This window comes from Nostoc sp. CHAB 5836, from assembly GCF_020829445.1.
GTDB lineage: Bacteria > Cyanobacteriota > Cyanobacteriia > Cyanobacteriales > Nostocaceae > Nostoc.
In genome coordinates this window covers 1-57,671 of record NZ_JAIVFV010000012.1, presented here as the reverse complement: position 1 = coordinate 57,671, position 57,671 = coordinate 1, and the positions used below count along the sequence as shown (strand labels likewise).

General features: G+C 42.6%; 50 protein-coding genes and 1 pseudogene (1 of these 51 running past the window's edge). 26 read left to right on the top strand and 25 right to left on the bottom strand.

The features are described from left to right. A protein-coding gene (rppA, locus tag LC605_RS04355) for a two-component system response regulator RppA (RefSeq protein WP_229546345.1) crosses the window boundary here: on the top strand, positions 1 to 209 show its 3' end. It extends 484 nt beyond the left edge of the window; the window shows 209 of its 693 coding nt (coding positions 485-693); the start codon falls outside the window, past its left edge; its stop codon occupies positions 207 to 209. A gap of 508 nt (positions 210 to 717) precedes the next feature. Here rppA and LC605_RS04350 read toward each other — a convergent pair. Beyond that, the gene (locus LC605_RS04350) at positions 718 to 1,710 is read right to left on the bottom strand and encodes a 1-acyl-sn-glycerol-3-phosphate acyltransferase (protein ID WP_229546344.1); all 993 of its coding nucleotides are present in this window, start codon (positions 1,708 to 1,710) and stop codon (positions 718 to 720) included. A 287-nt stretch (positions 1,711 to 1,997) separates the two neighbouring features. On the opposite strand from LC605_RS04350, the gene LC605_RS04345 reads away from it, so the two are divergent. After that, positions 1,998 to 2,153, top strand: coding sequence for a hypothetical protein (locus tag LC605_RS04345; protein WP_229546343.1), 156 nt, complete (start codon positions 1,998 to 2,000; stop codon positions 2,151 to 2,153). Positions 2,154 to 2,157: 4 nt separating this feature from the next. Next, complete coding sequence (locus tag LC605_RS04340) at positions 2,158 to 6,264, top strand: PAS domain S-box protein (protein WP_229546342.1); 4,107 nt, start codon at positions 2,158 to 2,160, stop codon at positions 6,262 to 6,264. 623 nt (positions 6,265 to 6,887) lie between these two features. Here the strand turns inward: LC605_RS04340 and LC605_RS04335 are convergent. The 7 genes from LC605_RS04335 to LC605_RS04305 form a co-directional block, all read right to left on the bottom strand. Then, positions 6,888 to 7,172, bottom strand: a complete 285-nt coding sequence (locus LC605_RS04335) for a hypothetical protein (protein ID WP_229546341.1) — start codon at positions 7,170 to 7,172, stop codon at positions 6,888 to 6,890. Positions 7,173 to 7,256: 84 nt separating this feature from the next. Further along, positions 7,257 to 8,489 (bottom strand): aspartate aminotransferase, encoded by a 1,233-nt coding sequence (locus LC605_RS04330; RefSeq protein ID WP_229546340.1) that lies wholly within the window; start codon positions 8,487 to 8,489, stop codon positions 7,257 to 7,259. After that, the gene (locus LC605_RS04325) at positions 8,486 to 9,721 is read right to left on the bottom strand and encodes an iron-containing alcohol dehydrogenase family protein (RefSeq protein ID WP_229546339.1); all 1,236 of its coding nucleotides are present in this window, start codon (positions 9,719 to 9,721) and stop codon (positions 8,486 to 8,488) included. The genes LC605_RS04330 and LC605_RS04325 overlap by 4 nt, the downstream gene beginning before the upstream one ends. Before the next feature lie 676 nt (positions 9,722 to 10,397). After that, positions 10,398 to 10,919 carry a Ycf51 family protein gene (locus LC605_RS04320; RefSeq protein WP_229546338.1) on the bottom strand — a complete coding sequence of 174 codons (522 nt, stop codon included), beginning with the start codon at positions 10,917 to 10,919 and terminating at the stop codon, positions 10,398 to 10,400. Between the two features lie 410 nt (positions 10,920 to 11,329). Next, a complete protein-coding gene (locus tag LC605_RS04315) occupies positions 11,330 to 11,848 on the bottom strand; it encodes a hypothetical protein (RefSeq protein ID WP_229546337.1) in 519 nt (172 codons plus the stop codon). Positions 11,849 to 12,146: 298 nt separating this feature from the next. Further along, a complete protein-coding gene (locus LC605_RS04310) occupies positions 12,147 to 13,484 on the bottom strand; it encodes an O-antigen ligase (RefSeq protein ID WP_229546336.1) in 1,338 nt (445 codons plus the stop codon). Beyond that, positions 13,466 to 14,308, bottom strand: coding sequence for a hypothetical protein (locus tag LC605_RS04305; RefSeq protein WP_229546335.1), 843 nt, complete (start codon positions 14,306 to 14,308; stop codon positions 13,466 to 13,468). Before LC605_RS04305 ends, LC605_RS04310 begins: the two co-directional genes overlap by 19 nt. 116 nt (positions 14,309 to 14,424) lie before the next feature. Here LC605_RS04305 and LC605_RS04300 point away from each other — a divergent pair. After that, positions 14,425 to 14,587 (top strand): annotated as a pseudogene (locus LC605_RS04300) (NAD(P)-binding protein); the annotation flags it as partial. A gap of 126 nt (positions 14,588 to 14,713) precedes the next feature. Here LC605_RS04300 and LC605_RS32800 read toward each other — a convergent pair. Continuing rightward, the gene (locus LC605_RS32800; protein ID WP_267868406.1) at positions 14,714 to 14,845 is read right to left on the bottom strand and encodes a hypothetical protein; all 132 of its coding nucleotides are present in this window, start codon (positions 14,843 to 14,845) and stop codon (positions 14,714 to 14,716) included. Positions 14,846 to 14,899: 54 nt separating this feature from the next. Between LC605_RS32800 and LC605_RS04295 the strand changes: the two genes are divergently transcribed. Together LC605_RS04295 and LC605_RS04290 are read left to right on the top strand one after the other, a co-directional pair. Beyond that, positions 14,900 to 15,301, top strand: a complete 402-nt coding sequence (locus LC605_RS04295) for a VOC family protein (protein ID WP_229546334.1) — start codon at positions 14,900 to 14,902, stop codon at positions 15,299 to 15,301. Positions 15,302 to 16,032: 731 nt separating this feature from the next. Continuing rightward, positions 16,033 to 16,950 (top strand): bestrophin family protein, encoded by a 918-nt coding sequence (locus LC605_RS04290; protein ID WP_229546333.1) that lies wholly within the window; start codon positions 16,033 to 16,035, stop codon positions 16,948 to 16,950. Positions 16,951 to 17,058: 108 nt separating this feature from the next. Here LC605_RS04290 and LC605_RS04285 read toward each other — a convergent pair whose 3' ends face one another. Continuing rightward, a complete protein-coding gene (locus LC605_RS04285; RefSeq protein WP_229546332.1) occupies positions 17,059 to 17,907 on the bottom strand; it encodes a M28 family peptidase in 849 nt (282 codons plus the stop codon). A 448-nt stretch (positions 17,908 to 18,355) separates the two neighbouring features. Between LC605_RS04285 and dnaK the strand changes: the two genes are divergently transcribed. From dnaK to LC605_RS04265, 4 genes are all read left to right on the top strand, one after another. Then, positions 18,356 to 20,437, top strand: coding sequence for a molecular chaperone DnaK (dnaK, locus tag LC605_RS04280; protein ID WP_229546331.1), 2,082 nt, complete (start codon positions 18,356 to 18,358; stop codon positions 20,435 to 20,437). Between the two features lie 248 nt (positions 20,438 to 20,685). Further along, complete coding sequence (locus tag LC605_RS04275; RefSeq protein ID WP_229546330.1) at positions 20,686 to 21,681, top strand: DnaJ C-terminal domain-containing protein; 996 nt, start codon at positions 20,686 to 20,688, stop codon at positions 21,679 to 21,681. A gap of 525 nt (positions 21,682 to 22,206) precedes the next feature. Continuing rightward, positions 22,207 to 24,615, top strand: coding sequence for a GH116 family glycosyl hydrolase (locus tag LC605_RS04270; protein WP_229546329.1), 2,409 nt, complete (start codon positions 22,207 to 22,209; stop codon positions 24,613 to 24,615). A gap of 160 nt (positions 24,616 to 24,775) precedes the next feature. Next, on the top strand, positions 24,776 to 25,741 hold the full coding sequence (locus LC605_RS04265; RefSeq protein ID WP_229546328.1) for an acetamidase/formamidase family protein: 966 nt from the start codon (positions 24,776 to 24,778) through the stop codon (positions 25,739 to 25,741). 448 nt (positions 25,742 to 26,189) lie between these two features. On the opposite strand, the gene LC605_RS04260 is transcribed toward LC605_RS04265, so the two are convergent. From LC605_RS04260 to LC605_RS04250, 3 genes are all read right to left on the bottom strand, one after another. Further along, positions 26,190 to 26,489 carry a HigA family addiction module antitoxin gene (locus LC605_RS04260; RefSeq protein WP_229546327.1) on the bottom strand — a complete coding sequence of 100 codons (300 nt, stop codon included), beginning with the start codon at positions 26,487 to 26,489 and terminating at the stop codon, positions 26,190 to 26,192. Between the two features lie 9 nt (positions 26,490 to 26,498). Then, a complete protein-coding gene (locus LC605_RS04255; protein WP_229546326.1) occupies positions 26,499 to 26,777 on the bottom strand; it encodes a type II toxin-antitoxin system RelE/ParE family toxin in 279 nt (92 codons plus the stop codon). 536 nt (positions 26,778 to 27,313) lie between these two features. Then, positions 27,314 to 27,892: an NADPH-dependent FMN reductase gene (locus LC605_RS04250; protein ID WP_229546325.1), complete on the bottom strand. Its 579-nt coding sequence runs from the start codon at positions 27,890 to 27,892 to the stop codon at positions 27,314 to 27,316. A gap of 334 nt (positions 27,893 to 28,226) precedes the next feature. Here LC605_RS04250 and LC605_RS04245 point away from each other — a divergent pair, with 334 nt between their 5' ends. From LC605_RS04245 to LC605_RS04235, 3 genes are all read left to right on the top strand, one after another. Further along, complete coding sequence (locus LC605_RS04245) at positions 28,227 to 28,973, top strand: SDR family oxidoreductase (RefSeq protein WP_229546358.1); 747 nt, start codon at positions 28,227 to 28,229, stop codon at positions 28,971 to 28,973. Between the two features lie 6 nt (positions 28,974 to 28,979). Further along, positions 28,980 to 29,903: an SMP-30/gluconolactonase/LRE family protein gene (locus LC605_RS04240; RefSeq protein WP_229546324.1), complete on the top strand. Its 924-nt coding sequence runs from the start codon at positions 28,980 to 28,982 to the stop codon at positions 29,901 to 29,903. 185 nt (positions 29,904 to 30,088) lie between these two features. Continuing rightward, positions 30,089 to 30,649 carry an antibiotic biosynthesis monooxygenase gene (locus tag LC605_RS04235; RefSeq protein ID WP_229546357.1) on the top strand — a complete coding sequence of 187 codons (561 nt, stop codon included), beginning with the start codon at positions 30,089 to 30,091 and terminating at the stop codon, positions 30,647 to 30,649. A 14-nt stretch (positions 30,650 to 30,663) separates the two neighbouring features. Here LC605_RS04235 and LC605_RS04230 read toward each other — a convergent pair whose 3' ends face one another. Genes LC605_RS04230 through LC605_RS04220 form a run of 3 tightly spaced genes read right to left on the bottom strand, consistent with a single transcriptional unit; the run spans position 30,664 to position 32,058 of the window. Next, a complete protein-coding gene (locus tag LC605_RS04230) occupies positions 30,664 to 30,999 on the bottom strand; it encodes a XisI protein (RefSeq protein WP_229546323.1) in 336 nt (111 codons plus the stop codon). Further along, positions 30,987 to 31,403 carry a XisH family protein gene (locus LC605_RS04225; protein ID WP_229546322.1) on the bottom strand — a complete coding sequence of 139 codons (417 nt, stop codon included), beginning with the start codon at positions 31,401 to 31,403 and terminating at the stop codon, positions 30,987 to 30,989. The genes LC605_RS04230 and LC605_RS04225 overlap by 13 nt, the downstream gene beginning before the upstream one ends. 49 nt (positions 31,404 to 31,452) lie before the next feature. After that, positions 31,453 to 32,058, bottom strand: coding sequence for a Uma2 family endonuclease (locus tag LC605_RS04220; protein ID WP_229546321.1), 606 nt, complete (start codon positions 32,056 to 32,058; stop codon positions 31,453 to 31,455). Positions 32,059 to 32,169: 111 nt separating this feature from the next. Here LC605_RS04220 and LC605_RS04215 point away from each other — a divergent pair, with 111 nt between their 5' ends. Further along, complete coding sequence (locus LC605_RS04215; protein ID WP_229546320.1) at positions 32,170 to 32,883, top strand: SDR family oxidoreductase; 714 nt, start codon at positions 32,170 to 32,172, stop codon at positions 32,881 to 32,883. Positions 32,884 to 33,451: 568 nt separating this feature from the next. On the opposite strand, the gene LC605_RS04210 is transcribed toward LC605_RS04215, so the two are convergent. From LC605_RS04210 to thrB, 3 genes are all read right to left on the bottom strand, one after another. After that, entirely contained in the window at positions 33,452 to 35,053 is a 1,602-nt protein-coding gene (locus LC605_RS04210; protein ID WP_229546319.1) for an NAD(P)H-quinone oxidoreductase subunit 4, read from the bottom strand. A gap of 493 nt (positions 35,054 to 35,546) precedes the next feature. Further along, on the bottom strand, positions 35,547 to 36,056 hold the full coding sequence (locus tag LC605_RS04205; protein WP_229546356.1) for a hypothetical protein: 510 nt from the start codon (positions 36,054 to 36,056) through the stop codon (positions 35,547 to 35,549). A 158-nt stretch (positions 36,057 to 36,214) separates the two neighbouring features. Further along, the gene (thrB, locus tag LC605_RS04200) at positions 36,215 to 37,129 is read right to left on the bottom strand and encodes a homoserine kinase (protein ID WP_229546318.1); all 915 of its coding nucleotides are present in this window, start codon (positions 37,127 to 37,129) and stop codon (positions 36,215 to 36,217) included. A 308-nt stretch (positions 37,130 to 37,437) separates the two neighbouring features. Between thrB and LC605_RS04195 the strand changes: the two genes are divergently transcribed. Further along, complete coding sequence (locus LC605_RS04195; protein WP_229546317.1) at positions 37,438 to 38,214, top strand: DUF5131 family protein; 777 nt, start codon at positions 37,438 to 37,440, stop codon at positions 38,212 to 38,214. On the opposite strand, the gene LC605_RS04190 is transcribed toward LC605_RS04195, so the two are convergent. The 5 genes from LC605_RS04190 to cobU form a co-directional block, all read right to left on the bottom strand. Further along, on the bottom strand, positions 38,204 to 39,331 hold the full coding sequence (locus LC605_RS04190) for a three-Cys-motif partner protein TcmP (RefSeq protein ID WP_229546316.1): 1,128 nt from the start codon (positions 39,329 to 39,331) through the stop codon (positions 38,204 to 38,206). The two genes, LC605_RS04195 and LC605_RS04190, sit on opposite strands and share 11 nt — an antisense overlap. A gap of 146 nt (positions 39,332 to 39,477) precedes the next feature. Continuing rightward, positions 39,478 to 41,166, bottom strand: a complete 1,689-nt coding sequence (locus LC605_RS04185; protein ID WP_229546315.1) for an NAD(P)H-quinone oxidoreductase subunit 4 — start codon at positions 41,164 to 41,166, stop codon at positions 39,478 to 39,480. 176 nt (positions 41,167 to 41,342) lie between these two features. Next, positions 41,343 to 42,062: a response regulator transcription factor gene (locus tag LC605_RS04180; RefSeq protein ID WP_229546314.1), complete on the bottom strand. Its 720-nt coding sequence runs from the start codon at positions 42,060 to 42,062 to the stop codon at positions 41,343 to 41,345. Between the two features lie 428 nt (positions 42,063 to 42,490). Continuing rightward, positions 42,491 to 42,922, bottom strand: coding sequence for a hypothetical protein (locus LC605_RS04175; RefSeq protein ID WP_229546313.1), 432 nt, complete (start codon positions 42,920 to 42,922; stop codon positions 42,491 to 42,493). A gap of 52 nt (positions 42,923 to 42,974) precedes the next feature. Then, positions 42,975 to 43,547, bottom strand: a complete 573-nt coding sequence (cobU, locus tag LC605_RS04170; protein WP_229546312.1) for a bifunctional adenosylcobinamide kinase/adenosylcobinamide-phosphate guanylyltransferase — start codon at positions 43,545 to 43,547, stop codon at positions 42,975 to 42,977. Positions 43,548 to 44,268: 721 nt separating this feature from the next. Between cobU and LC605_RS04165 the strand changes: the two genes are divergently transcribed. From LC605_RS04165 to LC605_RS04130, 8 genes are all read left to right on the top strand, one after another. Further along, the gene (locus tag LC605_RS04165; RefSeq protein ID WP_229546311.1) at positions 44,269 to 45,096 is read left to right on the top strand and encodes a hypothetical protein; all 828 of its coding nucleotides are present in this window, start codon (positions 44,269 to 44,271) and stop codon (positions 45,094 to 45,096) included. Positions 45,097 to 45,296: 200 nt separating this feature from the next. Next, the gene (locus LC605_RS04160; RefSeq protein WP_229546355.1) at positions 45,297 to 46,229 is read left to right on the top strand and encodes a glycosyltransferase family 2 protein; all 933 of its coding nucleotides are present in this window, start codon (positions 45,297 to 45,299) and stop codon (positions 46,227 to 46,229) included. Positions 46,230 to 46,252: 23 nt separating this feature from the next. Further along, complete coding sequence (locus LC605_RS04155) at positions 46,253 to 47,209, top strand: glycosyltransferase family 2 protein (protein ID WP_229546310.1); 957 nt, start codon at positions 46,253 to 46,255, stop codon at positions 47,207 to 47,209. Between the two features lie 205 nt (positions 47,210 to 47,414). Continuing rightward, positions 47,415 to 47,996: a hormogonium polysaccharide biosynthesis acetyltransferase HpsU gene (gene hpsU, locus LC605_RS04150; protein ID WP_229546309.1), complete on the top strand. Its 582-nt coding sequence runs from the start codon at positions 47,415 to 47,417 to the stop codon at positions 47,994 to 47,996. A gap of 479 nt (positions 47,997 to 48,475) precedes the next feature. Then, positions 48,476 to 48,964 (top strand): hypothetical protein, encoded by a 489-nt coding sequence (locus LC605_RS04145; RefSeq protein ID WP_229546354.1) that lies wholly within the window; start codon positions 48,476 to 48,478, stop codon positions 48,962 to 48,964. A gap of 206 nt (positions 48,965 to 49,170) precedes the next feature. Further along, positions 49,171 to 50,136, top strand: a complete 966-nt coding sequence (locus LC605_RS04140) for a homogentisate phytyltransferase (RefSeq protein WP_229546308.1) — start codon at positions 49,171 to 49,173, stop codon at positions 50,134 to 50,136. Positions 50,137 to 50,139: 3 nt separating this feature from the next. Next, positions 50,140 to 50,613, top strand: a complete 474-nt coding sequence (locus LC605_RS04135; RefSeq protein WP_229546307.1) for a M48 family metallopeptidase — start codon at positions 50,140 to 50,142, stop codon at positions 50,611 to 50,613. A gap of 783 nt (positions 50,614 to 51,396) precedes the next feature. After that, positions 51,397 to 53,538 carry a hybrid sensor histidine kinase/response regulator gene (locus LC605_RS04130; protein WP_229546306.1) on the top strand — a complete coding sequence of 714 codons (2,142 nt, stop codon included), beginning with the start codon at positions 51,397 to 51,399 and terminating at the stop codon, positions 53,536 to 53,538. 248 nt (positions 53,539 to 53,786) lie between these two features. On the opposite strand, the gene LC605_RS04125 is transcribed toward LC605_RS04130, so the two are convergent. Then, positions 53,787 to 54,179, bottom strand: coding sequence for an MAPEG family protein (locus LC605_RS04125; protein WP_229546305.1), 393 nt, complete (start codon positions 54,177 to 54,179; stop codon positions 53,787 to 53,789). Positions 54,180 to 54,534: 355 nt separating this feature from the next. Here LC605_RS04125 and LC605_RS04120 point away from each other — a divergent pair, with 355 nt between their 5' ends. The 3 genes from LC605_RS04120 to cobA all read left to right on the top strand — a co-directional run bounded on the left by LC605_RS04120 (position 54,535) and on the right by cobA (position 57,550). Continuing rightward, positions 54,535 to 55,560, top strand: coding sequence for a lipopolysaccharide assembly protein LapB (locus tag LC605_RS04120; protein WP_229546304.1), 1,026 nt, complete (start codon positions 54,535 to 54,537; stop codon positions 55,558 to 55,560). Between the two features lie 4 nt (positions 55,561 to 55,564). Next, complete coding sequence (locus LC605_RS04115; protein ID WP_229546303.1) at positions 55,565 to 55,735, top strand: hypothetical protein; 171 nt, start codon at positions 55,565 to 55,567, stop codon at positions 55,733 to 55,735. A gap of 219 nt (positions 55,736 to 55,954) precedes the next feature. Further along, on the top strand, positions 55,955 to 57,550 hold the full coding sequence (gene cobA / locus LC605_RS04110) for a uroporphyrinogen-III C-methyltransferase (RefSeq protein ID WP_229546302.1): 1,596 nt from the start codon (positions 55,955 to 55,957) through the stop codon (positions 57,548 to 57,550). Positions 57,551 to 57,671 lie beyond the last annotated feature (121 nt).

Here is a 57,671-nt window from a genome sequence, read left to right as displayed (position 1 = left end):
TGCAATATTTTATGGAACACACGGGACAACTGCTGACTCATGGCCAAATTATGCAAACTTTATGGCAAGAGGAAGAACAACCTAGTAGTAATGTGATAGCCGCATTAATCCGCTTGCTACGCCGTAAGATTGAGGTGGGTAAAGAAACTACGCTGATTCATACAGTTTACGGTAAAGGCTATCGTTTCGGTGCTTCCTCAATGGAGTGACACCAGACCGCTAATTCTAGCCCCAATTACACAAATTTGTTTGATTTCCATATTCTTTTTTAATTAAGGCTAAAACTCTGAGTAAAAGTCAGTTTTTTTAACGAACCGCAAACGCGAGTGCGTCTCCCCTTCTCCCAAAGGGAGAGGCTAGCGCCAAGGGAGAAGGGCGGCAAGGACGCAAAGAGAAGAAAGAAATGCTTAACTGAACTGTATTGTTTTTAATAGGACTTACGCAAGTGTCACAAAAAATAAAAGCTTTTAGTTTGTAGTCAGGGCTGAAGCCCTGATTTTGAGGACTAAAGTCCTCACTACAAACTCCAAATAATATGCCGGTTGCGTAAGTCCTGCATAGGTATTATCGGTCTTTCTGTGCCTCTGTTAATTAGCGATCGCCTGAAAATTTCCTTGTTTTCCCTGAATGCACTTCTTAGCAACCTTGTCAATGCGTAAGTCCTAAAACAGACAAACTGTAGTCAAGACAACAGCTTTATTTTGATTTCAGCTAATATTAAGATGTACCTAAAAATTGATTAATTTTAAATTGCAGTTTTTCTCGTAATTGTTGGGCCTGTTGATAGACTATTGCACGCCCTTTGTTTGAGTGGTTGTCTAATTCTGCTGATTCTAAAGGGCCAATAAAGTAACGCAGACGAGTTCTCATTGCCCAAATTCCCATTGAGGGAAACAGCAGCAAGACAAACATTAAAGGTGAGAAAGGCAAAAATGGTAATTTGACTAGTCGTTGTAATTTCGTGAAATTAACAGCCCAAGGATGTAGAAATTCACTACCGACACACATCACTGGGAGAATGGGAATATGATAACGATCGCTAAACTGAATAAAGCTGACATCAAATTTTTCTAGTTGATAGCGTCTTCTCCAACCTTTCAGAGGGCCGCGGATACCTTCAGGTGCATATAAGAGAATTTTAGCTTGTGCGATCGCTGCCTCAAAATTATCTAATTCTGCTCGCACACCACCTAAAACCTGCGACCATTTAGGTGGTAGCCACCAAATCACCCAAGGATGCTCAAATAATACTGGATTTGCTACGGGTTGTACCACCCATCCTCTGGTTTCACTTAATAAATAACCCAAAGTCAAAAAGTCCCAAGGAAAACACATCCCTGCGTGATTCATTGCCACAATCAATGGCCCTGTTGGCGGCAAGTTTTCGATTTGTTGCAATTCTCCCTGAAAATAGTGTTTAACGATGGGGCCGAGAACTTCTGAGCGAAAAGCTTGTTGATATTTGGGATCAAATTCACCAACTTCTTTTCGAGGTGAGCGAAAACCTAAACGCAACCACCGACTCAGCATCGCCAAGTAAAATCCGCCAGGAATTAAAAATAATCCATATTCTAGCCAATTCCAACCATCTGGATCGGTGTGATAGTGCTGCCAATGACGGTTGAATAATATTAGCCAGCCTGGAGGATACCAAAGACAAAACCAATCAAACCAGCTAAATAGATAGCCTTTACCGGGTGTATTTTCCAATTCCTAGCCTTTGAAGGGCAGAACGTTTTGGGTCGGGGTCTAAATCCCCGGACGCTCACTACGAGACGCTCTGCGCGTTCGCAGACTCGCTTTCCGCGTCGCTAACACAAAACAAAATTTACGAATTACGTAAGCGTTGCGGTAGCAAGTCATCTCCCAAGGGGAGACGCCAAAGGCGAACGAGCGTCATTGCGAATTATTTTAACGCACCACCCATAAATCATCGGCGGTGGAAGACTAATAACTGATATTGGTGTTAGACCAAAAGATAAAATTGATAATAACTGATGACTATTAAAATTCTTCCTCAAGCTGGAGACAAATGGCGAGACACCTGTCTTAGTCTTCAGCTAGTTGAAGAAATGTTACAGGACATGGGCGAATCAGGCAAAAGACTACTAAACGAGTATCTTCCAAAAGCAAAGCAACGGGAGGACTCTTAAAATAATGGTGAAAGTACCCGAAAAAATTTTAATGATGCGTTCTCGGTTAATAGCTTATGGTGTGATGATTCTGGCAGTGATAACGGCGCTGCTGTTGACACAATTGTTGCTGCCAGTCTTTGATCGGAGCGTATTTACATTATTTTATGCTGCTGTGGCAGTCAGCGCCTGGTATGGCGGCATGGGACTTGGAGTGCTAGCGATCGCCTTATCTGTGACAAGTGCGCTATATTTTTTGATCGAGCCAGTCTACTCGTTCGATTTCCTCAGCCTGAACGTCTGGGTACGATTAACCACGTTTTCCCTAGTATCTTTCTTAATTACTGCCCTTTCCTCAGAGTTGCAAACTGCTAGACGCAAGGCAGAGACAAGCCTAAAATTGTGGCAAAATAGCGAAATGCGGTTTAGCCGATTGGTAGAATCCAATATTATTGGGGTGATCGTAACTGATATAAATAGCGGCTCAATCATCGAAGCCAATGATGCTTTTCTGAAAATGGTCGGCTATGAGCGAGAAGATTTGTCTGCTAACCAAATGAAGTGGCGCGAGATTACGCCACCTGAGTATCTTTTTTTGAGTGAGCGTTCCGTGGAAGAACTCAAAACCACCGGAGTATGTAAACCTTTTGAAAAAGAATACATTCGTAAAGATGGCGATCGCATTTCCGTTCTCCTTGGTTCTGTTGTCTTAGGAGAAACTCCAGAAACGGTCATTGGCTTTGTGATTGATTTGAACCAACGCAAACAAGCAGAAGCGGCATTACAGCAAGCCAATGAGCGGGTAACACGGACTCTAGAAAACATGAGTGATGCATTTGTTACTCTAGACGGGGACTGGCGAATCATCTACCAAAATGCCGAAGCGGAGCGAATTAACGGCAAACCTCGAACAGAGGTTATCGGTAAGTCGCACTGGGAGGAATGGCCTCTATCGTTAGGTACGAATGTAGAGCGACATTACCGATGGGCGATGGCAGAACAAATTCCTGTCCACTTTGAGCATCACTATTACTTACCCCCCAAGTATGATCTGTGGCTGGAGATTCACGCCTACCCTTGTGAAGATGGTCTTGATATTTTCTACCGTGATATTACCAATCGCAAGCAAGTAGAACAGACTTTACGGGAAAAGGAGGAGCGACTAAGATTAGCTAACGAGCGGTTTGAGTTAGCAGCCTCGGCGGTTAACTGTCTCATCTATGAATGGAACATAGAACAGGATCGCGTTGAAAGAACCGAGGGGTTAACCCGAATTTTGGGCTATTCCCTCGATATTGCCCAACCAACTGGCAGTTGGTGGCGTGAACTTGTTCATCCAGAGGATTTGCAACGTGTAGAAGAGGAGGCAGCAGTTGCTTTGGTCAATGGCGATCGCTATGCTGCCGAGTATCGCATTCGCAACCAGGATCATCAGTACGTCTACGTGCTGGATCAGGGGATAGTAGTAGAGCGGGATACTGATGGAAAACCGATACGCGTAGTTGGCAGCACTACAGATATCAGCAAACGCAAGCAGGCAGAGGAGGCAGCTCAAGCAAGTGAGGGGCGGCTCAGGAGTTTTGTCAAAGCCAATGTAGTTGGCATTCTCTTTGGTGATGTGGATGGTAGCATCTCTGAAGCCAATGATGAGTTCTTGCGAATTGTCGGCTACACCCAGGAGGATATCCAAGCAGGTAGATTAAGATGGGCTGATATCACGCCCCATGAGTACCAATATTTAGATGAACTGGCTATTGCCGAGGCCACAGCCAAGGGAACCTGTACTCCCTATGAAAAGGAATGTATTCGCAAGGATGGTTCCATTGTCCCGGTTGTAGTTGGCTACTCCCTTTTAGGACAATCTCGGCAGAAATCAGTCGCATTCATTCTCGATATTAGCGATCTCAAACAAGCTAAAAAAGCCCTGAGTCAGAGTCAAGAGCAATTTCAAGCTTTTATGAACAATATTCCCGCCGCAGCATGGATTACCAATGCAGACGGGCGTGTACTTTATCTCAGTCCAACTTATCTGAACACATTCGATTTAGCAACAAATAAGGCGATTAATAAAAACATTTTTGACTTATACCCAGCCCAAATCGCTCAACCTTTCCTCGATAACATTAGAATGGTTGCCCAGAGGAATCAAGTTGTTGAAAGCATTGAGTCTGCCTCACGCACAGATGGCACATTGGGAGAGTTTTTGGTCTATAAGTTTCCCATTGCAGATGTGTCTGGGCAATGTTTGGTAGGAGGGGTTGCAATTGATATCACCGAACGCGAACGCGCCCTTCGGGAACGCCAGCTTGCTGAACAAGCTTTGCAAGAGCGCAGTGAAAGACTGAAACTGCTCTCTGAAACAACCAGTGATTTGCTTTCAACCGAGCGCCCCTTGGATCTGATGAAGAGCTTGTTTAGCAAACTCTCGGCGCAGATGGATTTGCACTTTTACTTCCACTATCTAATCGAGACACACGAAAATAAGCAGAAACTTCGGTTAGTAGGTTGGAACGGCATTACTGATGAAATATTTCAAACAATTGAATATCTGGAATTTAATCAAGGGATGTGCGGACTAGTGGCGCAAGAACGCCGTCAACTCGTCGTCAACAATGTGCCCGACTCTAAGGATCCAAATGCTTACATCCTCCATGCTTTGGGAATCACAGCCTATGCAGGTCAACCATTAATTGCTCAGGGAAAGCTGCTTGGTGTCCTCTCCTTTGCCAGTCGCACCCGTACCCACTTCACTTCTGGGGAAATTGCTCTATTACAAGCAACTTCCGATCAGGTGGCGGTTGCTTTGGAACGCACCCAGTTGATGACTTCGTTACAGCAGCAAAAAGAGCAATTAGTTCAAGCTAACCGGGTCAAAGATGAATTTTTGGCAGTTCTTTCCCACGAACTTCGCACACCGCTAAACCCCATTTTGGGATGGTCAAAGTTACTGCAAACTAAAAAGTATGATCAAGCAACCACCGCTCGCGCTCTCGAAACCATTGAGCGCAATGCCAAACTTCAAACCCAACTCATTGAAGATTTGCTGGATGTCTCTCGCATTTTGCAAGGTAAACTCAGCCTGAATATTGCTCCTGTGAATCTGACAACTGCGATCGCCGCAGCAATAGAAACTGTACGTCTAGCTGCTGAAGCCAAATCGATCAATTTGCGATTTACGATTTTAGACTTTCCTGCGGAACGCTACGCGAACGCTCAGTCGAAGGATATTGGATTAGAAGATTCTCACAGAAATTCAGAATCGATCGATTTTAACAAGCAAGCTGACAATTTCAAATCCCAAATTCAAGTTGCGCACCAAAGCTGCGACTCCAAATTTTTAGTAACCGGTGATTCCGGTCGCTTGCAGCAAGTTATTTGGAATTTACTTTCAAATGCTATTAAGTTTACACCCGAAGGTGGACAGGTAGAAATCAGCTTACAGTCAGTTGGTTCTCAGGCTCAACTTCGAGTCCGTGATACAGGCAAGGGAATTAGTCCTGACTTTTTACCATTCGTCTTTGACTACTTTCGACAAGCTGATGGCGCAACTACCAGAAAATTTGGGGGACTGGGCTTAGGATTAGCGATTGTTCGTCATATTGTCGAGCTACATGGTGGCACAGTTAAGGCAGAAAGTTTGGGTGAAGAACAGGGAGCAACTTTTACAGTCATGCTACCGATAATCAAGATTCATCCAGATAGCCACCAGACTCATAGACCACCTGATGATTTACCCAATCTAAGTGGGGTAAAAATTCTGCTTGTGGATGATGAGCGTGATACGAGAGAGTTGATTGCCTTCATTTTAGAGCAGTCTGGCGCTGAAGTAATGCAGACAGCATCGGCTCTGGAAGCACTACAAGTTATGCCTCAGTTCCAGCCAAATCTGCTGTTAAGCGACATTGGAATGCCGGAAGTAGACGGCTATATGCTGATGCGTCAAATTAGAGCCATGCTACCAGAACTTGGAGGGCAAATTCCAGCGATCGCTCTTACCGCTTATGCTGGTGAGGTTGATTACCAACAGGCAATAGCCGCCGGATTTGGGCAGCATATCACCAAACCTGTGGAACCAGCTAAATTAGTTCGAGCGATCGCAAACCTAATTTATAGTCGTAGCAACCTGCCTTAGTACAGCTAACCCTCAAGTTCGTAGCGAATCGATTCAAAAAAACTTTGCGCTCCTCTGCGCTTACCTCTGCGCCCCTACCCTGCGGGAAGGCGAGGCGCCTATGCGTTTAAACTTAAACCCTCAATTCGTCACGAATTTACGAAACTGTGTACTTAGCTCGACTTTATCCAAAATTAAGAACTTGGCTCTCTTGATATGACCAAAGCCTAGCTTTTTGGCAAAAACTTTTTCCATGTCACTGATTATCGGTGAAATCGAAAAAGTAGAACTACCGTAGCACAGAGGTTTCAGCGTCAAGTTGAGCGTTGGCAAAAAATGGATAAAGTCGAGCTTAGAGGTTGTTTGAAAAGTGATTAGCTGTGATTTTAGGCACTTATTGATCCCCCCAACCGCCCTTAAAAAGGGGGGCAAAACCTTTCAAAGTCCCCCAATTTACCGGGGGATTTAGGGGGATCTAGAAAGTTTTGCTACCAAGAAGAGGACTTTTCAAACATCCTCTAACAAACTGATGGAGCAAACACCTAAACCATAAGGCTTTTCCCTATTTATTGCTTCACGGTGGGGAGGAGTCAACTTTGAATCATTGTGATTCCACCAAACCCAGATATGAGTATCAAGAATGATCACAAATCGTTCACTTCAAAATTCTGATTCATTTCCCAATCATCAGCAGAAATAACGGGTTCATTTGGATCTGCCAAATAAGCGTAGGGTTGCATTTTTCCAAGAGGATTAATGGAAAATTTGCCTTGCTTCTCAGAAGAATAGCTAATTTGCCCAAATTTTTCTTGAATACTTTCCCTCAAAAGAGAAGAAGCGAGTTCTTCAACAGAGATTTCTTTTAAAGCAGCAGCTTTAATTAGAGATTCTTGAGTTTCTTGACTGATGTAAATATTAGTACCAATCATTTTTAACTCTATCTACTTTTTTACATGATATCAAACATCATCAGCAATAATTTTGTCATTTAATGTTGGGTTTCCTTCCTGTGATCAACTAACGAGATCGGCGATCGCTTCGGAAGTAGAGGCTACAGCTTCAGGTTGATAGCGGATACCTGCTTGCTTGAAGCGATGTAAGGCTTCACCCAAGCGATCGCAATCGGCAATCAAACTGATTCTTACATAACCCTCACCTGCAACCCCAAAGGCATTACCTGGAGTAACCACAACGCCTGTTTGCTGCAACACGTTCAGGGCAAAATCTGTGGAACCAACGCCAACGGGACACTTCACCCAAAGATACATTGTCGCCTTGGTTTTGGGGATATCCCAACCCAACTCTCCTAACCCGTTAATCAGGAAATCGCGGCGGGTACGGTAGCGTTGCTGTACCTCGTGCAAATACACATCTGGCAGTTGTAAAGCTGTTTCGGCTGCTGTTTGTAATGCGGCAAAAATGCCGTAATCCAAGTTAGTTTTCAGCGTCCGCAAACCTTGAATTATATGGCGATTACCCACCACAAACCCAACGCGCCAACCAGCCATATTGTACGTTTTAGATAAGGTGTGAAATTCCACACCAATATCTTTCGCACCAGGAATTTCTAATAAGCTAGTGGGTTGATAACCATCAAAAGCTAACTCGGCATAACACAAATCATGCACTAGCAAAATTTCATATTTGCGGGCGAAGGCGACGATTTCTTCAAAGAATTCGCGGGGTGCGGTGGCAGCAGTGGGATTGCTGGGATAGTTAAAATAGAGAATTTTAGCTTGTTTTGCAACCTCGTCAGGAATGGCAGCTAAATCGATTAACCAGTCATTTTCTGGTTTGAGAATCAAGCTGTGGATTTTCCCACCAGCGATCGCCGGGCCGCGAAAATGGGCGGGATAAGCTGGGGAAGGAACCAGAACTAAATCGCCTGGGTTAACGTAGGCGATCGCTAAATGGGTTAATCCTTCTTTAGAACCCAACAGGGGTAAAGCTTCGCTATCAGGATCGAGAACTACACCGTAACGGCGATGATACCAGTTGGCGATCGCCCGCCGGAAACTAGCAGTCCCCTCAAAGGGAGGATAACCGTGATTGGCAGGATCTTTCAAGGCTGCGATCGCTGCTTCTACAACTGGTGCTGGCGTTGCACCATCGGGGTTTCCCATACCCAAATCAATTAAATCTAACCCTTGTTCCCGTGCTTTAGCTTTCAGTTCATCTAAACGGGCAAATACATAAGGTGGTAGTTTTTGTATACGTTCTGCTGGGACAATCCAATTTAAACTCATAAAACCTCGTCACTTATTCCCTTGGGCGAAACTCGATTCGTAAGGCTGCGCCGTGGGGAGGTTCCCGACCTTGAGGCGACTGCCGTAGTATCTCTACTATCTATGGGTGCAGTGGTGGAAACCATTGCCGCCATCAACTGTTCTGGCGCGACTTGAAACGGTAGTCGATGGATGTCAGAATTAGGAACTAGAGCAATTTCAGTGGCTGTTTGCAACTCGCCTAATGTGATGTTGCCCAATCCTAAATCACTCAATTTTTGGGGTAATCCAATTTCTGCGTAGAACTTTAACAACTGTTGTCGTGCCGATGCTGCTAGTTGATTACCTTGTAGCATTTCTTCTAAACGCAGTTGCACCAAAATCCCAAAAGCAACCTTTTCGCCATGAATACTACCATGTCCGGAAATATGAGTTAAACCATTATGCACGGCATGGGCTGCAACTGTGCGACACTGCGCCCCTCCAAGTCCCCCAACTACCCCAGCTAGTAACACAGTGGCGTCTACAACTTCGCGCCAAACCTCACTACCTGGTTCTTTCAGGGCGGCAACTGACTTTTGCAAGAGGATATCTCGCAAAACTCGCGCTTGTTGCACCGCAGCAATAGTTAAAGTATCTTGCAAATGCCCACTGCTAACGGAGGCTTCATACCACTTAGCGATCGCATCACCAATTCCAGCTACTAAAGTACGTTGTGGTGCGGTTTTAATCAAGTCATAATCGAGTATCAGTAAATCGGGACAACGAGACAGCCCCACGTCGTAGAGAAACGCCCCATCTTCCGAATAAACATTGGACAACGCACTCCAAGCTGCGCAGGTAGCTGCTGAACTAGGAATTGTCACCACTGGCAACTGTAACTGCTGCGCGAGTAATTTGGCTGTATCTAAGGCTTTGCCGCCACCAACACCGATAATTACATCAGCTTTATGTTCTTTTGCCGTTTTCTGTAAAGATTTCAGGCTACCTTCACAGCAATCTGCACCATAGGAAGCTTGGGCAGTGTGTAACTGTTGTGTTTCTAAAACTGGTTGCAAATTTTTTCGGCTGATGGCGAGAGTCGCTTCACCTGCCACAATTAAAGGACGACTTCCCAAACAGGCAATCTCGGCGGCGGCGGCTTGCAACACCCCAGAACCACGAATTACTTTTGCTGGGGCAACTGTGAGCGTAAATAATAAATTAGGGGTTTGAGTAGACAAAGAAGGTTGAGTAGAAAATTTATTGGACATATAATCTAGTTTGCCAAAACCTTGATATTTCTTAATCAAATAGACTGGTGACGAGGCATACTTGTTGCCAAGCTGTTTTCAGAATGGCTCCAACCTTACATCCGGCTCATTTAGATTTGAGCCAAGCAATGAACTAGACAAAGCCTGTTGCCGACTTATTGAGTAGTTTTACGACTTTGCTTGAATCTATAATGCCCATCAGCCTGAAATTCCGAACTATCAAAGTTTTGAATAACCGTATAATTAACTAACATTACCATTATCAGATTCTCAATCAAAGCAATAGAGAATTGATAATGTGTTAAATGGTGGTAGGTAGTTTACGCAATCCCTAGCTATACATAGATATGTCGTGGTATGAAAACATATGCCCCTACAACTGATTTATTCGCTGCAAAGACTTATGAAAACGTCAATAGCGGTAATTAGGACAACTGTCAGTACCAATTACCAGCAGACTGATTAGCTTTTTCCCACACTAAAACCACTAAAGTGTGAATATCTTAATCTAAAAATAACCATTATTGTATCAGTAAATACAAAATAATTTTTGTCATCCTGATAACAGGTAAATTATTTTGTCTTCTGAGATGAGGCATTGGGATTAGGGGAGAGGCATCCGTGAGAGGTTATGGAGAATATGTACCCTGTAACCTGTACCCTTCTCCCCTGCTTCTTAAGCGGTGGGTTTTGGCAATTGGGCGAAATTGTCTGTGTAAATTTTGACTGTGATTGGGGAATTTTGATGAGAAATGAGCGATCGCTTGACCTCACCCAAGTAAATTGGTACAGAAATCCCTGATTCCCGGTGGATAATGGTACGGGCGCGAACTGTTAACTTATCGTCTTCCCGTGTACCTGAACGACCATAAGAAAATAGATTACTAGCTGCTTGACGTAAAGTTGCTTCTAATTGTGTGGGTGTAATTTGGGGTGATGTGGTGATAACCGCTTGTGTTGAGCCATTGTCATAAACTAGAGTGTACTTGGCTGCTCCTGGAATCACAGTCCGACTCAAGGGGACTATTGAGAGTGCAAATAAACCACCCGTCAGCACCAGCATAAAGCCAGTCGTACCCACCAGCCGAAAGCGGATGCCCCATTTGAGAATAAAAGCCAAAAATGTTAAGGCAGCAAATACCAAGGTGGCTATACCTGACCATTGGGTGTACTGAAGAAAGTTAGCTGTTGTGAGCATAAGGTTGGTTAGTGAGGCGTCTTTTTTTCGTTACCGACACACCCATTTTACCGAGAGCTTACACCATAAGGGTTATCCTAGTCTTGAATGCTAAGTAGGTTGGCGCAATTAAAGTTAACGTGAGTTCGACAAGTCTTGTTTGACCTCTCCCCCAGCCCCTCTCCGACGCACAGAGGGGAGTAAAAAGCTTAATTTTTCGTTACTCCTCCCTTTCCGTTTCCCAGAGGGAGGTTGGGAGGGAGAGGTTCATCGAACTCACGTTTATTTACGTTTCGCAACATACTTGACTTTTTTCGCACCAACGTACTTAATTAAAGATTTTCTCTTAGTCCACGGAGGTGGACAACGCTAGTGTAGTAGCGAATTCTATTCGCCCAATACTTTTCAAACATCCTCTTATACCAATTTTTTCAAAACACTATTGGCTCACCAGAGGCGATATGGGAATTTTTAGATGTCTGCAACTTAGCTTGAACACTATCAATAATTGCTAGCCAATCAGCATCTTTGTTCCATTCAGAGCGAATCCGGGTTTTAGTCGCCGCGTCGTAGAGGTGACAAAAAACCACATTTTCTTTTCCAGAAATTGCAGCGATAATCAGAGGCTTGGAAAAATCCTGCACTAATGATACAGCTAAAAGGAAGGTTTTAGCAAAGTTAGTTTCTATCCCAGTCCTCACAACATAAATTTCATCTGCTCTCACAACTATGTGTAACTTAACGTTGTCCTTTCCCTTAAATTCCGTCGTTTTTAATTTCAGTTCAGATATATACCCAGTTAGCCCTGTTTTATGGACAGGAATAGTTTGATCATTATTGATATCGTAGTTATACCAGAGGTAGGATTCCCCGTTTAATTCTCCGTTTTTCACATGCAAGTAAATAGGTTCTGGCGGGTTACAAAGACCTAGTTGAATTTCAGTACTCATGTTTTATGCTCCTTTATAAAAGATCAAATTTTTTAAATATTCTGTCTAATTCAAGATTTTCAAAATTGTGCTGAACCGAAGAAAAATAATAAATATACAAAAGGGCATCTACAAGAGATGCCCGTTATGCAGGAAAACCCTCAAGGGTTGTCCCTACACCTTCCCAACAATCAGCAATAGGAACTAGTTAAATATTAGTTCCTATATGCAGTAATGTTATTAACTCGATCCCATCACGGTCATCAGTGTATAAACTGAAAAAAATAGCGAGTCACCTTCAAAGGGCTAGAGACTGTTTTTAATTTTGATGAAATGCAAGTCTGTCTTGTTGATTACAACGATGTACTACTCCACAAATGGCAGCCAAAATTAACCATGAAAGCGTATTCAAACGAAAATCGAAGAGGGTTACATCTACTGTATTCAATAGAAACCAGCCAACAAAGGCCAGAAGATAACTAAAAAATATCAATCTGTCTTCTGTATTTATTAGATATTTAGACTTTCGTAGTAATTGGACACCTGTAATCAAAATCCAGGCGAGTAAGGCACAAAATAAAAACGTACTGGGAAAACCAGTTTCAGCAGATAACATCAAAAACAAGTTATGAGGATGACCCAAGGGAATCTGCATCTGGGCTTTGTAGAGTCCACTAAAACTGCGTAACCCCCAGCCAGTCCAAGGATGTTCCTGAGCTAAAGACCAGGCAAATTCCCACTGAGTTTTTCGCATTAAAGCGACTGGTCTATCTGGATACATATCGTCATTTAACCTTGCCCAAAAGAATGGAGGAACTACCTGGCGAAAAAATTGAGCGATTGGCGAGGGAGCAAAAGCTGCCAAAAGCACACTAGAAACCATTGCAGCGACAGCGCCCACAAGAATGCGCCAACCTTGGTAGAGTGCATAAGCTAAACAGGCAAAAATGGCGATCGCCCATCCATTGCGTGAGTTGGTAAAAATCAAGGCAATGAAATTGGTGATCACCGTCACGGTTAGGAACAGGAGGGGGAGATGGGAGGGAAATGACTGTTTACCCTTGACCCTTAGTTGCTGATAGTTTTCTAGCCACAACCCTAGACCAAGGATGAAAATTATTGCTAGATAAGCTGCGAAGGTGTTAGCGTGCAAGAAGATCGAAGCGATGCGACCTGGGGGATTTCCTCCTGGTGCGATCGTCCAATTCAAGACAATCCACAAAATTTCTAATTTTAAACTCCAGCCGAAAAATAACTGTCCTAAGCCGATAATTACCACTGGTATGGAACCGATCACCAAAATCCAAGCCATTTGCCGCAATTGGGCAAATGTTTGAATCAGAGCGCTATGAGCAGCGAAAAGCAAAAAGAATGGTAATAAATTAAATAAGCCGAGGAAAGCTGCTGTCTTGTCTTGGGCAAACCCAGCACTTATGAACAGCAACACACTCAAAAAAGCAAATCCCCAGTTGAGGGGGCGGCGATTAATTTTGCGAGATTGTTTGAGCCAAGTGATCAATGAGACAAAACCTATAGTCACCGCCCCCAATAAAGGACTCAATGGGAAGATTAACAGTGCCCATAGAGAGTAGTTCCAAGAAGATTGCCAACGACACTGGAAATAGTCAAAAATCTTATTCAAGCTGGCTCCCAACACTCCTCACGGGTGAGGCGAATTTGCGCTAATGTGAAAATAGTAGGGATAATCCGACCATAGTTAGTGGCGATCGCTCTCCAGCCTAAATCCGCAAAAAACCAAGTCCACATGATCGGCCCAATCACGGCAAACATCGTTCGGGCTGCCCCATAACGAGCTGCACTCACAGTCATACCCCGTCGAGCCATTTGTATAGCTACATAGCTGGGAAATTGGGTTGCAGCTGCTTCTGAGCCTGTAATTACCGCTTGTTTAGCTACTTCATAGGTAGCAAAGTGGATTGCAAATTGACGGGCAATTTGCTTAAGTACAAATGGCTGGAGCATAGAAGTAACAGCGATCGCACTACCGCCTTTGAAAAGTAACCCCAAGGGGTCACGTTGCAATAAAAGTGGTAGAGGTTCTTTTAGTTCTGATTTGACAAGCTGACGCTGCACCTGTATTGTCAATTTTTGCTTTTCCTGTTCAGGCAATTTTTTCCACACCTGTCCTAGCAGATGCAAAAATACTTCTGCTTCTAAATCAATGGTTGCCAGCCGATTAGAATAAGGAATTTTTAGGTACTTACATACGTGAACTAACGCTTCTCGGTAAGTTACCTGGCCTGTACGTCCCCGTAATACTGTCATTCCGTCTGCCGCCAAAAAGCGAAAGCGACCCTCTAGTGCATCTAGCCAAGCTTTGCGGTCTTGGCTTTGTACTTCGATGGGTTCGGGTGTGTGTACATAGTCTAGGGGATTGAACTTACGACTAAATAGAATTGCCGTTAAATCTTGCAATTCTTCTTCGGTCGCTAACTCTAGCGCCGCCCTCATTTCATCCAATTTCCCTTCCTCCCTTCCATGCAGCTTTGTGTATCTTATTCTACTATTAGCTTTCAGCCATCATTAGTAGTAATTTTGCCCTTTGATAATAACCAATAACTAGGGACTATTGATTCATGACTGATATTGCAGTCATTGGTGCCGGAATAGCTTGTTTAGTCTACGCTTCAGATCAGACGCTTATCCCACACTGTAAGTCAAGCTGGATATTCGGTGCTAGTGGTAGAAAAGTCTCGTAGTTTTGGAGGAAGGCTGGCTACACGCCCCTTGCATGGAACTTGCGCTCATTAAAAAACTCCAGAAATGTTTGTGGCAAATCTGGAGTCAGGAAAGATACGCATTTACCTATATCAAATTTTCACTGTGAGATAATCCTACGTCATCAGGGTATACACTCAAATTCAGTTAAGGATTTCTGAAGACCAACTGCTGTGCTTCTGGTTTACACAACTTTTCTGCGATCGCTTTTCCAAAAAGAAACTCCAGATGCACACTGAAGGCATTCTGGAGTAGTAACAGGTTTCTAACATCAATCAATTTTTACCGATGCGATCGCCTAATGTCGTTAGGGTATATACTCAAATGTGTTTTATGTGTGTTCATCCGCAAATCGAGCAGCAAATTACCTTCTTTTCTACCGAAAATCTCAGTATATCTACAGAGTTTTACGAACAAAAACTAGGCTTAGAGTTATGGCTTGACCAAGGAAGCTGCCGAATTTATACTGTTAATGGTTGTGGATACTTAGGATTGTGTCAAGCAAGCGAAAGATTAACTCCTTCAGCCGATAAGCAATCAAGTGTCATTTTTACTTTACTAACACAGCAGGTGGATGAGTGGTTTGAATATCTCAAAGAACGTGGCATCGAATTTGAAAAGCCACCAGCACTAAATCAAAAGTACAACATCTACCACTGTTTTTTCCGCGATCCTGATGGTTATTTGATTGAAATTCAACGTTTCGAGACTAAGGAGAAAAAAAGACATAACTAAATAAGTTATGTCTAAACATTTATAGAGAGCAGGATTTGTACAGGTTAGAACTTTTTGATTTACTAGGATACCTGATACCGACTAATGGGGTTTAACCAGCATCGATAGGCATATATCTTTTCTTCTATAGATTTATCGGGGTGAGACGCGGAATTTATGCAACCGTTGAGAAACCTTTACATTTCTTTACAATTGCCATGTAGCGATCGCTTTTGACTTTTATATAATGTCCACTTAGTTGTTTATCATAAAAACTTTTTGTATTATTCCTAATCATAAGTATTAAACCGGAGTCGATATTGTATAACAGAAGTTAAAATACAATCATTGCCGCCAGCAGATCGTATTCTTTACTAAGAGGTTGTTTAAAAAGTGTTTTGCTCTGACTTTAGGCACTTTTAGATTCCCTCTAACTACCTTAAAAAAGGGAGAAATAAAATCAAACTCCCCCAATTTAGCGTGGTATTTAGAGGGATATAGAACTTTTAATACCGATAATAGGACTTTTGAAATATCCTCTAAAATTAGTTTTTAAAGTATCCCTGCCAATTGCACTATTTCTCTAGTTATAGCAGTCGCCAAAGTCGTTAGGACAGTTCGCCATAAATGCGTCTTCAACAGCGTATTTTGTGATTTTCTTGCTGTCCTAAGCTCCTTGTCCGTTGCTATATTACTTTTAAAATATCTGATGTTTAATGTATTAGGGTTACTAAATTTTGTAGGATGACTGCATGACAGCCAAAAAACTCACATGGACAAGCACGATATTACAAGTTAAAGGTTCGGTAATGAAAGTAATTTACAGACATATCTTATGGTGTGGAGCTTTCGGATTTTTGATTTCTCTACTTTACCATTTTGACGTACCTGTATCCCAACCTATTTTAGGAAATGTTATTCCTAGTATTGTTTTAGGTTTGTTACTTGTTTTTCGTACAAATACTGCTTATGAGCGATTTTGGGAAGGGAGGAAATGCTGGGGATCTATAGTAAATAATGTCCGAAATCTAGCGCGGCAAATTTGGGTATCAGTTGATGAAATTTCACCAGAAGATAAAGACAAGAAAATTACGGCATTAAACTTATTGGCAGCTTTTGCTGTAACAACTAAATTACATTTGCGGGGAGAAGCTGTCAATAGCGAGTTAGAAGACTTAATGCCGTCTACTAAATATATAAAACTCAAGATTATGAATAATCCTCCTATAGAGGTTGCCTTTTGGATAGAAGATTATTTACAGGAACAGTATCATCGGAATTGCCTTAATAGCTATCAGCTAACATCTATGCAAGAATTATTGAATAATCTTGTGGATAATTTAGGTGCTTGTGAACGTATTTTAAAAACGCCTATGCCGCTTGCTTATGCCATTCACCTGAAGCAATTGCTGATATTATATTGCTTTTTGCTACCGTTTCAAATAGTAGAAAGTCTCGGTTGGTGGACGGGTTTGATTGCTTCTTTAGTTGGTTTTACACTGTTTGGTATTGAAGCTATCGGCTTGGAAATAGAAAACCCTTTTGGTTATGATGCCAATGATTTACAATTAGATGCAATTTGCGAGACAATGAAACGCAATATAGACGATTTAATTACTTTGACTCCAAATACGCGATCATCGGAAGAAGAAAGTAATATAACCAATTGAAAAAAAATAAAAATATTAATTAATAAAAAACCATTGGCGATCGCGTAACTCAGTTTTGGTGCATAATCATAATATGAATTATCAAACTATAACCTATCTAATATCTTTTTATAACTGCCGAATTGCCATCTCTAAACCTTGACATACACCAGTAAGAAAATCTAAATCCAAAGTAGCAACGACATCGGTAGACTTGTGATAATGGGGATTTCGCAAGAATGCCGTATCTGTGACCATCATTGCCGGATAACCTAAATCCCAGAATGGTGCATGATCGCTAAGTCTAGTTTGGGGAACTATTAAACCTCGATTCGGCACGGGTAGCCATTGACTAGGTACGCCAGCTTTGCGAATATTACGGCTCATGCCAATTAAGTCAGGCAATGTCCGCAAATTGCCAATTAAAGCAATAAAATCTCCGGTATCTGGGTAGAAGCGTTCTAGAGGAGGGGGATAACTTTGGGAGCCATGTTTAGAATCCTTATAGCCCAGCATTTCTAGAGAGATCATTAAGCGCAACTGTTGTTTTTGTTGGTGCAACAGGGCTGCATAATCAGCACTACCCAGCAAGCCGTATTCTTCCATATCGAAAGCAATCAGTCTTAAAGGATATCTGACAGGTTCGGAAGCAAACTTTCTGGCTAATTCGAGCAACACCGCAACACCTGTAGCATTATCATCAGCCCCTGGTGTTCCCGGAACTCCATCATAATGAGCGCCAATTAAAATAGGTGGTAAATCCTTTTTTTCCCCTAGAGTTTGAGAAGGTATATTTAATATCAAGTTATTACAAGCTTTGCCTCTGACTTCAAAGGTGTGGATTTCCACACTCCCCCATTGGGAAAATTGCTCACGGATGTATTCTTGGACAAAAAAATGTCCAGCCGTTGCCATGTAAGGATCCCGTTCTCGCGCGATCGCACTGAGGGAGGTTTGTAATCGCTCTATTAAATTCAAATCTTTAAAATAAGTTAAGTCGGCAAGAATAAACCAAACTATATTACGAAACGTAAATAGACCTTAAACCCTTATAAATGACAAAGGACAAATGACAAATGACAGCCTTAGCCAGTTAGCTTTATTTGCGTCGCTCTACTTAGTGGCAATATTTAGAGTTTTCCGGCACTCAAAAAAGCAGAGGAAGTATTATTCAGGTGCATTTTCCTATTTGCAGATACCTTAAACAAAAATAGGCGGATAACTAGAATTGAGGCTGCTTAGGCACACCAACCATCTCAATGCTATCCTAGTCTTGCAACTATCTCCTCTAGCTGCACATCTCAGCTTACTGCCTTAATGATGAGTATTATACCATTGAGGTGTTTTCATCCTGTAGCACAAAGCTAGAGGTAGTCCCGCCCAATCATAATAAATATAGTAAGACACTTTAGGAGAAGAGTAACGCATGGGCAAGGTGGTCGGCATCGACTTGGGTACAACCAACTCAGTAGTCGCCGTTATGGAGGGTGGCAAGCCGGTGGTGATTGCCAATGCAGAAGGAATGCGAACAACCCCCTCCGTAGTTGGCTTTAGCAAAGAAGGTGAAAGGGTGGTTGGGCAAATGGCACGGCGACAAACCGTCCTCAATCCCCAAAATACCTTTTTTGCAGTTAAACGCTTCATTGGGCGCAAGTATGGCGAACTTAACCCAGATTCCAAACGTGTCCCCTACACCATCCGCAAAGATGAGGTAGGTAATATTAAAATTGCCTGTCCCCGTCTGAATAAAGATTTCGCCCCGGAAGAAATTTCGGCAATGGTGCTGAAGAAATTGGCAGACGATGCTAGTCGCTATTTGGGTGAACCAGTAACAGGGGCAGTTATTACAGTACCAGCTTACTTTAACGATTCTCAGCGCCAAGCAACGCGTGATGCTGGCAGAATTGCTGGTTTAGAAGTGTTGCGGATTCTCAATGAACCAACGGCTGCATCTTTGGCTTATGGATTAGATCGTGGTGACACGGAAACCATCTTAGTCTTTGACTTGGGCGGTGGTACTTTTGACGTGTCGATTTTAGATGTGGGCGATGGGATATTTGAAGTCAAGGCTACCAGTGGAGATACACAACTTGGTGGTAACGACTTTGACAAAATAATAGTAGATTGGTTAGCAGAGCAATTTCTGGAAACAGAAGAGGTAGACTTAAGACGCGATCGCCAAGCTTTGCAACGTCTCATGGAAGCTGCGGAAAAAGCCAAAATTGAGCTTTCTGCTGTTAGCGTCACTGATATTAACTTACCCTTCATCACCGCCACGGAAGATGGCCCCAAACATCTAGAAACTCGTTTAACTCGTTCCCAGTTTGAAGGTTTGTGTGGTGATTTGGTGGGGCGATTGCGGACACCAGTGAAACGCGCCCTCAAAGATGCCGGACTTTCACCTAGAGATATTGAAGAAGTGGTGTTAGTTGGCGGTTCTACACGGATGCCAATGGTGAAGCAGCTAGTGCGGGACTTAATTGGCACAGAACCTAACGAAAATGTCAATCCCGATGAAGTAGTAGGAGTGGGTGCAGCAATTCAAGCCGGAATTCTTGCAGGCGAACTCAAAGATGTGCTGCTTTTGGATGTCACACCCCTTTCTATGGGATTGGAAACCATCGGCGGTGTGATGAAAAAACTCATTCCCCGCAACACCACCATCCCAGTCCGCCGTTCTGACATTTTTTCCACGTCTGAAAATAACCAAAATACTGTAGAAATTCACGTAGTCCAAGGCGAACGGGAAATGGCAGCAAACAACAAGTCTTTAGGACGGTTCAAGCTGTATGGTATCCCGCCAGCGCCGCGAGGAATTCCCCAAGTTCAGGTGTCATTTGATATCGACGCTAACGGTATTTTACAGGTAACAGCCTTAGATAGAACCACTGGGCGAGAGCAGAGTATCACCATTCAAGGCGCTTCTACCTTGAACGAGTCAGAAGTGAATCGGATGATTCAAGATGCTCAAAAATATGCTGATGTCGATCGCGAACGGAAAGAAAGAGTAGAAAAACGGACTCGTTCTGAGGCGTTGATTTTCCAAGCAGAACGACAACTCAGAGAAGTAGCGCTGGAATTTGGTATGCAGTTTGCCCGAAACCGCCGCCAAAGAATTGATAATATTTGCCGACAGCTAAAAGAGAGTCTTAAGGAAAATAGCGATCGCGGTATTGATCAAGCCTACGCCGATTTACAAGATGCTCTCTATGAGCTAAATCGGGAAGTCCGCCAGACTTATGCTGAAGATGAAGATGATGACTTGCTTGGTACTATCCGTGACATCTTTACTGGCGGTGATAAAGAGAAAGAACGCGAATCTCCCAGAGATACATATCGAGAACGCGACTCATACAGTAAGGACTATGGCAAAGATTACGGTAAAGACTATGACAGAGACTATAGCCGAGACAGTCGTTCTTCCTCCTATGACAGCCGTCCTTCCCGCAAATCTCGTCCCAGCTACCAAGATAACTGGGATGATGAAGAAGACAATGATTGGTTGTAAGAAAAGTTAGGAGTGAGAAGTTAGAAGTGAGAAGTTAGGAGTGAGAAGTTAGGAGTGAGAAGTTAGGAGTTAAAAATTAAATCTTTCAACTCCTAACTCACAACTCACAACTCACAACTCCTAACTCCTAACTCATAACTCCTAACTCACAACTCACAACTCACAACTCCTAACTCCTAACTCCTAACTCCTAACTCCTAACTCCTAACTCATAACTACTAAGTAATTTAAAATTTAAATAACTAACTATGCAAAATTTGCCTAACTTTCGCGATTACTATGAGATTTTAGGAGTATCTAAAGACGCCTCTGGTGAGGAAGTTAAAAAGGTTTATCGGCGGTTAGCAAGGCAATATCACCCTGATCTTAATCCGGGGAACAAAGCATCTGAGGAAAAATTTAAGGATATTGGCGAGGCTTATGAAGTTCTTTCAGATCCAGCCAAGCGATCGCAGTACGACCAGTTTAGCCGCTACTGGAAGCAAAAAGGCTTTGCAGGCAACAAACAAACACCAAAGGCTAAAACTTGGCAGAGTAGTGCTAGCGATCGCAACGGCAATCAGGACGTAGATCCCAGCCAATTCTCCGACTTTGAGAGCTTTATTAATCAAGTGATCGGCGTCAAAAATCAGAATGGCACAACTAACTCCAGTAATGGCAATACTAGCGATCCGTTTCGTTCCCCCAGAACAAAAGTTGCCTACACCGTTAACACCCCACCTCGCACTACCCGTCGCGATATAGAAGCCAGATTAACGCTTCCACTAGAAAAAGCTTATCAAGGTGGTAATGAACGCATTCGTTTGGAAGATGGGCGATCGTTAGAGGTTAATATGCCTCCCGGTATGGTGACAGGTCAAACTATCCGTTTGCGGAACCAAGGCGTTGGTGGTGGCGACCTATACTTAAAAATTACCGTTGAACCTCATCCATTATTTAAGCTAGAAGGTTTAAATATCGTCTGCCAAGTCCCAGTTACTCCCAGTGAAGCAGTTTTAGGGGGACAGGTAGAAGCACCCACTCTTGATGGCCCTGTGAAAATGACCACCCCTCCCGGAGTTAGGTCTGGTCAAAAATTTCGACTAGGGAATAAAGGCTATCCCAGTGATGACGGTAAACGTGGCGATCAATTAGTAGAAATTCAAATAGTTACACCGAAAAATATTAGTCAAGAAGAACGGGAACTTTACGAAAAGTTACGGCAAATTGAAACCTTTAAACCACGTGCTGATTTAATACGTTAGGCATGAAATATAGCGGTTCTCGACAAGCGTGAGGTACAATCTTGACCTCTCTCCTAAAAGGCTACCGTCTATACACAAGTCGGCAGACCTCTCCCCAAACCCCTCTCCGACACGGAGAGGGGCTTTGAAGATTGACTCCCCAACCCTTCAAGGGTTGGGGCTGTTCTTGTTAGGTCTCAATGTAGTTCAGTTAAGGCTAAAACTCTTTGTCAAAGTCAATTTTGTTAACGTAGACGCTTTGGCTTGCCGCAGGCTACCGCAAAGGCCGCAAAGGACGCAAAGGAAGAGAAGACAGAAGGAAGAAATGCTTAACCCAAGTGTATTGGGTTAGGTCTGAGAGCGCTTTGAGCAAAATAAGTCACTTGTGTATACACCGTATCTCCTAAGTACGTTGGTGCAAAAAAAATTCAAGTATGTTACGAAACGTAAATAAGCTTAAAACCCTTACTAATGACAAATGACGAATGACAAATGACAGCCTTAGCCAGTTAACTTTAATTGCGCCAACCTACTTAACATTAAGCGATGACAAATCAACTCTCTCCAGAAATTCCCTCTTGCACTTGGAGCCGTCCCATCGGTTTAGGTTGGGACAAGCCTTATACTGTCCGCTACCCAAGTAATATCGATGATGGCCCTTGGCATGGTATGCCTTTAGGTGGCTTTGGTGCAGGTTGCATCGGTCGTTCTTCACAAGGAGACTTTAACCTGTGGCACATCGACGGCGGTGAGCATACCTTTAAAAGCGTTCCCATTTGTCAATTCAGCGTGTTTGAATCCAATAGCACATCTTCCAAAGCCTACGCTTTATCTACCCAAGGGCCCGATGATGGCACTCTCAAAGCTTGGCGGTGGTATCCGACACTTCTTGGCACAGAGGGGACGGGCAATTATCACGCGCTATATCCACGTAGCTGGTTTGTATATGAAAATGTATTTCAAGCACAGTTGACTTGTGAGCAGTTTTCACCAATCTGGGCAGGTAATTACCAAGAAACTAGCTACCCTGTGGCGATATTCCTCTGGAATGTCTACAACCCCACAGATGCAGCGATTACTCTCAGTATCATGCTCACCTGGCAAAATATGGTGGGCTGGTTTACAAACACTCTCAAATCTCCCCAAGTGAGGGTGCGCGATGATGGTAGTCCAGTCTATCAGTATCAACCACCCTGGGGCGAAAGTCAAGGAAACTACAACCAGATAGTTGAAAATACACAACAGTTTGGCTGTCTTTTCGGTCGGGTTGGTAGTGATCAACCTTTACAAGAAGGTGACGGAACTTGGTGTATTGCCACGCTGAAAAATCCCCAATTGGAAGTATTTCACCACAGCCGATGGAATCCGGAAGGAACGGGTGAGGAAATATGGGAAAGCTTTGCTCAAGATGGTTCTTTGCCTAATTATTTAAATGGGACTCCAGTAACAGATAATACACAAATAGGGGCGGCGATCGCACTCCGTTTCACTCTCCAACCAGGGGAAACTATCGACATTCCCTTTGTCGTCGCTTGGGATTTACCCATCACAGAATTTGCGGCTGGAGTTAACTATTACCGCAGATATACGGACTTTTTTGATAAAAGTGGCAATAATGCTTGGGCGATCGCATCCACTGCGCTACAAGAATACCAAACCTGGCGATCGCAAATTCAAACTTGGCAAAAACCCATTCTCGACCGGGAAGATTTACCCAACTGGTTTAAGATGGCTCTATTTAATGAGCTTTACGACCTCACCAGTGGCGGTACTCTCTGGAGTGCAGCATCAGAACTTGACCCCATCGGTCAGTTTGCGGTACTAGAGTGCTTAGATTATCGTTGGTATGAAAGTCTAGATGTGCGGTTATATGGCTCTTTTGCCCTGCTAATGCTGTTTCCAGAACTGGAAAAGTCGGTGATCCGGGCATTTGCACGGGCGATTCCTCAAGGTGATGATACTCCCCGAATAATTGGCTATTACATGACAATTAAGGCAGAAAGCCCGATTGCAGTTCGTAAAGTCGCCGGCGCAACACCCCACGATTTAGGCGCACCCAATGAACACGTTTGGCAGAAAACCAACTACACCAGCTATCAAGACTGCAATTTATGGAAAGATTTAGGTAGTGATTTTGTCTTGCAAGTATACCGTGATTTTTTGCTCACGGGTGCTGACGATGTGGAATTCTTGGCAGATTGTTGGAGTGCCATCGTTCAAACCCTCGACTACCTGAAAACTTTTGACCTTGATGGCGATGGGATTCCGGAAAATTCTGGTGCGCCTGACCAAACCTTTGATGATTGGCGGTTACAGGGTGTCAGTGCATATTGTGGGGGGTTGTGGTTGGCGGCGCTAGAGGCTGCGATCGCCATCAGCGATATTTTATTAACTTACCAGAGAGGCAACACAACAGAGTTGGCGGCGCAAAAATCCACTTATGAAACTTGGTTACAACAATCTCTAGCTATTTACCAAGAAAAACTTTGGAATGGGCAATATTACAAACTTGATAGCGAAAGTGGTTCTGATGTGGTCATGGCGGATCAATTGTGCGGACAATTTTACGCCCGTCTCCTGGACTTACCCGATATTGTCCCAAGCGATCGCGCCCTTTCTGCCCTAAAAACTGTTTATGATGCGTGCTTTTTGAAATTCTGCAATGGTGAGTTTGGTGCTGCTAATGGTGTTCGTCCCGACGGTTCACCAGAAAATCCCGAAGCTACTCATCCCCTAGAAGTTTGGACGGGAATAAACTTTGGGCTGGCAGCTTTTTTGGTGCAGATGGGAATGAAAGATGAAGCGTTGAGATTGACGCAAGCTGTAGTGCAGCAAATTTATGACAATGGTCTGCAATTTCGCACCCCTGAAGCTATCACTGCAACTGGTACTTTCCGCGCTAGCACTTACCTTCGGCCAATGGCGATTTGGGGAATTTACTTAGTTATTAATTGATTAACGATCAAAGTGATTCCCCTGTTGTAAGTACGTTGGTGCGAAAAAACTCAAGTATGTTACGAAACGTAAATAAGCTTAAAACCTTTACTAATGACAAATGACCAATGACCAATGACAGCCTTAGCCAGTTAACTTTAATTGCGCCAACTTATTTAATATGACTCATTACATTTTAAAAGCATCAAAAGAAACTGTGCATCTAGGTGGTTTTTCCCATCTATTAGAACCAGCACTAACTATTGATTCTGGCGATACCATTGATGTAGAAACTTATACTGGTTACTACGTTTACGACAAAGCACCACCAGAGTTTCTCACACCAGAACTGCTCGATATCTGCCAAAATCTTTTACCAGAACGTAAAATTGCCGGGGGGCCGCATTTACTCACAGGGCCAATTTACGTGCGTGATGCCGAACCAGGGGATGCTTTAGAAGTACAATTAGATGCGATCGCACCTAGTTTACCTGTCGGCTTCAATGCCATTCGTACAGGTTGGGGAGCTTTACCACATCAGTTTCCTCAACCTGCTTTGAGATTCATTCCTCTAGATTTAGTAAACAATATCGCCGAATTTCCGGCGGGTACTGGCATAAAAATTCCCCTCAAACCGTTTTTTGGAATTCTTGGTGTCGCTACTCCAGAAACCTCTCGAACTTCTATTCCGCCAGGTTCTTACGGCGGTAATATCGACAACCGGGAATTACAAGCTGGTTCTCGTTTATTTTTGCCAATTTTCGTACCAGGTGCATTATTTTCTATTGGTGATGGGCATTCTGCACAAGGAGACGGTGAAGTAAATGTCACCGCCATTGAAACTTCTATGAATGGTAGAATTACCCTCAAACTTCGCAAAGATTTACAACTGACAACACCAATTGCCGAAACTCCAACTGATATCATTACAATGGGCTTTGCCCAAACTTTAGATGAAGCCTTAGAACTGGCTTTAAAAAACATGATTGATTTTCTGGAACGCTTCATGAATTTGTCGCCAGAAGACGCTTATGTCTTATGCAGTTTAGCTGTAAATTTTCACATTACTCAAGTTGTGAACAGTCCCCAAAAAGGTGTGCATGGAATGCTAGCCAAATCAATTTTGTCCAAGAATATTAATTTATAATTTGTGAGAATTGAAATGCTCAAATTCACGATTACTTGCCACAAAACTGAGGTTTAGATTGTGCCTGTGCTGTTGGTTGAATAACTAAAGACGTAACTGTAACTGCACAAATCAAAAATGATTTGATAATTTTCATTTGATTTTTTCTGTAGTAAAAGCTTTCTCAAGTTTTGCACGTAGTATTTAGCGCTACCTCGGTAATCGTGATGAATTCTTTAAATTTAGGACTTACGCAAGTGTCACAAAAAATAAAAGCTTTTAGTTTGTAGTAAGGGCTTCAGCCCTGATGAAAGAGGACTAAAGTCCTCACTACAAACTAAAAATAATATGCCAGTTGCGTAAGTCCTAAAATTCAACAAAAAAATCCTCTAAGTGACTTACAGAATTTAGTAGTGGTGGTAATGGCTTTTGGTCAATTCCTAAAAGCTTAAACACGACTGGGCGCTAATCAGCAAGCTTGTAAATTTATGGGTGCTATATCTTTCCAAGACTCGGATTCATTAGCAGCGCACCAAAGATCATATTTTTGTTGAAGATTTAACCAAAGTTCAGGAGTAGTTTGCAAGGCGGTAGCCAAACGAAGCGCCATATTAGGCGTAACACTTGCTTGCTCGTTAACTATCTCAGATACAGTTTTACGAGACACATTAAGAATATCAGCAAAGTCAGTAATTGTGATATTTAGCGGTTCCAAGTACTGACGCTTGATTAATCCGCCAGGATGTCTAGGTTTTCTTTTTGTGATCATCGTTAACTTCTAATGATAGTCTTCGTAATTTACGTCGTAAGCATCTCTATCTTGAAAAGTAAAAGTTATCCGCCAATTTTTTGTAACAGTAACAGACCACTCCCCTTTCCTGTCTCCTTGTAATTGGTGCAGTCCAGATCCAGGGTATTGCATATCTTTGATTTCGGCGGCTGCATCAAGCCTGTCAAGTATATCTAAAAGCTTGTCTGCTTGCGCTGGCTGAACTCCACTCCTATCATCGTCTTCAAAAAGTTTTTTAATCCCCTTGTGTTTAAAGGTCTTTATCACCCTAAAATAGTAACCCTTGGGGTTACACGTGTCAACTGTAAATATTATGTTAAGGCGAATACTGTTTACAGCAACAGACCTAACCCGGATTTCTCACAACATTTCTCAAAGCCTTATAAAAACTAGGTTTTTACGTTTCGTGCGATCGCAAATCTTTGCCTACTAAAACGGCTGAAACATAGTCTGGATAACGCCTATGTTGAATGTGACCGCATGGCTTGTGAGAAATGCTCTCTTAGAGAGCATTTATAAAATAAACCTTAAATTGTCGGGTGCGTTAAAGCTCTCGTGTACGGCACCTGGAGATATGGTGCCCTGCGGCTAAATTAGACTTTCTCAAACCCTCAAATTCCTACACAGCCGTAACACACCTTACTTAATATTTACTTTATAAATAGGCTCTAAGATGCTGACATAGAAACTGCTACTATTACCAGGTCAAGGTTGAAGGTAACGGGAGGTAGTAGCCACGCTTTCATACCCCAAAATCTGTATTTAATGATAAGTGTTCGTTATTCACTGAATACCTGAATAATTTAATTGAGCTTCAGCAATATTTTTGTTAAGTCATTGCCTAACATTTCAATAGATTCTTGCTGTTTAGGATCTTTTAATGTGCCATCAGGATGGAAGGCTTCGTAAGCTTTGGGTACAGCTACCTGGTCGGGAAGTACCAAAACTTTGATATTTCCCAAAATAGACCGCAGGTGAACCAATCCCCGCAAACCACCAAGAGCGCCTGGGGAAGCGCTCATAATGGTAGCGACTTTACCTGCAAAAGCAGCCAATGGTGCTTCATTTGGAGATGGACGAGATGCCCAGTCGATGGCGTTCTTCAAAACTGCTGTGAGTGAACTGTTATATTCAGGCGAAGCAATCAGCAATCCTTGATGAGAAATTAACAAGTCCTTAAAAGTATGGGCGTTAGCAGGTAGTCCTTCTTGAGCTTCCAAATCTTCATCAAACAGAGGTAAGGGCAAATCGCGGAGGTCTAGATAAGTCACTTCTGCGCCTGCTGTCTTAGCGCCAGCCGCCGCGATTTTTACCAATTTTTTGTTGTAAGAATCTATACGGGTGCTGCCAGCAAAGGCAAGAATTTTGGGTGTAGATGCCATAGTTAGAGGTTGAATGGGGAAGCATTGGACTGTCCAGCTGCATTATCCTGTTTCAGGCGATCGCTATTTACTACCTTTAGATTTTCTTTACAACCTTTCTCTCAGATTATGGCGAATTGGTCAAACTATTAAGCACTTTGAATTACTGCGATTAATGCCAGAGTTGATTTCACCGTGGCGAAAAACTCGCAATCATCAGATTTTCGTCCCGTTTCTTAACTTTGAACCAATGTTAGACCGTTCACTGTTAGAAATTCGTCAAGAGTTTGACCTTTTACCTTTGATCAGAGTATCTCAGTACAGTAAAATCAAAAGCAGTTTCAAGGTCATAAAAATGACGACTCAAAAAAGGATTGCTGTGGTAACAGGCAGTAATCGAGGGCTAGGATATGCTATTTCCCGTCAATTATCCCAAATTGGCAACCGCGTAATTCTGACGAGTCGTAATGAAACAGATGGTCTTGCTGCTAAACAGCAGCTTATCAATGAAGGGCTTGATGTTGACTATCACACGCTGGATGTCACCAATGATGGAAGTGTGCGACAGTTTACAGAGTGGCTGCGTGAAACTTACGACAAGGTAGATATTCTGGTCAATAATGCAGGCGTAAATCCTACAACTAAGCCGGAGGAGTCCAGCTTACTAACTGTGCAACTGGAAACGATGCGCTCGACTTTTGAAACCAATGTTTTAGCGGTACTCAGAATTTCTCAAGCATTAATTCCGTTGATGAAAGTGGAAAACTACGGTCGCATTGTCAATATCTCAACGGAAATGGCATCTCTGGTATCAGTTTCCACTGACTACTACCCTTTAGCGCCCTCCTATCGACTCTCGAAGGTGGGAGTGAATGGACTAACCGTGATTCTCGCTAAGGAACTCCAAGGTACTAATATTCTCGTAAATGCCTATTCTCCTGGTTGGATGAAGACTGACATGGGGGGAGATGATGCTCCGTTCACGGCAGAAGAAGGAGCGCAAACGGCTGTCTATTTAGCAACACTTCCCGATGGAGGAGCGCAAGGACAGTTTTTTGCAGAGATGCGAAAGTTTGGTGGCCCTATTCAATTACAATGGTAGATTAATATGGAAAATTCCGCAGGTTTACCGCCTATTTACGTAGATAAACCGATTGAATTAGCACCTTCCAAAGTTATTGCGTCGTTCCCGGTCAATACTTTTTTGGAAAATCTAGCCATTGCACCAGATGGCACAATCTTTGTAACTAATCACGAAGTTGGCCAAATTGTTCGCATTAGTCCAGATGGCAATCAGCAAATTCATGCCACTGTTGAAGGCAAGGTGAGTGGTCTTGCTTTGACTGCTAACGGGGGTTTGGTCGCAGCCGGATGGAATGCTGATTCTATACCAGTGGTTTCTTTAATTGCCCGTGAGGGTAAAGTAGAAACCTTGTTGACATTGCCAGATGCGATATTTCTCAATGGCATGACTCCGCTTTCTAACACTCAGTATTTGGCAGCAGATTCTTATCGGGGTGCAATTTGGCTGATTGATGTCGCTCAACGCCGTGGGTCAATTTGGCTAGAACATCCAATGCTGGCTCGTAGCAATTCAGAAAATGTCATTCCGGCGGCTAATGGTTTGAAGCGTTTTGGTGATTTCCTCTACGTTTCCAATACAGAAAAGATGTTGCTGTTGCGGATTCCCGTTGATACCGCAGATAAACCAGGTGAGCCGGAAATCTTTGTTGAGCAAACTAATATTGATGACTTCGCCTTTGATGTGGAAGGCAACCTTTATGGAGCGACGCACATATACAACAGTGTAGTGCGAATTGCCAGCGATCGCACTACTACTATTATTGCTCAAGCCGAGTCAGGTGTAATTGGCAGCACAGCCGTGGCTTTTGGTCAAAGTGATGGCGATTGCACTGCAATTTATGTTGTTACCAATGGTGGAATGTTTTTACCTCCACCCACAGGTGTTGTTCCTGCTAATGTTGTTCGCCTTGAGGTTGGGAAAGCTGGATATCCCTTAGATATCTGGTGAAATTAAATATGCGTTACCCACGACCCTTGTAGAGACGTAGCACTGCTACGTCAAAACAATTCTTTTTGGGAGATATCTCTTGGATTGACAGTGACTCAACCATGCTACGGTTAGTGACATACTCCCACAATGACTGCAAGCAGTACAGTGTGGGCTTCTGTGCGACTCCCGGTATCCCGATGGAAATGGAACAGGACGATCAATTTGTAACCGTAGTCATTACGCAAGTTGTCAAATCAGGATGCGAAACTGCTTACGAAACTTGGTTGAAAGGTATTACCAGGGTTTCTAGAACCTATATAGGTCATCTGGGAACAAATGTGATTCGTCCGCAGCTTGGGGTACGAAAGGAATATGTGATCATCTTCCGGTTCGACGGTTATGACAATTTAAAGGCGTGGATGACATCGCGCGATCGCGAATATTGGCTAAATCAAGGTAAACATTTGGTTGAATCTGACCCTGATATTCAACAAATCAGTGGATTAGAAGCTTGGTTTTCTCTTCCCAGTCAACCACTGAAAACTCCACCGCGCTATAAAACAGCCTTGCTAACTTGGGGAGCCGTATTTGTGTTGATTAATTTGTTGAATACATTTATAACACCCCTACTTCGTGGTTTACCGCCCTTGATTATTTCGTTAATTATTACCATTACAATGGTTTTGCTGTTGACTTATGTTGTCATGCCTAGAGTGAGCCGTTTATTTAGCTTCTGGCTATATCCTAAATCACGAAAAGTTTAGCGATTGAAATGACTTTAACCAACAGCAAACTCGGTAAATTGTCGTTTAAAGGGGGAATGAAAAGCCAAAACGATGTCTTTTTTTGGTATACCTCGACTAATAAGTTCATTGGCGATACCTCCTTCAGTACCATCGTGTTGAATCCAAATTTTTTCGTTTTTAATATCGAGATGTAAAACACAACCATATACGCGGCGCTTATTTGACCATCCTGCGTGAACAACTTGGTAGCGATCGCGTTCTCGATCAAAAATAACTTCTGCTTCGACTTCTTCGTTGCTGGCTTTGATTTCGCTGTAAGCTAGCAAGAGTTCTTGAATCAGTTGACGGTACTCTTCTACTTTTGCCATTTTACAATCGCCTCCTCTTCTGGGTCGAAAACAATCAGCCTAACTTCGTAGCGTTGGATTAATAAGCGTGGCAATTCTAAGTTGAAAAAAGAACGATAAATGTCTAAAGGAACTGCTAAATATAAAAGTCTCTCAGGTTGTTCTTCTTCAAGTGCTAGTTCATATTTGAGATACTGTCCTAGAGCAGTACTAAATTCAGTTGTAGTAGATGGAGCAACAAAACTTTTAACTTCAACCGCAATTTTTTCTTGATTTCGTTCAGCTGCTAAAATTTTCTCTGCACCAAGGTCGATGTACATATCCAAACCACCAAAACGCAGGAAAAGCGGGTCATTAGTGATGAGCCAACTCTCTTTCTCTAAAGCGTATCTGACTGCATCATGGAATATGTCTTTCGCCGCCATAGATTTCTAGCATTTTTATTTTGTGATGCTTTGAGTGTAACTGTTTCAACTACCAAATCTGACTTAAATCTAAAACAAACCCAGGTAGCAACGGTTCACCATAAAGTGTCTTAGGGTTATCTAATTCCTCAACCGCAATATTAGGACGATAAATAAAAACTCGGCGTTGTTTTCTATCAATTAACCAACCAAGTTGTGTCCCATTATCAATATACTCTTGCATCTTATCTTGCAAAATTCGCAAGTTATCGCTCTCAGAACGCAATTCAATCACAAACTCAGGACAAATCGGCGCAAATTTTTTTCGCAGTTCTGGTTGTATCGCCTCCCAGCGATCGCCTTTTATCCACGCTGCATCAGGAGAACGCACCGCACCATTAGGTAAAGTAAATCCCCCACTGGAACCAAACCCTACACCTGTACCATCTTGCTTTGTCCAAATACCCAACTGAACAATAATATCAAAATTATGTTGATCTGTTTCGGAACCAGTAGGAGGCATAATCATTAATTCTCCAGCAGCATTACGTTCGATGCGAAAGTCCCGGTTTAGCTGGCAAAATTCGTAAAACTGATCGTTGGTCATGGCGATCGCAGGTTGCAATTGCAAAACCATTGGTATAATTTCTGTGGCTACAGATAAGTTGGTGGTCATAATTGCTTTTTGGCTACTTCACCTATCTTGATTATAATCCCTTCACACTCTAGGGCAGAATGTGGGTTAACTCATGAAAATCTCTGAAAGTCATCGAGTAAAATTACTTATATGAATATTGATAAAGTAGTAATTATTACGGCTGCTAGTCGAGGGATTGGCGCAGGTTGTGCGCGAGAGTTAGCAGCGCGGGGTTATAGGGTTTCACTGATGGCGCGATCGCCTGATATTCTGGATTTAGCAAATGAGTTGGGCGGTATTGCTACTCAAGGATCAATTACCAATTTTCAAGACTTACAACGATTAGTAGAGACAACTTTAGCTCAATTCGGTCGTATTGATGCAGTGGTAAATAGTTTTGGAGATCCACCCCGACCAGATTTGCTATCTATTTCTGATGAAATGTGGATAGAAAACTTTGAAATGCTGTTTTTGAGTGTTGTCCGCATTGCCAAACTAGTTACAGAAGCAATGCGATATTCGGGAGGCGGTGTCATCGTCAATATTTCCGCTTGTGACTCCCATGAACCAGAATTAGGGACACCCTTTAGTGGTACTCTCCGCGCTGCAATGGAAGGATTTACAAAACTTTATGCCAAGCGTTACAAAGCAGATAAAATTCGTATGGTTTCCGTAGCGCCTTTTTTTGTAGCAGATTCAATGGCAGAGTTAGAGGGATGGAATGTGCCTTCTGATTTGATGCTTGGTCGTCCTACTACCTATGCAGAGTTTGCTAAAATAATTGCTTTTCTAATTTCTGATGATGCCAAGTTTATTACAGGCACAACTCTCAAGGTGGATGAAGCCTATTCTGCTGCTATTTAGTTTTATTTGTAGGTCGGAGAATACAAGCGATGCCTATGGCGGGCTACGCCTACGCACCTGATTACCTCTCCAAAATGCCAAAATTTTAGGGGTGGTTTCGTCAGGGCGATTTCATTCTCATCTAGCCCGCCTCAGAATGAATTCACCTCTCTTATAGCGAAAGTAGTCTTTAGACCAATACGGTTCACAAAAGGGCTGAAACTCTTTTTTTTACGAACCACAGAGGCGCAAAGAACACAGAGAGAAGAGAGAAGGAGGAAATGCTTAACCCAAGTGTATTGGTCTAAAGACGACTGAGAAAAGATTATAGTCCGTTTTAACGGACTTTAGCTATGAGCCCGGAACTGAAGTTCCGGGTGGTTTATGTCTAGAATGAAATAGCCCTGGTGGTTACAAAACCACCCCTTTATTCCCCTCATATTTAGAATTTAGTTGCAGCACCCTTAATGGTAAGTTAATTTACTCAGAAATATTAATTGAATAGGACTTACGCAATAACTCTCTGAAACTCTTATTCCTTTGTGTCCTTTGCGTCCTTTGCGGTTCGTTTTTCATTATTTTGCGTAAGTCATGTTGAACTTTCAACTTGAGAAGTAGCCAATGTTGGTGCAGAGAAAATCCGCGAGTACAGACTTGACGGTTGTTGATGAGCAACAACTGGTAGAACTTGACGAGCATGAGCGGCTAATTCTACTGCCTTCACATCATAAGTCTGCGTTGCCAATTTGGGATAAAATCCGATTCCGATGATTGGTAGCAGCAAACAAGCGGTAATAAATATTTCGCGGGGTTTGACATCAGATATTACAGCATCCAAGTGCAACTCTTGACTTTGCTCACCGTAGAACACTTGACGCAGCATCGACAGTAAATAAATTGGTGTCAAAATCACGCCAACTGCTGACAGCAGCACAACTACAACTTTGAAGCTGGAACTGTAAACATCACTGGTGGCGATACCCAGAAATACCATCAACTCACCCGCAAAACCACTCATTCCGGGTAAGGCGAGAGAAGCCATTGAACCAATGGTAAATAGAGCAAAGGTTTTGGGCATTACCTTGGCCATACCGCCCATTTGATCCATCATCAAGGTGTGGGTGCGATCGTAAGTCACGCCAGAGAGGAAGAATAAGCTAGCAGCAATCAAGCCGTGAGAAACCATCTGTAGCACTGCACCACTGATACCTAGTTCTGTGTAGGAAGCAATGCCAATCAGCACAAAGCCCATGTGGGCAATTGAAGAGTAAGCCAAGCGGCGTTTGAGATTGGTTTGAGCGAAGGCACAGCAAGCACCGTAGACAATGTTAACTACACCCAAAATTGCCAGCACTGGGGCAAAAGTCACATGGGCATTGGGCAACATTTCTACATTGAAGCGGATGAGAGCATAACCACCCATTTTTAACAATACACCAGCCAAAATCATTGAACCTGGTGCTGATGCTTCTCCGTGGGCATCAGGTAGCCAAGTGTGTAAGGGGAAAATTGGTAACTTTACTCCGAAGGCAATTAAGAAACCTGCATAAACCAACAATTCCAAAGTTTTGGGGTATTCTTTCATTCCCAGAGTCGCCATGTCGAAGGTGACGGTATCTCCAGAGAAGGCAAGTGCAAAACCGGCAATCAAGATAAATATTGAGGCGGCGGCGGTGTAAATAATGAATTTGGTAGCCGCATAACGGCGGTTTTGTCCTCCCCAAATGGAAATCAGCAGGTAAACCGGCACTAACTCGATTTCCCACATTAGGAAGAATAGCAGCAAGTCCTGGGCGACAAATACGCCAAGTTGAGCGCTGTACATCGCTAGCATCAAACCATAAAATAATCGCGGCTTGGTGGTAACTTTCCAAGCCGCGAATATTGCGAGGGTATTTATTAAGCCTGTTAGAAGCAGCAAGGGCATCGATAAACCATCAACCCCCACCGCCCAATGCAAACCTAATTGCGGTATCCAAGGATAGTTTTCTACAAGTTGGAGTGTTGAACTATGAAAGTCGTAGTTATACCAAAAGGCATAAATCATCAGTGCAAAATCGGCAAAAGCAACTCCCAGACTATACCAGCGGACAGTTCTACCTTCTTTGTCTGGGATTAGGGGGATGGCTAAGGCAGCCACCAAGGGTAAGAGGATTATGGCTGTTAGCCAGGGAAATTCAATAGCATTCATCACTTCTGACAATCAATTTGACTTCTCGCTCTTAGTGTCATTATATTAAGGAATTTTTAGTTTTGTAAACATTCTTTAACCCTATAATATTAAATTTTTGCCATAGACAGGAATATATACTCATCGGATTTTGCCGACTCAATTCTAAATGTAAAGTTTTGCAACGTAAACAAAAAACGTGAGAAGGTCAAAATACTGTCACATTTTATGGTTAAGCCCAATTTTCTACGCTTCTAAGTTGAGTCATAGACCTAACCCCCAGCCCCTTCCCTTTAAGGGAAGGGGAGTAAGATTAAATCAGTGAACAGTTATCACAGTTTCAGTCGGAGATTTGACCACGACACCAAACACGCCAGGCCAGAGATATGGGGGACTCTAACTCCCAACGGAAAAATTAATTGATAACTGATAACTGTTCAAAGCCTCTTTCCTAAGAGGAGAGAGGAATGGAAGTGAGGTCAATGTATTGCATACAAACGAAAAGGCTAAAGCATTAAACAATCCGGTTGACAATTGTCCACACTTCCCCATCAGAGCGGACATAAGGAACGGAGATTGTCTTGAACCCAGTAATGAAGGGTTTGTAATAAATCTGCCAATACATGGGACTGAGTTGATTAGCACAAGCCTTAAGAAAACGGACTTCTGCTGCAAGTTCACTTGCTAGTTGATTAATACGTTGAGCATGAACCTCTGCTACTTCTTTCGCTTCCTCTAGCTGCTGCTGGAGGATAAGTTGTTTTGATTCACCTTGCGATCGCACTAACTGACCTTGTTTTTGTTTGATCTGGACTTCCAAGGCGGCGATCGCTGCATCTATGCCTTGGAGTTCAACTGATAATTGAGCATTTTCTCTGGCTTGACGGCGGTACGCTTCCACCATTGCTTGGGGTGAATCATTCTCGCCAGAGATGACATTATTAATAGTGAGTGCGGCGCGTTCTTCTAAAAGAATCTGAATTTGAGAGTTAAGCGCCGCTATTTCAGACTGAGTTTGCTCCATAAATCGAGTCTTAAGTGCTGAGTAAAATATTAAGTAGGTTGGCGCAATTAAAGTTAACTGGCTAAGGCTGTCATTTGTCATTTGTCCTTCGTCATTTATAAGGGTTTAAGGTGTATTTACGTTTCGTAATATAGTTTGGTTTATTCTTGCCGACTTACTTAAAAGCTTTTTGCGCCTTGGGTATCGAGAGAAAGCGATCGCACCTCGGCTGTAATTCCTTCTTCTTGCCAAGCAGCTAACATCGCCGCCTCCACAGCCTTTGAGTGTAATTTATCCGCCAAAGCTAACAGTGTCGGCCCCGCACCACTAATCACCATACCATAAGCACCAGCACTAACAGCTGCGATGTTGAGAGCATCATAACCAGGAATCAAAGCTTTGCGATAGGGCTGATGCAACTTATCTTGTAAAGCTGTCTTTAACCATTGTCCATTACCAGTTTCCAAGCCGCGCAACAATAACCCCAAATGTGCCGTATTGAAAATTGCATCGGCGCGACTCACCTCAGTGGGGAGAACACCTCGCGCCTCTGATGTGGAAAGTTCAAAATTAGGAATAGCCACAACTGGTACAATATCTTGATGCCAGGGAACATCACAAATTTCCCAAGCTACGCCAATGGTAGCAGCGAGACGACATCCACCCAACAAGGCGGGGACTACATTATCAGGATGTCCTTCCATTGCGATCGCTAACTCCATCACCTGTGACTGACTCATAGGTGTACCCTCAAGTTGATTAGCTGCAACTAACCCACCAACAATTGCTGTCGCCGAACTACCCAAACCTCTCGCCAATGGGACACCTAATTGAATTTCTATTTTCACAGTTGGCGGTGTTTGCTCTATATGTTGATAGAACTTGACAAACGCTTGGTAAAGGAGATTGCTCTCATCCGTTTGGACTTGTGCAGCTTCCGTACCAGTGACATGAATATTTAGCCCACCTTCTTCTAGACGAGTGAACTTGAACTCGTTGTACAGCTTTAATGCTGCACCAATGCAATCAAAACCAGGCCCCAAATTCGCAGTTGTGGCAGGAACGGTAACAGTGACACCAGAAACAACAGACATTGGCAAAACTCAGTAATCATGAACCAGCATCCCATGTATTGGCAGCATTTTGGGGCTAGTTTTTGATCGCTGTTGGGGATACTTTGATTTACTGTTCCTTAATCCATCCTTTGAGCCTTGAGTTGCAGTGGTTGTAGCTCTGGCAAAATTCTACTATGGGGATTTAAATAGTTGGATTATGCGATCGTTCCGACCCATCTACAGCAATGAGATGATCATGAGTTCTGTTATAGTACGTATACACTATAAAAATCATAGATCCCAAAAAGTATAATTTGCAGAATTTGTAATTTACAAGGTTATGTAATATGTCTAGTACGCACACGGGTATTGAGTGGACAGATAAAACTTGGAACCCAACGACTGGTTGTAACAAAGTTAGCCCAGGTTGTTTGCATTGTTATGCAGAAGCTCTCACTAAACGTTTTCCTAATAACTTCAAGAATGGATTTGATTTAACTTTACACCCGGAAAGGTTAGCGGAACCTTTAAAGTGGCGTACTCCAAGTAGAATATTTGTGAATTCAATGAGCGACCTTTTTCATGAAGATGTACCTCTTGATTTCATTCAAAAGGTCTTTAAAGTGATTCATAAAACGCCTTGGCACATATATCAAATATTAACAAAACGACCGGAACGGTTATTTGAGTTGGCTTCTGAACTAGAATTTCATGAAAATATCTGGTTGGGTGTGTCAGTCGAAAATCAAAACTATGTTCATCGTGTTAACTTTCTTCGCCAAGTTCCCGCGACTGTCCGCTTTCTTTCATGTGAACCGCTTTTAGGTGAATTGAATCTTGAATTAACAGATATTCACTGGGTTATTGTTGGTGGAGAGTCTGGACAAAAACACCGCCCTCTAAAAACTGAGTGGGTAAAAGATATTCATGAGCAGTGTCAAGCAGCAGAAGTTGCATTCTTTTTCAAGCAAATTGGCGGAAGAACTTCTAAGGCTGGAGGTAGGTTATTGGATGGTAAAATATGGGATGAAATGCCTGATGCTTGGAAACGGCATCAAAAGAGATGGGGAAATACTCCACTGAAATTAGCAGGTAAAAAAGAAACTTTGGTAATTACTGCTTAGATGGAAATGTAACTTTTACCGAATCTGCGAATGTGAGTTCACCTTTATTCATTCTGCGTTTATTAGCAGGTGGCTCTGCTAGAATTTTAGTCTTAGCTTCAAGATTCTTCAGAGCATCTTTGTAATTCTTGCTAATATAACGCCTTCCAACATGATGCTGATTGTAAATGTCTTGCATGGTTATTGTTCGACCTGCAAAAGTATCCAATAGCATTTCTTCTAAGTCATCAAGAGGACGATAAAATTCAAAAAGCAATGGTTGTCTATAGGTGGCTGGATTATATTCAAAAGAAGGTACGCCTTGATTTTGTTCAGAACTCTCTTTTGCCATTATGTCTTTCATGATTGCATAGCCCTTCACGTGCTTACTCACGAAGATTAAGTGATGGCTAGTTCGGTTGCCGTTTTCATGTTTAAAGCGAAAAGGTAGAACATATTCTCCACCCATTTCCTTGAGAGCTTCGCAAAGTGCCTCTACAACTGTCAACTCCCGTTCTTCTAGTTTAAGGGTTTTTAGTTTTTCGCGTACTTGATCGGCTCGTATTTTTCCAAATAGCGCATTCATGTGTTGTTCAACAGCTGCGTTACCTAAACCCATATTGATCCGGTTGTAATTGAAAAAGAAGATGCAATCACAACCCCAGTTTTTTACAACCGAGTTAATAAGTTGTAGCGATAATCCCTTATATCCCCACGGATCTACAAAAAAGAATGTAGGTACCAACTTTCGCTCGTTAAATGTCTTGACAATATTTTCCCCAACTTCATGATTAATTACTTGAGGCTTATATTTCAAATTTTCAATACCAGGAATTGAATTTATAGTTTCTTGGAGAGAATTAATATGTTCTGCATCAGCATCATTAAATACTGTCACTAACATATTTTGCATATCTGGATTAGAAATCGCAGTCTCTAAAACTTTTATTGGTGTTGATTTTGAACCATCCTTGTATCGGCCTGGGCCTGCAAAAAGGTCTATATAGGCAATTCTTGGGTCACCTTTTTTAGCAGTTGGTATAATTACCTTTGCCCAAGCCCAAAAATATTTCTCAACAATTCTAGCTTTTATTAAAGATTGCTCTTTCTGTTCATCAAAGAAGGAAGTATTACTCATACGCAACCCACTTATGTATTACTCTGATGTAGTAATTGTAGGTTGCGTAGAGCCTTTGGTCAAAGTAATAGCCTAATAAAACTCATAGATGGGTAGTAGTTAGTCCTAGCGATCGCTAACTTCGACAAGTTTATTGGTCAAAAAGCTTACTTTAAAGCTCCCAAAACCGGCGCTACCTCAACCTCGGAAATTTGCGGAACCAAGAATCCATGAGCATAAATTTGGGGATTTGTTTGCGAGATTATGGCATAAGACTGGCGAACATTAGCATTGATTGCGACAGTCTTCACATCGTACATCTGCATCGCTATCTTCGGATAGAAACCAATACCAATAATCATCAGCAGAAAACAGGCAGCGATAAACACCTCACGGGGTCTAGCATCGTCGTAGACTGCATCTTCTGGTACTAAGCAATCTGTACCAAAACAAACTGTTCCCTCATCTTCTTGATTTTCCAAGCCTGCATTATTAATGTCGCATAGCAGTGCCGCATCTTTACCATAAAACACCTCTCGTAGCATGGAAAGTAGATAGATCGGTGTGAGAATGACTCCAACGGCGGCGAGAAAAACCGTTACGGTGCAGAAAGTCGAGCTGTAAACATCACTGCTTGTCATCCCAACAAATACCGATAGTTCGCCAGCAAAGCCGCTCATCCCGGGAAGTGCTAAAGATGCCATTGCTCCGATGGTAAACAGAGCAAAGACTTTGGGCATGGCTTGACCAACACCGCCCATATCTTTCATTACCATTGTGTGGGTGCGATCGTAAGTAACACCCGCTAAGAAGAACAGCACAGATGCGATTAAACCATGCGAAATCATCTGCAACATCGCGCCGTTGATTCCCAAATCAGTGAACGACGCAATCCCAAGCAATACAAACCCCATGTGAGAAATCGACGAATAAGCCAAACGCCGTTTCATGTTGGTCTGAGCAAAGGAGTTCAATGCACCATAGATAATGTTGACAACACCCAAAATGGCTAGAACTGGCGCAAAGTAAATATGTGCATTGGGAAGCAACTCAAGATTCAGGCGAATTAGTCCATATCCGCCCATCTTCAGCAATACACCAGCTAAAATCATTGATACAGGAGAAGATGCTTCGCCGTGAGCATCAGGTAGCCAGGTATGCATGGGGAAAACAGCAAGCTTGACACCAAATGCAACCAGTAACCCTGCATAAAGCAGCAGTTGTAGACCAAGGGGATATTCTTTCTTGGCCAGGGCGGTTATATCAAATGTCATATTACCACCGCCGTATAGCCCCATTGCCAGGGCTGCCACCAAAATAAATATAGAAGCGGCTGCGGTGTACAACAAAAATTTTGTAGCTGCATAACGACGCCTTTGCCCACCCCAAATGCACACTAGTAGATAGACGGGAACCAACTCTACTTCCCACATAATGAAAAATAGGAGTAAGTCTTTGGCAACGAACACCCCTACCTGTGCAGAGTACAGCACCAGCATCAAAAAATAGAAGAGGCGGGGTCGGTGATCAACTTGCCAAGCCGAAAACATCGAGAGTGTGGTAACAAATCCTGCTAGCAGCACAAGTGGTGCTGAAAGTCCATCGACTGATACCGCCCAGTTAAAACCTAACTGAGGAACCCAGGCATAATTTTCCACCATTTGAAAACTAGCACTGCTGGCATCGTAATGCTTCCAAAAGGCATAGCACATTAAGGCAAAGTCTGCGATACCTACACCCAGTGCATACCACCGCACGCGCTTGCCATCTTTATCAGGCAGCACAGGGATGATTAGGGAGGCAACGAGTGGCAGCAAGACAATTGCAGTAAGCCAGGGAAATTGATCCGCTATCATGTATATGAGGAGAAAAAATACTTATTTGTGAATGATTGTTATTCTACTAAACTTTGTAACAATCTCTTCATAAGTATTTGTCCCAGTTAACCATAAATATTTGTCCTAGTTAACCGCTTTGACTCAAAGACAATTGACTTGAAAATGGCGACTGGGGAAGAAGGATTTTTATTTGCTCACGGTACTAATCCAGCTCGCAAAGCACGGACAGCAGCCTGTGTCCGGTCAGCAACACAGAGTTTATTGAGAATACCTCGAACATGAGTTTTGACAGTACCAACTGTTAGATAGAGCCTTTTAGCAATTTCTGCATTGTCACATCCACCGACAATCAACTCTAAAACATCCATTTCCCTGTGAGTTAAAGGATAGCTGACTATACTTTTCTCAACATCTGGGTCAATACCTTCAATCAAGACTCTTTTTCCAGATGCACCTCTGCTACCATCGGGGAAATCTTGGCGTATTTGTTGTAGTACAAGGTCGGCGATCGCTGGATCGATCCATGAGCTACCTGCATGGGTCGTTTGCACAGCCTCCACTAGTTTCTCCGTTTCGATATCCTTCATGCAATAAGAATCTGCACCTGCTGCAAATGCTGCTAAAACAGCCTGTTCGCTATTCTGCATCGTTAAAATTAGCAGCTTTGTGGTATAATCTTCATTCTCTGCTTGATATTGCCTACATGTGCGTGTTAGCTCAATACCATCCATGTCAGGCAAACCAATGTCAATAGTTGCAACATCCGGCTTGAGGCTTTTCAGAAGCTTGATGCCGTCGGCTGCATTAGCTGCTTCACCAACAATGCTGATCTCTGCCTGAGTTTGCAAGGCAGCCCGTAAACCGATTCTCGTCAGGTTGTGATCTTCAATCACGAGGATCTTGATTTCACTCATAGTTGCTTAACTTTACTGTTATTTATCTAAAGTACAGATTAAAATAATCTCGTTCTTCTATTCGGTATCTTATACAAAAACCAATGCTTTTGGTATTATTTCGTGAACTTCATCTACCGTAAGAGATAAATAACCTGAACTGGGAAGTTTTTCTCAAAGTTTGAGTTTTGGCTGGCATTTCCCAGTGCAAAGCATACTTCCAGAACTGTCATAAGCTGTTGAATATTTAAATTGCATATACTGGGCAGGCTTTTCGCCCCACCCCACAAGAGTTATATTTAATCCGATTATCCAAATTAGATGTTTTTTAGCCTACCAATGTGAAAATCCAAAGCTGCGGCGGATAATACCGCCCATCGACTTTACCAAAAAGTCATCAGACAGGCGGAAGTTTAACGCCCGTGGAAGTGTCGATAATTGGTCGTTTTTTATACAAAATTATCTACAAGCCGATCGCGAATTGTTTTGAGTTGCTCTTGAGTCTTAATTGGCTCTCGTGGTGCTGGCAATTCGGTATTCGGCCAGTTAGGTAAATCATTGCAGGGGCATAACAATGCCGGCATCCCAACGTTTCGCGCGGCTACTGGCATACTGCAACGACCACAAGACACTATATCCCATGCTGGTGTCAAGAGTTCAGCAATGGTTTCTTGTGTACCCTCTAGGTAACAATCACCCGATTCCGGTGAGATAATTTTCTGCCAGCACTCTTCAAATTCTTCACTATAGCGATCGCCATTTAGCACCGATAGGGGAGCGAAATGCTGCAAAATGCTTGCCTTTGGGTTGCTCGTAATCACTTTCTTACCCAACTGAAACCAGTAGGCAAGGTATCCTCTAACTTCTTGTTTAGTTGCCATAAGACAATTTTAGATTTGAGATCTGAGATTTGGGATTAATTTGAATCAATAGTTAAGAATCTTGACTCCTAACTTCTCCTTCACTTCTCAAAGGCAATGGCGAACCCAGGACGCTGAGATTTAAAACATGACCACCAGTCACCAAATAAACAGTTTCACTGAGGGCACTTAGCTGGCGGACTAAAGAACCTAGGCGATCGCGGAATGTTCTCCCAAGAGGATAAGCTGGTACTACACCCCAACCTACCTCTTCTGCTACAAACAGCATATCAGCAGCGACCAGATCCACCGTCTCTAACAACTCTGTAAGGATGTTTTCCCAGCTAGATTCATCCTGTTCTAGCAGATTAGCAACCCAAGTTCCTAAAGAATCAACCAAAAGGCAGGTATAGGGTTTAGCATCAGCGAGGGTAGCAGACAGTTCCATAGGTACAGATAAAGTTACCCAGTCTTGGGGACGACGTTGTTGGTGTTGTAAAATGCGTTCATGCCACTCTTGATCATCTAGATTATCAGTGGCTGTTGCTACGTAAACAACTGCTTTTCCTGACTGCATGGCCAGACTTTCCGCCCATTCACTTTTACCAGATCGTGCTGGCCCTGTTACTAAAATGATTTTACCCAAAGTTGTTTCCTGAGTCTTTTAACAATATGCCTAAGTAGGTCGGCGCAATTAAAGATAACTGGTGATGGCTGTCATTTGTCCTTAGTCATTCGTCATTGGTAAGGGTTTCAAGGCTATTTACGTTTCGTCATATAGTTTGATTTATTTTCACCGACTTACTTACAGTTTCAATTTATTACCGCAGTTTTTTTCTTCATGGATGAGATTTTTCGTTTCAAATAACTTTTAAGGGATAAAATTAGCACCAGCATCGTTCTAAATTTTTAATTCATAATTCTGTTTCCAGTCGAAATTCAAACCCCACTGCAAACGGGACTACCGTGATTATGCACCGACTAAAAACCATTTTTACACCAATTTTGCGGTATATGAACCACATCTGTCGTAGAGGTGCAAGACCTTGCACCGCTACCGGATGGTCTATTTTCCTGAAACTTGCTGTAATTACGAATTACGAATTACGAATTACGAATTAGATTGATGCCCAACTGGCAAAAGCCGAAAATCCCCACAACTCTATTCTTATAGCGATTCTCAATTGCATGGAATACAGACCTAACAAGAACAGCCCCTTCCCTTCTAGCGTTGGGGAGTAAGATTCAAAGCCTCTCTCCTCAAAGGAAGAGAGGAATGGAAGTGAGGTCAAAACTGTACTGCACCCAAGCGAGAACCGCTATAACTATTCAACACCATCGGGGACAGCAAACTTTAGGATGTTTTTATGAACGCAGGTTTAAAACGCATTGAAGCAACTCTACACGATTTAGGGAATCGCGGCACTGGCTCTGATGCCCAAACAGGTGATTCGACCACAAAAGGGCCTTTCTCCTTTAGAATCAGCGTTGGAGCTAACGAAGCCGCAGAAAGTACACAGACTGCATCCTCTCAGGAGGGGGAACTCAACACACAAGGACAAACAGTTGACTTTGACGTAGATACTAAGAGTAATGATCCTCCCGAACAAAATTTCTTTCCTCACCATGACTCCGTGCAGACCTTTCAAGCAGAAGAGAACGGAAGTAAAATACCCAGCCTACCCAAGTTGAAAACTCCGAGTTTTAGTAGCCATCGCCACGGGGCCAATCCAGCATTAGCGATGAATCTATTGCAAGAAATTCAGGAAACTGTCGCTGGTTGGCAAACAGAACTGCAAAATATCTTGCACCAAATTCAAGATATTTATTTAGAAGGCCCAATTGTCAATGGCTGGTTAGAATCCAATCCCCAGGAAGCAGAACCAGCAGGAACCGCAACACTGCGCCATGCAGAGGTTGACCGCCTGATGAACTATGTAGAAGAAATTTGCGCCCGTGGTGGAAAAGTATCTTATGAATCATCTGTTACTGGCTACCGCCTCTGTGGTGTAGACGATGCTGGTAAAGTCTGGTCGCGCCCATGTCCAGCAGATCAGGTTGCCAATGTTAGCATGGCGATCGCTCGTTACCAAAAGTTACGTCAACTGTTGGGGCGCAAGCAATCTTTAGAAACTCGCCTGAGTCAACTGGCCCAAACTCTTGTAGTTTTACACAGTCATATTCAACAAACGTGAAGTTTTAAAGATGATCTCCGAAGAAACTCGGTTGGTGAGTCGGTAACTTTTGGTTTAGATTAACTCTGTGCAGGTGTGCGTTGGATTTAAGATTTTAATCTCAAATCGTTCGACTGAGCAAAGCCGTACCCCTCCGGGGAAGCAAGCTACGCGTAGCGTTCCGCAGGAAAGTCCCAAATCTCAAATCCAAAATGAAATCTATGTCAGATACCCAACTCTCTGCCATTATCTGTACTCACAATCGAGATACCTATTTAGGGGCTGCAATTGATAGTCTTTTAGCACAGGATTTTGCTGCTAACTTTGAAATTGTGGTAGTTGATAATGGGTCTAGCGATCGCACTCGTGAGGTTGTAGAACAAAGGGCCCACAATCCGCACCTGAAGTATGTATTTGAACCCACCATTGGTTTATCTGTCGCCCGCAACACGGGTGCAAAAGTAGCAAGTGGTGATATTCTGGCTTATCTGGATGACGATGCTGTTGCTTGCGATCGCTGGCTACAAGTTTTATATTTTGCCTATTACAATAATTCTAAACTCGCGATCGCAGGCGGCAAAGTCACTCTCCTCTGGCCCCCAGGAATTCAACAACCACGGTGGCTATCTCCAGGGCTAGCTGCAAATCTCGGTGCATACGACTTGGGTGACAGTAACATCTACATCGACCAACCTGGCTCAACACCCAGAGGCTTAAATTACTCCATCCGCCGCAGTTTCCTAGAAGAGATTGGCGGCTTTGATCCTCATCTCGGTCGAGTGGGGAAAAATCTCTTATCAAATGAAGAACTGCAAATGACCGAATTTGCCATACAGCGTGGTTGGCAAGTTGCTTATCTTCCCGAAGCGCTGGTTGCTCACAATGTTGCCCCAGAACGCCTCCAACGCTCCTGGTTTTTAAACCGAGGCTGGTGGCAGGGTATCAGTGAATGCTATCGAGAACAACTTGCTGGTAAAGCTGGCATCGCTCAATTGCAACGAGGTAGCGAACGATTTATCCGCGGCTTGTATAAAGCATTGCAATATTTCTCTGATCCAGCAGAACGGTTTGATAAACTTGTGTATGCTTACGGTCAGATTGGTTACTTAAATGCTGCTATTCAGGGTCTTTTCTCTACATCAAATAAGAAATAGCTAATAACATAATTTATACTCCTATGCTATCTAAAATACCAGTTTCAGTACTAATTCCAGCAAAAAATGAACAAGTAAACTTGCCTGCCTGCCTCGCTAGCCTGAGCAGAGCAGACGAAATATTTGTAGTAGATTCTCAAAGTACTGATAACAGCATTGAAATTGCTAAAAGTTGCGGTGTAAATGTTGTACAATTCAACTTCAATGGACGCTGGCCCAAAAAGAAAAATTGGTCTTTAGATAATTTACCTTTTCGTAACGAATGGGTGCTAATTGTAGATTGTGATGAGCGCATCACCCCCGAACTTTGGGAGGAAATTGACCAAGCAATTCAAAACAATGAATATGCAGGTTATTATCTCAACCGCCGGGTATTTTTCTTAGGAAAATGGATTCGCTATGGTGGTAAATATCCCGATTGGAATTTGCGTTTATTTAAACATAAAAAAGGTCGCTACGAAAATTTAAATACAGAAGATATTCCTAATACTGGTGATAATGAAGTTCACGAACACGTGATTTTACAGGGGAAAGTTGGGTATCTCAAAAACGATATGCTCCACGAGGACTTCCGCGACCTTTACCACTGGTTAGAACGGCACAATCGATATTCCAATTGGGAAGCTAGTGTTTATTTTAATATTCTCACAGGTAAAAATGATAGCGGAACTATCGGCGCTAATCTCTTTGGTGATGCAGTCCAACGCAAGCGCTTTTTGAAAAAAGTGTGGGTACACCTGCCGTTTAAACCTATTTTACGGTTTGTTATATTCTATATTATTCAACGCGGTTTTTTGGATGGGAAAGCAGGATATATCTATGCACGCTTACTGAGTCAATATGAATATCAAATTGGCGTTAAACTTTACGAGTTACGCAACTGTGGTGGTCACTTAAATACTGCAACTCCCCCAAAGGAAGGAGCAGGGGAGCAGGAGAGTAGGGGAGCAGAGGGAAAGTTATTGACTATTGACTCGTAACTTTGCCAATTTTAGATTTTGAATTTTGGACTTTCAAACATCCTCTTACTCCCCGAACGAAGAGCAAAGAGGCGAAAATCCAGTTCCCTCCCCGATTTCGGGGAGGGTTAGGGTGGGGTTCTTTATTATGCAGCTTCACATTAAATTGATATAAGCCCTAAAAAAATCTAAAATCTAAAATCTAAAATCCAAAATCCAAAATCGAATGACCAATGATCAACCCTTCGTAGATTTACGCAAATATGACCAATCTTGGTTTGACCGGGGTCGTCCAGCTTGGTATATTTTATTATGGTGGTTTGTACAAGCGATCGCCTTTACCCTCACTCCTCAACCATTAAATATTGCGCGTTGCGCTTTGCTACGACTATTTGGCGCTCGTATCGGTAAAGGCGTATTAATTCGACCCACCGCCCGCTTCACCTACCCTTGGAAAGTTACCATTGGCAACTACAGTTGGATTGGAGATAACGTAGTTTTATACAGCCTCGATCAGATCCGCATCGGTGAACACTGCGTAATTTCCCAGAAAAGTTACCTATGTACTGGTAGTCATGATATCCAAGACCCTGCCTTTGGTTTGAAAACAGCGAGTATCACCATTGACAACGGTGCGTGGGTAGCAGCTGATTGTTTTGTTGGGCCAGGAGTGGAAATTGGCGCTAATGCTGTGATTGGCGCTCGTAGTAGTGTTTTTACTAATATGCCCTCTGGACGAGTTTGTTGGGGAAGCCCCTGTAGTCCCAAGACGGATCGGATAAAACTTGATACCTCCACAACCCCATGAAGCTAAAAACCTGAAACTATGTAAGTTGGAAAGCCAGCCCTGTAGAAAGATTTCCCGGCTTGAGGTGGATTAATCATATCATGTCCCAATACAGTTCAGTTAAGCATTTCTCCCCTCTCTTTCTCTCTTCTCTCTGTGCCCTCTGCGCCTCTGCGGTTCGTTAAAGAAAAAGAGTTTTAGCCTTAAGTGAACCGTATTGTATCATGTCCGAATAATCAGACAATCTTTCATGATAAAATTAGAATCCGTAAATATAAGATGAAAAACTCCATAACAAAAAACGTATTTACGCATTTAATAAAGTAGCCATACAGATAAGATTAAACTTAGCCGAGATGTCAACCCCTTCGGGGAATTCAAAATTATTAATTCAACATTAAAGACAATCAGTACTTGCTCTGTACCCAGAATTAATTAATTCAAAATTATTCTGATTATTCATTTTGAATTTTGAATTTTGAATTGAAAAAAGGTCAATGATGAACAAACTATTGGATGAAACGCTGTCAATCAAAATTGCTGAACGGATAAACAGTAGAGCTAGCACTCCCTTTGATAATGCTTACAAAGCAGCATTATCCACTGAGGGAGCAAAATATATTCAGGGATTTTTAGCTTTTCCTGGGAAACCATACAGACCGATTGAACACAGTTGGATCGAGCTAGACAATATATCGGGTAATAACTTTCTTATACACATTATCGATCCTACATTACCGCACTTGAACAAAAATCCCGAAGAACTCTGGTACTTTGCTGCACAGAAGCTGACCGTTAAAAAACTGAAAGCCATCATTGAAGAATCGAAAGAAGATTATCCAGAAGATGATCCATTGCCAATCTATGGTGATCCACCTTATGAATATTACGGTGATGTCATGTTAGGTGGACAAGACTATTTAGTAGCATATCAAGCCGCAGAGGCCAAGTGCAGAGAAATCAACGAACTCAACCCTGAGAGAAACTAACAAAACTCAATTAAATAATTAAGGGTGACCAAATTCTGTGACAATGATTTAGGACTTACGCAAAAACTCTCTGAAACTCTTGTTCCTTTGCGTCCTTTGCGTCCTTCTCCCAAGAGGAGACGCTAACGCGAATGCGGTTCTTTTTTTCATGATTTTGCGTAAGTCCTGTGATTAACAACAAGCAGAATATTGTATCTAAGCTACTCATGAACCAGAGTTCTGAAAACAGCCCTTTACCAGGTAACCCTGTTCCATCATTTTTCAATTGGTTATACGCTTTCTGGAAATTCTCTCGTCCTCACACGATTATTGGTACAAGTCTGAGTGTTTTGAGTTTATATTTAATTGCCATTGCTATTAGTAAAAACGCGATTAATCAGGTCTCTACCTATTCCCTACTCCCTGTGTTCGGCGCATGGATTGCTTGTCTGTGTGGCAATGTCTACATTGTGGGTCTGAATCAATTAGAAGATGTTGAAATTGACAAAATTAATAAGCCTCATTTACCCCTAGCATCTGGTGAGTTTTCCCAGCAAACAGGGCAATTAATTGTTGCTTTTACTGGGATTTTGGCGCTAATTGTGGCGTGGCTAACGGGGCCATTCTTATTGGGTATGGTAGCGATTAGTTTGGCCATTGGTACTGCTTATTCTTTACCGCCAATTCGCTTAAAACAGTTTCCCGTTTGGGCAGCGCTGTGTATTTTTTCGGTACGCGGCACGATTGTTAACTTAGGACTGTATCTGCATTACAATTGGTCATTGCAACAAAGCCAAACAATTGAGCCTGTAGTGTGGGTGCTGACGTTATTTATTTTGGTGTTTACCTTTGCGATCGCCATCTTTAAAGATATCCCCGACATCGAAGGCGATCGCCTCTACAATATTACTACTTTCACTATTAAACTCGGCCCGCAAGCTGTGTTTAATCTTGCTCTTTGGGTAATAACCACCTGCTATCTGGGAATAATTCTGGTTGGGGTGCTGCGCCTCGCCTCAGTTAACGCCATATTCCTGATAATTGCTCATTTGGGGCTATTGGTTTGGCTGTGGTTGCGGAGTTTGACGGTAGACTTACAAGATAAAAGTGCGATCGCTCAATTCTACCAATTTATCTGGAAACTCTTTTTTATAGAATATCTAATTTTTCCTATCGCTTGCCTTTTGGCTTAGACAATGCTAGAAACCTTTCCCACTAGTTCTATTATCGCTGCTCTTGTAGTTGTTCTCAGTCTATCAATTCTTGGCTATTTTGTTTGGAAAACTTTAATTACTTCAGACTTGTTTCAAAAAGGAATCAATCTTGCTCAAGCACAAGATTACCAAGGCGCAGAAACAGCTTTTCGCAAAGTGATTTCTCTCAACTCTACTAATGATGTAGTGCGCTTGTTTTTGGGAGATGTTTTAAACCAGCAAGGCCAAGTAGAGGAAGCAACAGAATTATTCCGGGAAGTAATTAGTCGGACTCCGAAAAATCCTGATGCTTACTTGCGTCTGGCGAATATTCTCATGCAGCAAAAACGCGAAGAAGAAGCTAAAACTAACCTGCTACAAGCTAAAGATTTATTACAAAAACAGCGCCAACCTGAAAAAGCTAAAAAAATCACTCAACTGTTAGATAAAATGAGTGCTAAGTCAAGTGAATCTTAAAATAATTCGTAATTCGTAATTCGTAATTCGTAATTAGGTTTTGTGTTAGCGTAGCGGTAGCGAGTCTGCGAACGCGCAGAGCGTCTCGTAGAGAGCGTCCGAGGATTTAGACCCCGACACAAAACGCGTTGTCTATAGAGGCAGGGGACTTAAACCCGCAAAGTTCGTTAAATCTTTCTGTTGTGTCTCCTAATTTTTTTACCATTCCCATCATGACCCCCAATTTATCGGCGGATTTAGGGGGATCTGGAACGTTTTGATACTTACAATAGGACTTTTCAAACATCCTCTAACGAGACGCACTTGCGTTTGGGGTTCGTTTCCTCGTTCTCTTATTCCTATCTTAAGGCAGGATAATAGTAAAATTAATATAGGAATCCGGTTTGATTTTTGAACAACATTAAGTATTTGTAGGGTGCGTTAGCGACAGCGTAACGCACCATTCTTAAGGATTCGGTGCGTTACGCGAAACGCTAACGCAACGCCAGTTCGCTCAAGTCGGGAAACCCGCCCACACGACTGGCTCCCCTACGTATCTGTTCATAAATCAAATAGTAGTCCTATATGTCCGAATAACTTGGGCTAATTAAAAAATAGGTTTAGTAGTAAATTTTATATAGGACTACTATTTGATTTTTGAAAAAACTTCCTACAACTCCAAAAGGCTGATTCCCTATTCCCCTGTACAAATGCGATTAATCGCGTTTCTCCTTAATCCCTGCCTATGCAAATAAGTTTGAAACTCAAATCAGATTGCTATAGATTCAAAAAAATTAAGTATTTATGTCATACATAATATCAGAATTGTGGACTATTTTTTTTACATCCGAATCATTTATTCCACATGGACACTGCTATCTATGGCAAAGGAATTTAGTTTGGTTACACATATTATCTGACGCATTCATTGCACTAGCTTATTACTCCATACCAGCTACACTCTTCTACTTTGTCCGCAAGCGACAGGATTTGCCCTTTGATTGGATTTTTCTGCTATTTAGTGGATTTATCGTAGCTTGCGGCACTACTCATTTAATGGAAATTTGGACACTTTGGCATCCAACCTATTGGCTGTCAGGGTTTCTCAAAGCAGTAACTGCAACAATATCTGTAATTACAGCATTAGAACTTGTGCCTTTAGTTCCACAAGCACTGGCACTTCCTAGCCCTACTCAATTAGAACAAGCAAATCAAGAACTTCAAACACAAATAGCCGAACGCTTACGGGTAGAGGAGGAACTACGAAAATACCAGAATCATCTAGAAGAAATGGTTGCTATTCGCACCAACGAAATTACCAAAACTAACGAGCAATTACATCAAGAAATTCTTGAACGCCAACGTATCTTAGAAATTCTCCGACAAAGCGAAGAACGCTACCGTTACTTGGCTGAAGCAATTCCTCAACTTGTATGGACAACTAATGCTAATGGTGAATGTGATTATTTTAATCAAAATTGGTGCGAATACACTGGGCTAACATTAGAGCAGTCTTTGGGTTGTGGTTGGTTGGCTGCATTGCATCCAGATGACGTCCAAAATGCTAATGAGGTATGGTCTAATGCTGTAAAAAGTAAAACTATATATAACAATGAATATCGCTTTAAACGGGCTTTTGATAGCTCCTATCGTTGGCAGCTAGCACGAGGTTTACCGCTCAAAGATGAGCAAGGTTTTGTAGTAAAGTGGTTTGGAACGTGTACAGATATCCATGAACAAAAACAAATACTTGAAGAACGAGCGCACCTGCTGGAATTAGAACAAGTAGCACGAGCGAAAGCAGAAACAGCCAATCGAATCAAAGATGAATTTTTAGCCGTCCTCTCTCACGAACTACGCACTCCACTAAATGCAATTCTTGGCTGGTCAAAGTTGTTGCAAAGCCGCAGGTTAGACCAAACAAAGACATCTGAAGCACTAGCCACAATCGAGCGAAATGCCAACTTACAGGTTCAACTTATTGAAGACTTACTGGATATCTCCAGAATTTTACAGGGCAAACTGACGCTGAATATTACGAAGATTAATCTAGAGTCTACGATATTATCGGCGCTACAGACAATGCATTTAGCAGCAGAAACAAAGTTGATTGAGGTGAATACAGCATTTGAACCGAATGTAGGACAAGTTATGGGCGACTCGACTCGTTTGCAACAAGTCGTCTGGAATCTCCTTTCTAACGCTATCAAATTTACACCCAAGGGAGGAAAGGTAGAAGTGCGACTAGAGGAAGCTGATGGCTATGCTCAAATCATAGTTAGTGATACAGGTAAAGGAATTAGTGCTGAGTTTTTGCCATTCGTGTTTGATTACTTCCGCCAAGCAGATAGCACCTCTACGAGAAATTTTGGTGGATTAGGACTAGGATTGGCAATTGTGCGTAATATCATCGAAATGCATGGTGGCATCGTCAAAGCAGAGAGTGAGAGTGAGGGTAAAGGGGCAATATTTACTGTTAGCTTACCGCTTCTGGCAGATGAAAGCCCAAGGCTGATGGATGAAAAAAACTACCCTATATTGTTAGGTACTAACTCCTTACCCCTCACTGGTATTCAGGTTTTAGTTGTCGATGATGATGCGGATTCGCGAGATTTTGTTGCTTTTGTATTAGAGCAAGAAGGGGCTTTTGCGATCGCGGTATCTTCTGCATTGGAAGCATTAGAAACCCTAGCAGAAGAAAAGCCAGATGTGTTGGTCAGCGATATTAGTATGCCCGAAATAGATGGCTATATGTTAATAAATCAAGTGAGAACTTTGACGCCAGAACAAGGTGGACAAATTCCAGCAATTGCCTTGACTGCCTTTGCGAGAAACGATGACCAGCAAGAAGCACTAAAAGCGGGATTTCAGATGCATTTACCCAAGCCTCTTAACCCAGAAGAATTAGTTGCAGCCATTATTCAACTTATGGAAACAAGGACTTGACACTGCTATACAAAACTTGACTAAACTTCTCAGGTCATTTGGAAAACCTCACTTCTATTTCTCTCTTCCTTTAAGGAGAGAGACTTTGAATTTCCCCTTTCTGGCATCGGGAAGGGGGTTAGGTTTTTGGTGGACTTTTCCACATAACCTGAATTGTCAGATGTAGAGACGTTGCATTGCAACGTCTCTACAAAGGATTTGGGGCTTAACCCAAGCGTATTCCATTAATCAACCGGACATGATATAACTTATGGCTGCACCAAAGACAGGATGATGCCAACCAGGGAACCTAAGAGTAGCACCATACTGCTGATAGAACTAATGACAAAGCCAATCATCCGCTTTTGGGCCGCCTGATAGTATCCCCAAGCGTAGACAATTCGGCCCACAAGCCAGATAGCACCCACAAGTGTCCCCCACAATGGGTTGACGTAGAAAGAGAACAACCATAAAGCTGGTAAGAAAAAAACTAATTGTTCTAGGGTATTTTGCTGAACACGCAGCACCCGTTCAAAGTCCGCATCTCCTGTCATTTGCGGAGGTGGTACTTTATACTTGGCTCTGGCTCGACCAACATTAATTGTGATGATCAAGTAGAGCAAGAGTGTCAGAGAAGTTATAAGACTAGTCCAGGGTGACATATCTTCCATCTTTGCGTACTAAAAAAGTATAGTGCTTTAGTTTCATAATTGAGCGATGCCTGTGGCGGCTAAGGGAGACTGAAGGGTAGCAGCTGGAGTGATCCCCTTGGAGAGTACACTTGTATCAAGTTCGATTAATCATTTATAATTCCTGCTATAATTCCGCCAAAGCTATGCTTTTGCTGGTGTAAGAGCATTGGGGGGAGCCACTGTGGTGGACGGGTTCCCCGCCATAAAGCAAGTGGCGTTGGGGCTTTTACTTACCTTGAGAGCCAAGGACTTTTTCTCTGACGAGACGCTAGCACGAACGCCCCACTTGCAGACGAGGTTTTGAACCTTTACTTTTTTGATAAAAATGCTGAAAAACAAGAATCTACTGGTAGCAGCTATTATCTGCTTGTGTTTGAGTAATGGGAATACTGCCTTTGGTAAAGATGTTGGCGTTGTTTTATCAAAAATTCCAGACTCAAATCAAGCAGCACTTCCCCAGAACAAAAAAGCAGTTACTAACTTCGAGCAAGGAGCCAATCTCCAAAAACAAGGAGATTTGAAAGGGGCAGAGGCAGCTTTTCGTAAAGCAATTGAACTAGAACCAAAATTTGTCCAAGCTTATATTGCTTTGGGAAATACTCTCGGCGATCAAGGTAAACCTCAAGAAGCGATCGCACAATACAATCAAGCCATCAGCCTTGATCCTAAGTATCCTGAAGCTCACTTTTACTTAGGAAACGCTCTCTACGCTCAAGGTAAACTAGAACAAGCGATCGCTCAGTACAAAAAAGCCATAAGTTTCCATCCCGAATATGCAGACGCTCACTATTACTTAGGGAACGCCTTGTACGCCCAAGGAAAACCAACAGAAGCAGTCGCCGAATATACAGCAGCCATTGGTTTCGATCCGAAAAATCCAGCAAGTTATAACGCCTTGGGAAATGCTCTGTATGCTAAAGGCAAACTAGAAGAAGCGATCGCACAGTACAAAAAAGCTATAAGTTTCGATCCCAAGTATGCAGAGGCTCACTATAATTTAGCAAGTGCTTTATACGCTCAAGACAAGCTAGCAGAAGCAGTCGCCGAATATACCCAAGCGATTCACCTTGATCCTAACCATGCACAAGCTTACACGGGTTTGGGAAACGCGATGGACGATCAAGGTAAACCTCAAGAAGCGATCGCACATTACAAAAAAGCCATTAGCCTTGTACCCAACTATGCTGATGCTTACTATAATTTGGGCATCACTTTGGGAAGGGAACAACAGCTAGAAGAAGCGATTTTTAATTTCAAAAAAGCCAGAGAGTTATTCCAAGCACAGGAAAACAAGGAGATGGTTGAGCAAGTTGATCAGCTAATTCAAAAAATTAACACTCGAACGAATTGAATAAATGTTATGGAACATTGGGCATTGGGCACTTGTACTGCCCTTAAGAGCGGGACGCACCCGCGTTCGACTAAGTAGGTCGGCGCAATTAAAGATAACTGGTGATGGCTGTCATTTGTCCTTTGTCATTCGTCCTTGGCAAGGGTTTCAAGCCTGTTTACGTTTCGTCACATAGTTTGATTTATTTTCACCGACTTACTTACGCAGTTCAACTGCGCTCACCGTAAACTCAGGAACCGCAAAATCGAAGTATTAGGGACTAGGAAAGAAGCAGGGAGAGCAGGAAAGAAGAACTATTGATAAACGACAAAGGACAAATGACAAATGACAAATGACAAACGACAAATGACAAATGACAAACGACAAACGACAAATGACAAATGACAAATGACAAATGACAAATGAAAGAGGCAAAGTCTACCTTGTAGGTGCTGGGCCTGGAGATGCAGCATACCTAACAGTCAAAGCTTACAATCTCTTAGCTGCTGCTCAGGTGTTAGTTTACGACGCTTTAGTAGATGCTCAATTATTGCAGTGCGTACCAGATAATTGCCTGAAGTTGGATGTCGGCAAACGCGGTGGCAAACCCAGTACAACCCAAGCAGAGATTAACAAGTTACTGGTAAAGCACTGTTTGCAAGGAAAACAAGTTGTACGGCTCAAATCAGGCGATCCATTGATTTTTGGGCGTTGCACTTGGGAAATTGAAGCGTTGAAAGCATCTGGTTGTGATTTTGAACTGATACCAGGAATTTCCTCAGCCCTTGCAGCACCCTTGTTGGCAGGAATTCCCCTCACAGATCCGGTGTTGAGTCGCACTTTTGCAGTGCTTACCGCTCACCAGCCAGAGGTTTTAGACTGGGAAGCACTCTCACGCTTAGATACACTGGTAATTTTGATGGGAGGGCAACATCTACCAGAGATTATACATCAACTGGTGCAGCATGGGCGATCGCACTTAATACCCATTGCCATTATCCGTTGGGCAGGAACTCCTGCTCAACAAATTTGGATCGGGCAACTAGGCAATATTCTGGAACAAACCACCGAATTATCCCTTTCTCCGGCGGTAATTGTGATTGGCGAAGTTGTTGGGCTACGCAAGTACTTACAACCTGAGAAAATAGATTGTCAGGATTCAACTACAGCCAAAACTCCTAGTCCCCCTGCTATGTCAAGCAACTTCTCCCAATCTCCCCTTCCCCTTACTGGTAAAACAATCTTGGTGACACGTTCAGTTGGACAGTCGAGCCAATTTAGCGATCGCCTCATCGCATCAGGTGCTACAGTCATCGAAATGCCTACCTTAGAAATCGGCCCGCCTTCTAGTTGGGAAGATTTAGATCATGCGATCGCTCATTTATCTGACTTCCACTGGTTAATTCTCACTTCTACCAATGGCATAGACTACTTTTTTGAAAGGCTAATGGCCCAAGGTAAAGATATCCGTGCGTTAGCAGGTGTCAAAATTGCCGTCGTTGGCGAGAAAACAGCCTATAGTCTAAAACAACACTGTCTCCAACCAGATTTTATTCCCCCCAACTTTGTTGCCGATTCTTTAGTAGAAAATTTTCCAGAAAAACTGGATGGTAAAAAGGTTTTATTTCCCAGAGTTGAAAGCGGCGGAAGAGAAGTTTTAGTTAAGGAATTAACTCTCAAGGGAGCAAAGATAATTGAAGTTGCGGCATATCAATCTTGTTGTCCGAGTAGTATTGCACCTGCGGCAAAGTTAGCTCTCCAAAATCGTAAGATAGATGTGATTACCTTTGCGAGTTCTAAAACTGTGCAATTTTTCTGTCAACTTACTAATAATATATTTTCCAATAACTCTAATGTCAGTCAATTATTAGAAGGAGTTTGTATTGCCTCTATCGGGCCTCAAACCTCCAAAACTTGTCATGCTTTATTCGGACGTGTAGATGTAGAAGCGCAAGAATATACTTTAGATGGTTTAACCCAAGCACTGATCACATGGGCAACCAATTCTTAGCTCGACTTTATCCAAAATTAAGAACTCGGTTTTCTTTATGCGGCAAAAACCCTGGCTTTTTAGCAAATACTTTTTCCACTCTACAGGTTATCCATAAAATTCAAAAACTAAAACTACCGTT

Excerpts from the sequence above, each read along its gene's own strand:
- LC605_RS04345 (WP_229546343.1), top strand. The coding sequence starts at position 1,998 with ATGACTATTAAAATTCTTCCTCAAGCTGGAGACAAATGGCGAGACACC.
- LC605_RS04340 (WP_229546342.1), top strand. The coding sequence starts at position 2,158 with ATGGTGAAAGTACCCGAAAAAATTTTAATGATGCGTTCTCGGTTAATA.
- LC605_RS04335 (WP_229546341.1), bottom strand. The coding sequence starts at position 7,172 with ATGATTGGTACTAATATTTACATCAGTCAAGAAACTCAAGAATCTCTA.
- LC605_RS04330 (WP_229546340.1), bottom strand. The coding sequence starts at position 8,489 with ATGAGTTTAAATTGGATTGTCCCAGCAGAACGTATACAAAAACTACCA.
- LC605_RS04325 (WP_229546339.1), bottom strand. The coding sequence starts at position 9,721 with ATGTCCAATAAATTTTCTACTCAACCTTCTTTGTCTACTCAAACCCCT.
- LC605_RS04320 (WP_229546338.1), bottom strand. The coding sequence starts at position 10,919 with ATGCTCACAACAGCTAACTTTCTTCAGTACACCCAATGGTCAGGTATA.
- LC605_RS04315 (WP_229546337.1), bottom strand. The coding sequence starts at position 11,848 with ATGAGTACTGAAATTCAACTAGGTCTTTGTAACCCGCCAGAACCTATT.
- LC605_RS04295 (WP_229546334.1), top strand. The coding sequence starts at position 14,900 with ATGTGTGTTCATCCGCAAATCGAGCAGCAAATTACCTTCTTTTCTACC.
- LC605_RS04290 (WP_229546333.1), top strand. The coding sequence starts at position 16,033 with ATGACAGCCAAAAAACTCACATGGACAAGCACGATATTACAAGTTAAA.
- dnaK (WP_229546331.1), top strand. The coding sequence starts at position 18,356 with ATGGGCAAGGTGGTCGGCATCGACTTGGGTACAACCAACTCAGTAGTC.
- LC605_RS04275 (WP_229546330.1), top strand. The coding sequence starts at position 20,686 with ATGCAAAATTTGCCTAACTTTCGCGATTACTATGAGATTTTAGGAGTA.
- LC605_RS04270 (WP_229546329.1), top strand. The coding sequence starts at position 22,207 with ATGACAAATCAACTCTCTCCAGAAATTCCCTCTTGCACTTGGAGCCGT.
- LC605_RS04265 (WP_229546328.1), top strand. The coding sequence starts at position 24,776 with ATGACTCATTACATTTTAAAAGCATCAAAAGAAACTGTGCATCTAGGT.
- LC605_RS04260 (WP_229546327.1), bottom strand. The coding sequence starts at position 26,489 with ATGATCACAAAAAGAAAACCTAGACATCCTGGCGGATTAATCAAGCGT.
- LC605_RS04250 (WP_229546325.1), bottom strand. The coding sequence starts at position 27,892 with ATGGCATCTACACCCAAAATTCTTGCCTTTGCTGGCAGCACCCGTATA.
- LC605_RS04245 (WP_229546358.1), top strand. The coding sequence starts at position 28,227 with ATGACGACTCAAAAAAGGATTGCTGTGGTAACAGGCAGTAATCGAGGG.
- LC605_RS04240 (WP_229546324.1), top strand. The coding sequence starts at position 28,980 with ATGGAAAATTCCGCAGGTTTACCGCCTATTTACGTAGATAAACCGATT.
- LC605_RS04235 (WP_229546357.1), top strand. The coding sequence starts at position 30,089 with ATGGAACAGGACGATCAATTTGTAACCGTAGTCATTACGCAAGTTGTC.
- LC605_RS04230 (WP_229546323.1), bottom strand. The coding sequence starts at position 30,999 with ATGGCAAAAGTAGAAGAGTACCGTCAACTGATTCAAGAACTCTTGCTA.
- LC605_RS04225 (WP_229546322.1), bottom strand. The coding sequence starts at position 31,403 with ATGGCGGCGAAAGACATATTCCATGATGCAGTCAGATACGCTTTAGAG.
- LC605_RS04220 (WP_229546321.1), bottom strand. The coding sequence starts at position 32,058 with ATGACCACCAACTTATCTGTAGCCACAGAAATTATACCAATGGTTTTG.
- LC605_RS04215 (WP_229546320.1), top strand. The coding sequence starts at position 32,170 with ATGAATATTGATAAAGTAGTAATTATTACGGCTGCTAGTCGAGGGATT.
- LC605_RS04210 (WP_229546319.1), bottom strand. The coding sequence starts at position 35,053 with ATGAATGCTATTGAATTTCCCTGGCTAACAGCCATAATCCTCTTACCC.
- LC605_RS04205 (WP_229546356.1), bottom strand. The coding sequence starts at position 36,056 with ATGGAGCAAACTCAGTCTGAAATAGCGGCGCTTAACTCTCAAATTCAG.
- thrB (WP_229546318.1), bottom strand. The coding sequence starts at position 37,129 with ATGTCTGTTGTTTCTGGTGTCACTGTTACCGTTCCTGCCACAACTGCG.
- LC605_RS04195 (WP_229546317.1), top strand. The coding sequence starts at position 37,438 with ATGTCTAGTACGCACACGGGTATTGAGTGGACAGATAAAACTTGGAAC.
- LC605_RS04190 (WP_229546316.1), bottom strand. The coding sequence starts at position 39,331 with ATGAGTAATACTTCCTTCTTTGATGAACAGAAAGAGCAATCTTTAATA.
- LC605_RS04185 (WP_229546315.1), bottom strand. The coding sequence starts at position 41,166 with ATGATAGCGGATCAATTTCCCTGGCTTACTGCAATTGTCTTGCTGCCA.
- LC605_RS04180 (WP_229546314.1), bottom strand. The coding sequence starts at position 42,062 with ATGAGTGAAATCAAGATCCTCGTGATTGAAGATCACAACCTGACGAGA.
- LC605_RS04175 (WP_229546313.1), bottom strand. The coding sequence starts at position 42,922 with ATGGCAACTAAACAAGAAGTTAGAGGATACCTTGCCTACTGGTTTCAG.
- LC605_RS04165 (WP_229546311.1), top strand. The coding sequence starts at position 44,269 with ATGAACGCAGGTTTAAAACGCATTGAAGCAACTCTACACGATTTAGGG.
- LC605_RS04160 (WP_229546355.1), top strand. The coding sequence starts at position 45,297 with ATGTCAGATACCCAACTCTCTGCCATTATCTGTACTCACAATCGAGAT.
- LC605_RS04155 (WP_229546310.1), top strand. The coding sequence starts at position 46,253 with ATGCTATCTAAAATACCAGTTTCAGTACTAATTCCAGCAAAAAATGAA.
- hpsU (WP_229546309.1), top strand. The coding sequence starts at position 47,415 with ATGACCAATGATCAACCCTTCGTAGATTTACGCAAATATGACCAATCT.
- LC605_RS04145 (WP_229546354.1), top strand. The coding sequence starts at position 48,476 with ATGAACAAACTATTGGATGAAACGCTGTCAATCAAAATTGCTGAACGG.
- LC605_RS04140 (WP_229546308.1), top strand. The coding sequence starts at position 49,171 with ATGAACCAGAGTTCTGAAAACAGCCCTTTACCAGGTAACCCTGTTCCA.
- LC605_RS04135 (WP_229546307.1), top strand. The coding sequence starts at position 50,140 with ATGCTAGAAACCTTTCCCACTAGTTCTATTATCGCTGCTCTTGTAGTT.
- LC605_RS04130 (WP_229546306.1), top strand. The coding sequence starts at position 51,397 with ATGTCATACATAATATCAGAATTGTGGACTATTTTTTTTACATCCGAA.
- LC605_RS04125 (WP_229546305.1), bottom strand. The coding sequence starts at position 54,179 with ATGTCACCCTGGACTAGTCTTATAACTTCTCTGACACTCTTGCTCTAC.
- LC605_RS04120 (WP_229546304.1), top strand. The coding sequence starts at position 54,535 with ATGCTGAAAAACAAGAATCTACTGGTAGCAGCTATTATCTGCTTGTGT.
- LC605_RS04115 (WP_229546303.1), top strand. The coding sequence starts at position 55,565 with ATGTTATGGAACATTGGGCATTGGGCACTTGTACTGCCCTTAAGAGCG.
- cobA (WP_229546302.1), top strand. The coding sequence starts at position 55,955 with ATGACAAATGAAAGAGGCAAAGTCTACCTTGTAGGTGCTGGGCCTGGA.